The sequence below is a fragment of the Yinghuangia sp. YIM S09857 genome, from assembly GCF_051388915.1.
Taxonomy (GTDB): Bacteria; Actinomycetota; Actinomycetes; order Streptomycetales; family Streptomycetaceae; genus Yinghuangia.
In genome coordinates this window covers 49,415-89,958 of record NZ_JBPKBH010000029.1, presented here as the reverse complement: position 1 = coordinate 89,958, position 40,544 = coordinate 49,415, and the positions used below count along the sequence as shown (strand labels likewise).

The 40,544-nt window shown below is 70.9% G+C and carries 29 protein-coding genes, 1 tRNA gene and 1 pseudogene; 20 read left to right on the top strand and 11 right to left on the bottom strand.

The features are described from left to right. Nucleotides 1-170 precede the first annotated feature (170 nt). The 8 genes and pseudogenes from ACRX5S_RS38040 to ACRX5S_RS38005 all read left to right on the top strand — a co-directional run bounded on the left by ACRX5S_RS38040 (nt 171) and on the right by ACRX5S_RS38005 (nt 11,417). A complete protein-coding gene (locus ACRX5S_RS38040) occupies nt 171-659 on the top strand; it encodes a hypothetical protein (protein ID WP_436777834.1) in 489 nt (162 codons plus the stop codon). A gap of 402 nt (nt 660-1,061) precedes the next feature. After that, the gene (locus ACRX5S_RS38035; protein ID WP_436777833.1) at nt 1,062-2,000 is read left to right on the top strand and encodes a restriction endonuclease; all 939 of its coding nucleotides are present in this window, start codon (nt 1,062-1,064) and stop codon (nt 1,998-2,000) included. A 445-nt stretch (nt 2,001-2,445) separates the two neighbouring features. Beyond that, nucleotides 2,446-2,523, top strand: a pseudogene (locus ACRX5S_RS38030) (helix-turn-helix domain-containing protein); the annotation flags it as partial. Nucleotides 2,524-2,762: 239 nt separating this feature from the next. Then, complete coding sequence (locus ACRX5S_RS38025) at nt 2,763-3,734, top strand: hypothetical protein (RefSeq protein ID WP_436777832.1); 972 nt, start codon at nt 2,763-2,765, stop codon at nt 3,732-3,734. Nucleotides 3,735-4,080: 346 nt separating this feature from the next. Beyond that, nucleotides 4,081-5,391 carry a phosphatase PAP2 family protein gene (locus ACRX5S_RS38020; RefSeq protein WP_436777831.1) on the top strand — a complete coding sequence of 437 codons (1,311 nt, stop codon included), beginning with the start codon at nt 4,081-4,083 and terminating at the stop codon, nt 5,389-5,391. A gap of 289 nt (nt 5,392-5,680) precedes the next feature. Beyond that, the gene (locus ACRX5S_RS38015; protein WP_436777830.1) at nt 5,681-7,567 is read left to right on the top strand and encodes an RNA ligase family protein; all 1,887 of its coding nucleotides are present in this window, start codon (nt 5,681-5,683) and stop codon (nt 7,565-7,567) included. Next, a complete protein-coding gene (locus ACRX5S_RS38010; RefSeq protein ID WP_436777829.1) occupies nt 7,567-10,662 on the top strand; it encodes a poly(A) polymerase in 3,096 nt (1,031 codons plus the stop codon). The genes ACRX5S_RS38015 and ACRX5S_RS38010 overlap by 1 nt, the downstream gene beginning before the upstream one ends. A gap of 239 nt (nt 10,663-10,901) precedes the next feature. Then, nucleotides 10,902-11,417: a Rieske (2Fe-2S) protein gene (locus ACRX5S_RS38005; RefSeq protein WP_436777828.1), complete on the top strand. Its 516-nt coding sequence runs from the start codon at nt 10,902-10,904 to the stop codon at nt 11,415-11,417. A 98-nt stretch (nt 11,418-11,515) separates the two neighbouring features. Here the strand turns inward: ACRX5S_RS38005 and ACRX5S_RS38000 are convergent, their stop codons facing one another. Then, a complete protein-coding gene (locus ACRX5S_RS38000; RefSeq protein ID WP_436777827.1) occupies nt 11,516-12,100 on the bottom strand; it encodes a restriction endonuclease in 585 nt (194 codons plus the stop codon). Nucleotides 12,101-12,450: 350 nt separating this feature from the next. Between ACRX5S_RS38000 and ACRX5S_RS37995 the strand changes: the two genes are divergently transcribed. After that, a tRNA-Val gene (locus ACRX5S_RS37995) sits at nt 12,451-12,522 on the top strand. Between the two features lie 380 nt (nt 12,523-12,902). Beyond that, nucleotides 12,903-14,105: a cytochrome P450 gene (locus ACRX5S_RS37990; RefSeq protein WP_436777826.1), complete on the top strand. Its 1,203-nt coding sequence runs from the start codon at nt 12,903-12,905 to the stop codon at nt 14,103-14,105. A gap of 242 nt (nt 14,106-14,347) precedes the next feature. Here ACRX5S_RS37990 and ACRX5S_RS37985 read toward each other — a convergent pair whose 3' ends face one another. Continuing rightward, nucleotides 14,348-14,827, bottom strand: coding sequence for a VOC family protein (locus ACRX5S_RS37985; protein ID WP_436777825.1), 480 nt, complete (start codon nt 14,825-14,827; stop codon nt 14,348-14,350). 198 nt (nt 14,828-15,025) lie between these two features. Here ACRX5S_RS37985 and ACRX5S_RS37980 point away from each other — a divergent pair, with 198 nt between their 5' ends. Together ACRX5S_RS37980 and ACRX5S_RS37975 are read left to right on the top strand one after the other, a co-directional pair. After that, nucleotides 15,026-15,559 carry a DUF4383 domain-containing protein gene (locus tag ACRX5S_RS37980; protein WP_436777824.1) on the top strand — a complete coding sequence of 178 codons (534 nt, stop codon included), beginning with the start codon at nt 15,026-15,028 and terminating at the stop codon, nt 15,557-15,559. A gap of 152 nt (nt 15,560-15,711) precedes the next feature. Next, nucleotides 15,712-16,866 carry a CaiB/BaiF CoA transferase family protein gene (locus tag ACRX5S_RS37975; RefSeq protein WP_436777823.1) on the top strand — a complete coding sequence of 385 codons (1,155 nt, stop codon included), beginning with the start codon at nt 15,712-15,714 and terminating at the stop codon, nt 16,864-16,866. Between the two features lie 95 nt (nt 16,867-16,961). Here the strand turns inward: ACRX5S_RS37975 and ACRX5S_RS37970 are convergent, their stop codons facing one another. Next, nucleotides 16,962-18,473 carry an MFS transporter gene (locus ACRX5S_RS37970; RefSeq protein ID WP_436777822.1) on the bottom strand — a complete coding sequence of 504 codons (1,512 nt, stop codon included), beginning with the start codon at nt 18,471-18,473 and terminating at the stop codon, nt 16,962-16,964. A gap of 146 nt (nt 18,474-18,619) precedes the next feature. On the opposite strand from ACRX5S_RS37970, the gene ACRX5S_RS37965 reads away from it, so the two are divergent. Continuing rightward, nucleotides 18,620-19,363, top strand: coding sequence for a TetR/AcrR family transcriptional regulator (locus tag ACRX5S_RS37965; protein WP_436777821.1), 744 nt, complete (start codon nt 18,620-18,622; stop codon nt 19,361-19,363). 152 nt (nt 19,364-19,515) lie between these two features. Here the strand turns inward: ACRX5S_RS37965 and ACRX5S_RS37960 are convergent, their stop codons facing one another. Beyond that, nucleotides 19,516-20,748 (bottom strand): MFS transporter, encoded by a 1,233-nt coding sequence (locus ACRX5S_RS37960; RefSeq protein WP_436777820.1) that lies wholly within the window; start codon nt 20,746-20,748, stop codon nt 19,516-19,518. Nucleotides 20,749-21,908: 1,160 nt separating this feature from the next. On the opposite strand from ACRX5S_RS37960, the gene ACRX5S_RS37955 reads away from it, so the two are divergent. The 4 genes from ACRX5S_RS37955 to ACRX5S_RS37940 all read left to right on the top strand — a co-directional run bounded on the left by ACRX5S_RS37955 (nt 21,909) and on the right by ACRX5S_RS37940 (nt 27,012). Then, nucleotides 21,909-23,036, top strand: a complete 1,128-nt coding sequence (locus ACRX5S_RS37955) for a P1 family peptidase (RefSeq protein ID WP_436777819.1) — start codon at nt 21,909-21,911, stop codon at nt 23,034-23,036. Between the two features lie 265 nt (nt 23,037-23,301). Further along, entirely contained in the window at nt 23,302-24,369 is a 1,068-nt protein-coding gene (locus ACRX5S_RS37950) for an MHYT domain-containing protein (protein ID WP_436777818.1), read from the top strand. Nucleotides 24,370-24,650: 281 nt separating this feature from the next. Continuing rightward, nucleotides 24,651-26,018 carry an amidase gene (locus ACRX5S_RS37945; RefSeq protein ID WP_436777817.1) on the top strand — a complete coding sequence of 456 codons (1,368 nt, stop codon included), beginning with the start codon at nt 24,651-24,653 and terminating at the stop codon, nt 26,016-26,018. Nucleotides 26,019-26,217: 199 nt separating this feature from the next. Continuing rightward, nucleotides 26,218-27,012: an MHYT domain-containing protein gene (locus ACRX5S_RS37940; RefSeq protein WP_436777816.1), complete on the top strand. Its 795-nt coding sequence runs from the start codon at nt 26,218-26,220 to the stop codon at nt 27,010-27,012. Nucleotides 27,013-27,122: 110 nt separating this feature from the next. Here the strand turns inward: ACRX5S_RS37940 and ACRX5S_RS37935 are convergent, their stop codons facing one another. From ACRX5S_RS37935 to ACRX5S_RS37910, 6 genes are all read right to left on the bottom strand, one after another. Next, nucleotides 27,123-28,247, bottom strand: a complete 1,125-nt coding sequence (locus ACRX5S_RS37935; protein ID WP_436777815.1) for a nitronate monooxygenase — start codon at nt 28,245-28,247, stop codon at nt 27,123-27,125. A gap of 156 nt (nt 28,248-28,403) precedes the next feature. Then, nucleotides 28,404-29,567 carry a thiolase domain-containing protein gene (locus tag ACRX5S_RS37930; protein WP_436777814.1) on the bottom strand — a complete coding sequence of 388 codons (1,164 nt, stop codon included), beginning with the start codon at nt 29,565-29,567 and terminating at the stop codon, nt 28,404-28,406. Beyond that, a complete protein-coding gene (locus ACRX5S_RS37925; RefSeq protein WP_436777813.1) occupies nt 29,567-30,631 on the bottom strand; it encodes a thiolase domain-containing protein in 1,065 nt (354 codons plus the stop codon). Before ACRX5S_RS37925 ends, ACRX5S_RS37930 begins: the two co-directional genes overlap by 1 nt. A gap of 26 nt (nt 30,632-30,657) precedes the next feature. Continuing rightward, a complete protein-coding gene (locus tag ACRX5S_RS37920; RefSeq protein ID WP_436777812.1) occupies nt 30,658-31,641 on the bottom strand; it encodes a Zn-ribbon domain-containing OB-fold protein in 984 nt (327 codons plus the stop codon). Nucleotides 31,642-31,726: 85 nt separating this feature from the next. Next, nucleotides 31,727-33,346: an acyl-CoA synthetase gene (locus ACRX5S_RS37915; RefSeq protein ID WP_436777811.1), complete on the bottom strand. Its 1,620-nt coding sequence runs from the start codon at nt 33,344-33,346 to the stop codon at nt 31,727-31,729. A gap of 103 nt (nt 33,347-33,449) precedes the next feature. Next, complete coding sequence (locus ACRX5S_RS37910; protein ID WP_436777810.1) at nt 33,450-34,211, bottom strand: PIG-L deacetylase family protein; 762 nt, start codon at nt 34,209-34,211, stop codon at nt 33,450-33,452. 466 nt (nt 34,212-34,677) lie between these two features. Here ACRX5S_RS37910 and ACRX5S_RS37905 point away from each other — a divergent pair, with 466 nt between their 5' ends. Both ACRX5S_RS37905 and ACRX5S_RS37900 read left to right on the top strand, forming a co-directional pair. Further along, on the top strand, nt 34,678-37,644 hold the full coding sequence (locus ACRX5S_RS37905) for a PQQ-dependent sugar dehydrogenase (RefSeq protein ID WP_436777809.1): 2,967 nt from the start codon (nt 34,678-34,680) through the stop codon (nt 37,642-37,644). A 192-nt stretch (nt 37,645-37,836) separates the two neighbouring features. Further along, complete coding sequence (locus ACRX5S_RS37900) at nt 37,837-38,862, top strand: cupin (RefSeq protein WP_436777808.1); 1,026 nt, start codon at nt 37,837-37,839, stop codon at nt 38,860-38,862. Between the two features lie 323 nt (nt 38,863-39,185). Here the strand turns inward: ACRX5S_RS37900 and ACRX5S_RS37895 are convergent, their stop codons facing one another. Further along, nucleotides 39,186-39,671, bottom strand: a complete 486-nt coding sequence (locus tag ACRX5S_RS37895; protein ID WP_436777807.1) for a flavin reductase family protein — start codon at nt 39,669-39,671, stop codon at nt 39,186-39,188. A gap of 252 nt (nt 39,672-39,923) precedes the next feature. Between ACRX5S_RS37895 and ACRX5S_RS37890 the strand changes: the two genes are divergently transcribed. Next, nucleotides 39,924-40,505, top strand: a complete 582-nt coding sequence (locus ACRX5S_RS37890) for a TerD family protein (protein WP_436777806.1) — start codon at nt 39,924-39,926, stop codon at nt 40,503-40,505. Nucleotides 40,506-40,544: the final 39 nt, after the last annotated feature.

Sequence of the window (40,544 nt, the reverse complement as noted above, 5' to 3'; positions counted from 1 at the left end):
CCCCCCCCCCCCCCCCCCCCCCCCCCCCCCGCCGCCAGGACTCGGACGCCGGGCGTGCGGCGCAAGCGCCGGTCCCGGCGCCGGCCCTGGCGGCGGCGCAAGCATCACCCGCTCATCACTTTGCGATCAACGATGTTGACGATGCGTCAGCAGGCTTCCAGACTCGACATATGCCAACTGAGCAGACAGCGCACGGGATTCGTGTCGAGTTCAACGACTTCGTCCTGGACCCGCACGACCCGGACCACATGTTCCGTGCTCTCGACGTGAAGGCAGATCGTGTCACGTTCGAAGATGGCGAAGCGGTGTTCTGGCTTCGTGGCGTCGAGGACTGCCGGTTCCCGATCTCTGCAATCAGCGGGATCGCTCCGTTCCCCACGCCGGAGCTGCGCGCGCTGGCCCTTGAGGAGCTCCGCAAGATGCACCCGCGGGCGTACGACCGCTGGAGTGCCGAAGAGGAGGCGCGGCTGACCGAAGGGTTCAAATGCGGAGAGACGCAAGCGGAACTGGCACGCCAACACCAGCGACAGCCGGGGGCCATCCGGTCGCGGCTGATCAAACTGGGGCTCATTGACGAAGCAGCGAAGAGCCAGCCCATCCCCGAACAAGCACAGTCACCGGAAGCGAGTCCAACGGCACCCGAGCCCTACCGGTTCTGACCGAAGACCTTGGGGCTCTGCCCCAAACCCCGGCCCTCTCTCGGAGGGGCGGCAAGATCTCGAACGAGGGGTTCTCGGGTGGTTGGGTCCGGGGTGGTTCCCTCCTCGGTCGGTCACCGGAGGCGTACCCGGAACCCCGGAGGGGCGCAACGGCGAGCGCGAAGCGTCACGTTGTGACCGTTGCGCCCCTCCGGGAACCCGGGTCCGTGCAGGCATGCCCGACCGAGGAGGGAACCACCCCTCAGCCCCGATGTGACGTGCGTCAGCCCATGTCCACTCCATTTGACCTGCGGTTTTATCGCTACAGAGAAATCGGATGCCGAAATTCGTTATCCGATTTGGACATCAGTATGCGAGAGTGGGGCTCCCCGGCGTACGCCGGGCCGAACTCGGGAGGCCACCATGAGCGAGACCACATCTGCGCCCCAGGGCTGGACGCTCCAACCGGGCGACCGCATCGAACGCAAGGCCCTGCACCAGACCTACGGCGGGCGTACGCAGGGCGGCATCGGGCCGTCGGCGAAGACGCCGAACGTCATGGTGTTCACCGATCCGGTGGCCGGCGAAAAGCACGGCTACTACGACGACTGGATGCCTGACGGCCGCTTCCACTACAGCGGCGAGGGGCAGTACGGGGATCAGCGCATGCTTTCGGGCAACGCCTCGATCCTCAACCACGCCGCCGAGGGACGCGCGCTCCGGGTCTTCAAGGGCGCCCGCGGAACCGTCAAGTACGTCGGCGAATTCGTCGTGGACCCGGAAAACCCGTGGTACGAGGCGGACGCGCCCGAGACCAACGACGGCCCCTTGCGCAAGGTCATCGTGTTCCGGCTGCTGCCGAAGGACACGGCCCCGCAGCCGCCCACAACCCGCCTGGGCCGCCTCTTCGACGAGAGGCCCAACCAGGTCAGCGAACTCCCGCTTGAACGGAACGAGACGGAGAAGACGTTCGTGAACCCGAACGCGGAACCGTACGAGGCCGAGCGCAAGGAAGCCGCACTCGTACGCAGCTTTGCCGACCACCTCCACGCCAACGGCGCGGACACGTGTCGGCACCGCATCCTGCCGCCGGGCGAGACCCGCCCGTTGTTCACCGATGTCTCCTCAAAGCACCTCGGACTGCTGATCGAAGCCAAGGGCAGCGTCACCCGCGAGAACGTCCGCATGGCCATCGGCCAGCTCGCCGACTACGGTCGCTTCATCGAGCACACGACCAAGGCGATCCTGCTGCCGTCCAAGCCTCGGACCGACTTGCTCGACCTCGCACAGGCCGAGGGGTGCGCCGTGATCTGGCCCGAAGGGAACGGGTTCGCCAGCACCCACGACGGCATCGTCCCGTAAGCGCGGGAACCGGCCTGACATCACGGGTTGACACCAACAGGCCCGGATCGAGGTGGATCGGCCCGACCCTCAGCACCCTCGCTGCCGGCCGCCGAGGGCCGATCACCTCCCGGCCGGACGAACTCCTAAAGCGGGTGTCGCAGGTTCGAATCCTGCCTGGGGCACAGGACAGCATCAGCACCACCACAGCCCGCGACCCCTTCGGTCACGGGCTGTTCTGCGTCTCCAGACACAGCCGCCCTCTCGCCGCCGCTCCTCCCGACCGGATTACGCCGATCTCGCCGAGTCGTTCGGATGACGCGGGCAGCGATCCGGGCGGCCGTGCCGCTACCCCGGAGCGCCGAACTCCTCGTGCGCGAGAGCCCCGTGGGTGGAGCGACCGACGCGCAACCGATCCCCCAGAAGGGCCACAACGCCATCTCGCCGATGTTCCAGGTGACCCTTCGCCGCGTTGTGCGAGGTGCTCGACTGCCAACCGGGCGACCTGCTGCGCTGGGAGGCCGAGGACGACACCGGAGAATGAACGGGGCCGGCACGCCTCGTCGTCGATCCGCCTCGGCCTCGACCGACGCGGCCCCGGGGCGGCGCCGGCTCGGAAAAGCGGTTGGCCGGATGGGATTGGGTTGGCATGATCCGCGGGGCCTTTGACGGGGGGGCGCTGTGGATGTGTTCCTGTGCTCGGGGTGTGAGGTGGCCCTTACGGGTCCGGTGGCTCGGGTTGCGCTGCCTCCGCATGCGCATCAGCACTACTCCTGTGTGTTGATGCCGCGGCTTATGGAGCCCGGGACGTACGCCGTTGATCCTGAGCCCTTCGGCCCTCCGTGGCGGCACTGGGAGGAGGTCGGGGCGGAACAGGCGGCCGAACAAGGTGTGTTCGCGCCGGTGTACGCCCTGTCGTTCGGACCACGGGGTGCCGTCGTCCTGGCACCTGGAGACGTCCGCGGCACCAGGCTGATCCCCGAGCGCTGCGGCGGGTACTGCGTCGGCGTCGACGGCCGCGACGGTCCCAACCTGGCCTGCGGGGAGTGTGGGCAGGCGGTGGCGACCCTGATGGACGACCACGCGTCCTGGCTGGCGGTGTGGCTCGACCCCACGGCCGTATGCCGACGGTCCGACGCCGTCGCCGCGCCTGAGCCGGAGAGTTGGGACGCGCTGATCCGCGACCGCCCCGGAATACCCCCCGTCGAGCCCGACGGATACTGGAGCCCGGTGTGGTCCGCCGCGGTCGGCGCCGCCACGGCCCATCTGCTGGTGGCCTCGCACGGCATCCCGGTGGCGGTGCCCGACGGACTCGTCGCCCAGGCGTTCCGCCGACCGCTTCGGGCGCTGCTGCCGTCGGGTCCGCCGGGGCGCAGGTTGGCGGTCGCCGGGCCGGGGGTGCCCTTGCCGGGGGGCGCGGACATCCTCCTCGTCCCCTCCCATCCGCGGTCCGGTCAACTCTGGCAGCCGCCGGCGGGCTGGTCGGATGCCGACGCCGCCTTGGTGGCGTTGCCGTTCGATGTCTGGCTGCACATGGCTTTCCGTCTCGACCGGCCTCCGCTGCCGGCTGCGGGCAGGCTCTCGGACCGCGTGCTCATCGACGACTACACCCGGCACAAGCTCCCGGCTGTGCCGTTCGGCCTGGACGTTTCGATACTCCAGAGCACGCTCGCCCGTCTGCCCGAGGTGCGTTCCCCGTGGTTGCGGGCGGTTTACGGCCGCTTGTGGGAAAGTCGTTTTTCTGCTGAATTGTGAGTAGCGTCGGACGCACGTGCAGTAGGCACCTGGGGTGGGGATTCAGGGGTTTCCCCGATGACTTGGGCGGAGTGGGATGGGACGGTCTGGGGTGTTGCGCGGGCGGGGGCGGTCGTCCGGGGCGGTAGGCGCGGTGGAGAGGGTGCGGTCCGGGTGATTGCGGGTGGTGGGGGCTTGACTCCTATAACATGATCGGACTCAAGACGACCCCTGAGCGCCGACCTTCGCCGGGAGCTTGTGTTCCCGGCGCGGAGGTCGGCTCATTTTTGCTGGAATTTAGGAAACTCGGCCCGTTGCGTTGATAGTCAAAACAGTGTCGGCCTCACCGCGAACAGGCCGCAGACGTATGGCCGCCCTGCCCCGTGGGCCGCGCGGACCTCGGGGGGCGCTGTGGGCCGGAGTGGCCGTGGCGGCGCTCGGGTTTCTGATCGCGCTCGAAGTGGCCGCACGCCATTACGGGTCGCCGGGACCGATCACCACGCAGGCGCGGGAGATGGTCTTCGCCCCCAGTTCCGGGCCGTTGCTGTACGCCGGGCTCGCGCTCACGATGGTGGTGCTCACGTGGCGGCAGCGGTTCGTCGCGTTCGGTGCCGCGGTGGGCATCGACGTCGTTTTCTGGCTGGTGCGGTTGGCGGTCGGCGCCGAGATGAACTTCGGCAACGGCGCGCTGTGGGTGATCTGGGGATGCGCGCTCCTCGCGGTGACACGGCGCACCGGCCGCGAGCGGGTGCTGCTGCTCAAGGGCGCGGGGCTGGGGATGCTGCTGGTCGCCGGGCACGAGACCGGTGATACGTGGCTGCTCATCACGTCGATGACCCGGCCGGAGGTGCTTGACCAGTACGTGGTGACCGCCGACCACGCGCTGGGCGATCCGTCGTGGGTGGTCGGACGGCTCGTCGAGGCCACCGATCCGGTGAGTTCCGCCGTGCTCGGCGCCGTGTACGGGCAACTGCCGCTGGCGGCCGCGATCGTCGGGCTCTACCAGTTGCGGAACGTGGCCGTCGAACGCCGCTTCCCCAAGCACCACCTGGTACGCACGTTCCTCGTCATCGGCCTGATCGGTCCGGCGTTCTACATGATCTTCCCGGTGGTCGGCCCCATCTACGCCTTCGGTGCGGACGGCGGGCAATGGGCGTTCGGCAATATGTGGCCCGATTCGGCGCCGCTGTTCGGCTCGCCGCAGCCCATGGGCTTCGACGAGATCACGCCGCGGAACTGCATGCCCAGCCTGCACACGGCATGGGCCACATCGCTGTTCATCCATTCCCGCGACGGATCGCGGTTCATGCGATTCGCCGGGACGTTCTGGCTCATTGCCACGCTCACCGCCACGCTCGGATTCGGTTACCACTACGGCGTCGACCTGGTCGCGGGTGTCGTGTTCGCACTGACCGTGGAGACGGCCATGCGCGCGTTCGCCCGTGGTTGGGATCGCCGGGGAATTGTGCTGGTCGGGTACGGCACGGCGGTTTTCGCCGGGCTGTTGGTTTCCTACCGCTATCTGCCGGTGATGATGGCCGATTACCCCTGGGTGTTCGGACCGCTGCTGATTGCGGCGATGCTCTCGGTGATCCACCGCTTTGTGACGACGATGAAGGCATGGGACCTGAAGGCTGTTCCGGTGGAGGTACCGGGCCAGCGGCTTGCGGTTGCGTGAGGCCGCGGGTACGCGGCGGCGGCACACGACAAGCGCACGACGAACCGCATGGCCATGAGCAAGGCCACGAGCAACGCCATGCGTATGACGAAACGCGCGAGATCGAGTGCGGAACGCGTGAAGGTGCGACGCGTTCCGGGCGCGCCCCGCGCCGCCCCGTCCGATTTTCGTTGGATCGGACGGGGCGGGGGCTCCTACAGTGGCCGGGATGTGGCGCGGGCCCGCGAGGCGCGGCGCGCGGCCACAGGTCGTCGGGAGCGCGAGGAGCGCGGGAGCGGGAGCCGGGCAGATGCGGGTGCACTATCCACGCACGGCGCACCTGCCGTGGTCGCCCGGGGCGGCCGCGGACGATGTACGGAGCGGCGACGTCTCCGGGCTCGTCGGGCGCGAGGTCGTGGTCACGGAGAAGCTCGACGGCGAGAACACCACGCTCTACGCCGACGGCATGCACGCGCGTTCGCTGGACTCGGGGCACCACCCGTCGCGCGCGTGGATCAAGGGCCTGCACGGGCGCGTGGGTCCGGGGATTCCGGACGGCTGGCGGGTGTGCGGGGAGAACCTGTACGCGCGGCATTCCATCGCCTACGACGACCTCGAAAGCTGGTTCTACGGCTTCTCGGTCTGGGCCGGAGACGAATGCCTGGACTGGGACCGCACCGCACGCTTCCTCGCGCGCCTGGGCGTTCCGGCCCCGCCCGTGCTGTGGCGCGGCGTGTTCGACGAACGGGCCCTGCGCGCACTGCGGTTGGACCTGACGCGCCAGGAGGGGTACGTCGTCAGGACCGTCGAGGGCTTCCCCCGCGAGGAGTTCGGCGCCCGCGTCGCGAAGTGGGTGCGGCCGCGGCACGTGCAGACGGACACGCACTGGATGTACGCGGCCGTTGTCGAGAACGGCCTCGGTCCGGCCGCGGCGCTGTGGAACGTACGCTCGGGCGCCGCCGCGGACATCCCGGCGCTGCTCGCCGCGGTCGGCCTGCCGGCCGACACCCCCTATCCGGCGAAGTACGGTCCGCCGCCTGCCGATATCGAGGACGTCGTCGCGGACGCCGCGGCCCGGCTGGACGTCCTGGGGCGAACGGGCAACGCACGCCTGGCGGGTGTGCTCGCCGCGCTGCTCTACGACTCGCGGCGGGCCTGGCTGGCACCGCGCCTCGCGGAGGCGCTGGGCATGCCGCTGGCACGCCGGATCGCGGATCTGGTCGGGCTGCACACCGCGCCGCACCGGCCGTATCCCGACGACGAGCGCCGAACCGGCCTCGTACGCCTGGCGCAAGCCGCCGACCTCGGCATCCTGCACGCGGTGTCGCACGCCGTGCTCGCCGGACGCCGCGACCAGGACGCGGCCGACGCCCGCGAGCAGATCGAGTGGTCGGCGCTGCACGCCGAGGACGCGGGGTTGATGGGGCCGGCCCCGTTGGAGGGATTCCGGACCGGCTTGCGGTCCGCGTTGGGCAGCGGGTTGCCGGAGCACGCAGGGATTCGACCAACAGTCGCTGCCGCAGGGCCACTTGGCATGCCCGACCACGACGCGGCCGCCGACCGCTGTTGGGCGGAGGCGCGCGAGCTGTACGCGAAGGGCCGCATCAGCACCCCGGAGGAGGCCGTCGCCGCGACCTGGCGCTGGCGTACCGGCGAATTCCCGCGCCTGGTCCACATGGTCGGGCCGTCGGGCAGCGGCAAGAGCAGCTTCGCCGAGGCCCATGCGGCAGGACTCAGGGCCGCCGGGCAGGACGTCGCGCTGATCTCCCTCGACGACTTGCGCGAGTCCCGGGGCGCCCGCTCCGAACAGCGTGACAACAACGAGGTGTTGCGCATCGCCCTCGACCGCCTCGACCAGGCGCTCGCGAGCGGCGGCACGGCGGTGTGGGACGCCACCTCGCTCAACGCGCAACAGCGTTCCCTGGTCCACGCGGTCGCCAGGCGGCGGGACGCGCTGACCACGCACGCCGTGGTGCTGGTCGACGACGCCGAGTTGTTGCGGCGCAACGCGCGGCGGGAGCACCCCGTTCCGCACGCGGTACTGGACGGGCAGGTGCAGCGGTTCGTACCGCCGTATCCCGGGCAGGCGCACCGCACGTGGTACGTCGACGGGAACGGGTCCGTCGGCGACGTGCACGGCTCCGCCGCACCCGGACCCGCGGAAGGCCTGCTCGGCGGCGCGGCGGCGGAGGCGTGATGCGGACGAGCGAGCAGATCTACCACCAAGTGCGCTGGGACCAGCGGTTCGACCCGGCGCGTTTCGTGCTGGGTGTGAACCGGCGCGGTGCCCCGCCCAAGCGCATACCGCTTGCCGACTTCGTGCCGGGTGGTGAAATCCCCTGGCATCGCGTGTTGTTCATCGAGGCCGACGACGAAGTGGTATGGGACCGGGCCGCGGGTGTGGACCGGCTGGACGCTTCGGAGGCGGGACGCGTCCGCGAACGCCGCCTGCTGCGGGCGCCCTTCTTTGCGGCGTTGACACCGCACGTATGGGATCCGGCGATGGGGTGGGTGCCGGGGGGCGACGGCTCGTCGGGAGGCGTGGGTGCGTCGTCCGGGGCGGTCGGGTCAGGATCAACCGCGGTTGCTCCCAGCACACTTCGCGTTCTGACCTGGAACACGCTGTGGGACCGGTACGACAGCGACCGCATCTCCACCGCCCGGCGACGACCCCTGCTCATCGACGAGTTGGCGGCCGGCGGCGCTGACGTCATCGCGCTGCAAGAGGTCGAACCGGCGTTGTTGCACATGCTTGCCGACACGGACTGGGTCCGCGCGCACTACACGCTGCACCTCGACCCGGTCGAGGGCGACGAGGACGTGGAAGCCAGCGGCCTCTTGGTGCTGTCGAGGCTGCCCGTACGCGAATCCGCACAGCACATGCTCGGCCCGCACAAGGCCGTGGCGGCGGTGGTGGTCGAGACGCCGGCAGGACCGCTGGTCGTCGCCTCGACCCACCTCACGAGCGACCACAGCGAGAACGGCGCCGCGCGTCGCGACATCGAACTCACGCGCATCGCCGAGGGGTTCGCCGGTCTGGACGCCGACCTCCTGCTCGTCGGCGACTTCAACGACGGCGGTGACACCCCGGCCGCCGCACTCGGCATGCGCGACGCCTGGACGGACGCCAACGGACCGGACGACCGGACCGCCACGTTCGACCCGAAGACGAACCCGCTCGCGGCCGTGTCGTCGCTCAGCGGGCGGTCGTCCCGCCTCGACCGCGTCCTCACCCGGGTCGGGCGGGCGAGGACTACCGGCGCCGTGCTGCGCGGGAATCGTCCGGATCACGAAGGGCTCTACGTTTCGGACCATTTCGGGGTCGAAGTCGGTTTCGACTTCGGGGAACCAGGCGGCGCGGACGCTGCGGTGCTGGACGTGTCGCCCACGGCACGCACCGCCCTCGCATGGCTCCCGCCGGACGAACTGCGTCCGCAAATCCAGGAGATCCGCCGCGCGCACGATCCGCAGATCGACCGCTGGCCGCCGCACGTGAACGTGCTGTTCGGCTTCGTACCCGAGTCCGACTTCGGGCGGGCCGCCCCACTGCTGGCCGAAGCGGCGCGCGAGTGCGGGCCTTTCGGGGTACTGCTGGACGGCGTGCACACCTTCGGTCACCGCGACGACGCGACGGTGTGGCTGGATCCGGCCGCCGAGGACCCGGCATCGTGGGCCGCGCTGCGCGCCGCGCTCGAACGCCGGTTCCCGCGCTGCCGGGGACGTGCCGAGGGGTACACCCCGCACCTGACACTGGGGCGGGCAACCGACCCGCGGCGGGTGGCGGCCGAGTGTGCGGCACGGTTGGGCGGGGTGCGGGCCCGCGTCGGCGAACTCGTCCTGCTGTCGCGGCGGGGGGACGAACCGATGCGCGTGCGTGCGGTGTTGGTTTTGGGTAGCGGGGAACTACGGTGGCTTCCTGAGGAGTTCGATTCCGCCGTTGCGGTCTCGGACTTCCCGGACCACCGTCCGACCCCGCAACGCGACGCAGCCGCACGCGACGTCGCGCAACTCGTCGCGGCACGTCTCGCCGGGACCGCACCGGGGTCCGTGGTCCATATCGTCGGATCCCGCCGGATGGGCGGTCATCTCGGCGACGCGGACCTCGACCTCGTCGCCGCGATCCCGGGTGGACGCGTCGCCGCGCCGGACGGCCCGGCGGCAACGGCGGCGGCAGCAGCAGCGGCAGCGGCAGGTGTAGCGATAGCGGATGCCGAGGACGAGGCGGTGGCGCGCGTCCGCGAGCAAGCAGCCGCGCTCCCGGGGGTGTCACGAATTCGGCGGGTGACGGGGGCGCGCGTTCCCGGTTTGCGCTTCACGGTCGACGGAGCCGGCGGACTCGACGTCGACCTGGTGATCGTGCCGACCGGAGCCGTCCCGCCGTCCGAATCCCTGGTCAGGCGCTCGGAGTTGGGTGATCCGGCCGCGCTCGCGCTGAGCGCCGTGAGCGACGCGGACGCGGTCCTGACGGCGGTCGGCCGACACCGGGAGGCCTTCGTACGGCTGGTCCGACCGGTGAAGGCGTGGGCGAGAGCGCGCGGGCTGGACGCGGCACCCTTCGGAGGGTTGCCCGGCATCGCCTGGTCGGTTCTCGCGGCGCGCACCGTGTTGGACGCTGCGCGGGATGCACCTGCCGACGTGACGTCAGCCTCCGATGCGAGTGCCTTGTTGCGGCAGTTCTTCGCCTTGTGGGCGGCGTGGGACTGGCGGGATCCGATCGCCCTCAACTGGCCGCATCAGCAGCAGCCTTCGGCACCGTCGGTTCATCCACTGACACTTCTCACGCCCACCGACCCGGTACGCAACTGCGCCGAGCAAGTGACCGCCGCGGGGAGGGACTTGCTGTCGCAGGAGCTTTACCGGGCTTGGGAGTTGCTGGAATCGACGGACGGCGGCCTCCAGACAGGCACCGCGTGCCGCGAGTTGTTCGCCCCTCCCCCGCTGCACCGGCGCCACGCCTCCTGGGCGGTGGTGACCGTACGCCGCCCCGACCACGGAAACAAGGCGCACGAGTTCGACGCTCTGATGGGACGCGTACGAGGACGCATGCGCGCACTCCTCACCGCCCTCGCCGAGGCCGGTGCGACCGATGCGCAGGCGTGGCCGCGTCCGTTCGACATCGACGTCGAGACCGAGGCTGAGACCGGCCCCGTACAAGCCCGCTTCGCCATCGGACTCGGCGCCACACCTCCACCCGAGCACGACTTGGCGGCCGCCGCGAAGGCGTGGACGCGCGGGCTGCCCGGCGTGGAAGTGGCGTTCAGCGCCAACGGCGGCGTGCCGACGCTCCGCTGACCGGTTGGCCGGGCGGCCGGCTCGTGGCGGCAGGCCGCAGACCGCAATCCGACGGCTCCGCACAGCCGATAGCACAGCTAATAGCACCGGCTTCCGGCCGCCCACCCGCGAACTCCCAGCGGCCACGCCGGCAACTCACTCATCCAGCCGTCACCCGCGTTGAACCCCCCGGTCGTTCTCGTACGTGTGGAAGGCATGCGCTACCACCGGCTGGCGTGGTGCGCGCACCTACGAACCCCATGGGGGGAACTGTGGACGCACTGAACTCGGACGTCGCCCGGCGGAGGATCCTCGCGGTGTCGGCCGCGGCGGTCGGCGGCGCGGCGCTGGTCGCCTGCGGGAGCGACGACGACAAGAGCGACGCGACGGAGACCCCCGGCGGGTCCGGTGCCCAGGACACCGGCCAGACCGGCGGCGGCTCCCAGCCCTCCGGCTCCGGCGGGCAGAGCGCGACGGGCGGCGCGGGCGGCGCGGCGCTGGCCAAGACCTCGGAGATCCCGGTGGGCGGTGGCAAGATCTTCGACAAGGAGAAGGTCGTGGTCACGCAACCTACGGCCGGGACGTTCAAGGCGTTCAGCTCGGCCTGCACCCACCAGGGCTGCACGGTCGCGAACGTCTCCAACGGCACCATCAACTGCACCTGCCACGGCAGCAAGTTCTCGGCGACCGACGGCTCGGTGGAGTCCGGGCCCGCGACGAAGCCGCTCCCTGCGAAGCAGATCACCACGTCCGGGGACGAGATCACCCTTCAGTAGCAGGCGTCCGGCACGTATGCCGTTTGACGCCGCTACCCTGGTCCCGGACCCGGTCCGGCGGGAGGCTCCGCCCCGGGTCGACCGGCGCAGCAACCACCTCAGGCCCGCCTCGTGTTCGTCGCCGTCATCGCGATGATCGAACGCAGCGGCGTGCCGTTCATCCACAACGCCAGCAACTCCCGGTCCACCGGGGCGATGCGCTGCGAGTGGGCGAGATCGCGCGCGGGCGCGGTGAAGCGGCAACTCGCCACGAGAATGGCCACTTCGGCGTTGTGCACGGGCCGGGCCGTACCCACGAAACGCTGCATGTCCGGGCTGCCGACGCTGCGGTCGGGCGCATACCGCTTGCACTGGATGACCATGAACCGGCCGTCGGGGAGGCGGCCGGTCACATCCGCCCCGAGGTCCCCGGCGCCGCCGTTGACCTGCACCTGCCGACACCCGTCGCGCTCGCACAGGGCGGCGACGTGACGCTCGAAGGCCGGGCCGTCCATGGCGTCGACGACGGCCAGGGACCGGGTGATGCGGCGGCGCCGGGCGGCTTCGCCGCGAGAACCGAAGCCTTCCCGAAAGCCCTTGGCGAGCCAACGCGTACCGAGCACCACGACGACGAACGCGGCGCCGGCCACGATCCCGGCGAGCACCGTCCACGCGCGCAGGTAGCCCGCGATCGCTCCGGCCACGCAGAAGGCGATGGTGGCGTATGCGTAGAAGCGTGCCGCGGCACGACGTCCGCGCGTGGGCCGCGGCGTACGGTTCGACCCGCGGCGCTGCGCCGGTACGCGCGGCCTCCGCGCCGTACGGGAGGGCCTGTTGCCGCTTCCGCCCCTGCCGCGTGTCGGCCGCCGTGCCGTGCTCACTTGCCGCACCCCCGTGTTTGCCCCGTTCCGCGCTCCGGCCTCCGGCCGCGAAACCACCAGTCACCGGCCGGACCGCCGACGCTACCCCAGCACCCCGCGCGCGGGGAGGCACACACCGCGCGATACCTGGTTGCAAACCACAGCGGACTTCGTCGTATCCTTGATCCGGTTCGGGGCGATTAGCTCAGCGGGAGAGCACTTCGTTCACACCGAAGGGGTCACTGGTTCGATCCCAGTATCGCCCACTCGAACGATGGACGACCCGTGTCCGCAGAGAGCGCGGAGCGGGTCGTTCTCGTCCCTCTTATTGCGGCTTCGCCGCGGCGGGGGCTTCGCCACCCGCACCCCCGAGGACCTTTCCCGTCCCGGGGTGGCTCGCCTTCGGCATCGCGGGTGGGGTGGGCTCGCCTTCGGCATCGCGCTCGCCTGCGGCTTCGTTCTTGGGGGCTCGCCTTCGGCTTCGCGGGGGTACTGGCCTTGGGTGGTGGTCTCCTCGGTGATCGGCTCGATCCGACTTGATGCGGCGTTGCGACTGCGGCTCGGGCGCTCGCGTTCACCGTCCCTCGGTGCCCAACTACTTGCCGAAGTCTGGTATCCGTGCGCGATCCGTGCTTCCGTACGCCGCATGGACGCCACCGCAACCAGCAGCACGCGCCCCTCGCTCGACCTTTTGGACGGCGAGTTCTACGCGCGCGACCCGTACCCCGTCTTCGCGTGGTTCCGCGACCACGAGCCGGTCGCCTGGGACGCGGGCAACGAACTGTGGGGCATCTTCCGGTACGCGGACCTCAAGGACATCGAGGCCCGCAATGAGCACTTCATCAACTCGGACCGCAACAAGGGCGGTTACCGGCCCAACCTGCCCGCCGACTCGGCGATCATCGGGCTCGACAACCCGCTCCACAACCAGCGCCGCAAGCTGGTCAGCAAGTGGTTCACACCGCGCGGGGTGCGGGAGTGGGAGGCGCACGTACGCACTGTCTGCGTCGAACTCCTCGACGCGGCCATGGCGAAGGGCACCGTCGAGGTGGTGGCGGACCTCGCCTCCGTGCTGCCCGCCAAGATGATCGGTCGTCTGCTCGGCTTCCCCGAGGACCAGTGGCCGCTGCTGCGCGACTGGTCGGAGCGGACCATCGCACTCGGCGGCGGACCGCGCTACTTCACCGAGGACGGCAAGGCCGCCGCCGTGGAGTTCGCGACCGCGGGGCTCGCGCTCTACGAGGAGAAGAAGCGCTGCCCGGCCGACGACGTGATGACCACGTGGACGAAGGCGTCGGTGGACGGCGAGCCGGTGAGCGCGGCCGACGTGGTCAGCGACTGCCTGCTGCTGCTCGACGGTGGCGCGGAGACGACGCGTACGGTCATCGCCCGCACGTTCCTCAACCTGATCGAGCACGCCGACCAGTGGGACGCGCTCGACAACGGCGCCGATCTGGCGGTGGCCACCGAGGAGTTCATCCGCTACGTCACGCCCATCCACAACATGTGCCGGGTGGCCGTGGGCGACCAGCGGGTGGGTGACACGGTGATCCCGGACGGCAACCAGGTCGTACTGATGTACGGCTCGGCCAACCGCGACCCGCGCGTCTTCACCGATCCGGAGAAGTTCGACGTCACGCGCACGCCGAACGACCACATCACGTTCGGCTTCGGCACGCATTTCTGCCTGGGCGCCCCGCTGGCGCGGCTGGAGATCAAGATCTTCTTCGAGGAACTGCTGCGCCGCGTACGAGCGATCCGGCTCACCCCGGGCACCGAGGTCGTGGACATGCCGAACGCCTTCGTGCACGGGATCCGCGAGGCGTACATCGACCTGATTCCGCGCTGAGCGGCGGGTCCTGCGACTCCGGAACGGCGGCTCCCGACAGGGTGATCCGCGACGGCACCTGAAGCACGCCGCGGATCCCCGTCGGGTGGCCCCTGGAGGAGTCCCCTTACGGCCAGGATCACGAGCGCACATATCCTGGCCGTTATCCCAACGTGAACGAGCTGTTACGCAACGCGCACGGCTTCGGTCGGGGGTTGTGCGCACGCAGGACCGGACCCGTGCGCGGTCCGGTCCGATCGGCCTCAGCCCAGCTTCATGAGTTCCACGCGCGTGCCGTCCGGGTCGGCCAGGAAGACCAGTTCCGCGCTGCTCTCGTCCGTCTTCATGCTGGTGCGCGTCTCGGGCAGGACCCGTCCCCCGAACGCGACCAGCCGCTCGGCCGCCGCGTCGACGTCGTCGACGATGAAGCTCAGGTGCGTCAGCCCGAGCTGGTTGCGCTGGGCGGACGGCACGCCGGTGGTGCCCGGCGACGCGTAGTGCAGCAGTTCGACCATCAGCGTGCCCTTGGCGATCATCTGCGACTTCAGCCGCACGTCCCCCGGCACCTCCAGGGCCGCGGCGGCCTCGTTGCCGATCTCGTACGCGATGACCGGCGCGAAGCCCAGCCCCTCGCAGTAGAAGCGCAGCGCGCGGTCGAGATCCGAGACGCACAGGCCGATGTGCGAGACGGCGTACGCGTCGCCGTTCTCCGGTGCGGACGGCGTGGCGGTGGCATCGGACATGCGTACTCCCTGGGCAGGACGTTCAGGCTGACGATCCGTCAGCTATGCGCGCACGCTAACAACGGCTGCGCGAACCTTCGAGACCCACGCGCGGGGTTGGTGCTCACCGGGATTCGGGAGGACCATCGTATTAATCGGTTGATAACCCAACAAACCGGCCGCGTGTGGGAGCGGAGCCCGCGCGGGAGGGAGGCTGCGATGAAACTCCACGACGAAATGCCGGTGGACCACCGGCTCGCCCGGGTGTACCGGTTCGGCGCCGGCGCCGTGGGGTTGTTCCTGCTGGTCTTCGGCATCCTGGGACTGGTCGACAGCATCGATTTCTTCGGCGACACCGGCGAGAACGTCGCCGGGCTGTCCACGAACGGCGCGCTGAGTGTGCTCTCGGTCGTCATCGGCCTCGTGCTTCTCGCGGGCGCGTTCCGGGGCGGCAATTTCGCATCCACGCTGAACATCGTGCTGGGCATCGGGTTCCTGCTGAGCGGCTTCGTGAACCTCGCGCTGATCGGCAAGGACGCGAACGTCCTCGGGTTCGGCATGTCGAACGTGATCTTCAGCTTCGCGGTCGGCCTGGTCCTCATGACCTTCGGCATGTACGGCCGCGTCGGCAGCGCGCTCCCGCACGACAACCCCTACTGGCGGGCCCGCAACACGCACCAGGCCGCGCTGGAGGACGCCGCTCGGCGCGCGAAGGACCGGGGGTTGCCGGGCGGGCGTGCACCGGCGCACTGACGGCGGGCGGCTCGACCACGGCCCCACGGCCTCCTGACGACGGGCACGGCCCGCGGACGGCCCGCTGACGCCCGACCGTCCCCGCAGTGGAAGATGGCCTCCGACACCGCCCCGCGCCGACCGGCGCGACGGCGACCGTACGAGGAGGCCCCATGCCCCTGCCCCTGCCCCTGGCCGGGGTGACCGTCGTCGCCCTGGAGCAGGCGGTCGCGGCCCCGTTCGCCACCCGGCAGCTCGCCGACCTCGGCGCGCGCGTCATCAAGGTGGAGCGGCCGGGCGAGGGTGACTTCGCGCGGTCGTACGACAGCGTGGTGCTGGGCCAGTCGAGCCATTTCGTGTGGCTCAACCGGGGCAAGGAGTCGATCGCCCTCGACCTCAAGGACGAGCGGGAGGGCGGCGACCGGGCGGTTCTCGACCGGCTCCTCGAACGGGCCGACGTCTTCGTGCAGAACCTCGCGCCGGGCGCGGCGGAGCGGCTCGGCCTGGGCGCCGAGGCGTTGGCGGCGCGGCACGGGCGGTTGATCGTGTGCGGCATCTCCGGATACGGCACGAGCGGGCCGTACCGCGACAAGAAGGCGTACGACCTCCTCGTCCAGTGCGAGGCCGGGCTGCCCTCGATCACCGGCGGCCCGGACGATCCCGCCAAGGCCGGGATCGCGGTCGCGGACATCGCCGCCGGGATGTACGCGTTCACCGGCGTGCTGACGGCGCTCTACGAGCGCGAACGCACCGGGCGCGGCGGGCGGTTCGAGGTCTCGATGCTGGAGGCGCTCGGCGAGTGGATGGGCTTCCCGTACTACTGGTCGCAGTACGGGGGCGTTCCGCCGATGCGCAGCGGCGCCCGGCACGCGACGATCGCGCCGTACGGCCCGTTCACCGCGGGCGACGGCGGGAGCGTGTTCCTCGCCGTGCAGAACCAGCGCGAGTGGGGCGTGCTGTGCCGCGACGTGCTGGACCGCCCCGACCTGGAGAAGGACGAGCGGTACGCGACCAACCCCGACCGCCTGGCCCACCGGGCCGCGCTCGACGAGGAAATCACCGCAGCGTTCCGGCCACTGACGGCTGACCAGGTGATCGAACGGCTGGACGGCGCGGCCATCGCCAATGCGCTGCTGCGCGACATGGCGGAGTTCGCCGCGCACCCGCAGCTCGCCGCCCGCGACCGCTGGCGCGAAGTCGACTCCCCCGGCGGGCCGTTGCGCGCGTTGCTGCCACCGGTGACGGTGCCGGGGCGGGAGCCGGCGATGGGCGCGATCCCGGCGGTGGACGAGCACGGGGCGAGGATCCGGGCCGAGTTGGGGCTGTGAACGGCCGTGGGCCCCGCGCCGGTTGGCGCGGGGCCCGGGTTTCCTCACCTGCGGCTGTCGTAACGGACTGCTGCTCCGGGCCTCCCCATTGACGGTCAGTGGCCCGAACCGCCCTCCTCCCGTGCCTTCTTCGGCATCATGAAGGCCGCGCACCAGGTGATGGCCAGGACTCCGGCCATCACCAGGAGCGAGTTGGTGATGCCGTCCGTGAAGCCGTCCTGGACGCTCGCGGCCGCGCCGCCGTCGGCGTAGTGGAAGAAGAGCGTCCCGAACGCCGCGACGCCCACCGCACCGCCGAGTTGCTGCACCGCGTTGAGCACGCCGGACGCCGAACCGGTCTCCTCGAAGGACACCCCGGCGATCGCGATGTCGAAGAACGGCGCCATGATCAGGCCGAATCCGAGGCCGGTCAGGGCGAGCGCGGGGGTCAGGCCCCAGCCCGAGACGCCGGCGGGGTCGTGGTCGATCGTGTACCAGACGGCGAGCACGCCGAGGACCTGCACGACCAGTCCGGCGTGGATGACCCGGCGGCCGAACCTCGGGGCGAGCAGGCCGCCGGAGAGGCCCGCGCCGACGGTGCAGGCCAGCGACCACGGGATGAGCGCGACCGCGGTGTCCGACGCGCTCCAGCCGTGCCCGGCTTGCAGGTACACGGTCACGATCAGCATGAACGCCACCATGGTGCTGAAGAACAGCAGGCCGACGGCGAGCGCGCTGGTGAAGGCGCGGTTCCGGAACAGGCTGAGCTCGACGAGCGTGGAGGCACCGCCCGCACGGCGCCGCCGCTCGTGCCACACGAACAGCGCGAAGACCGGGAGTGCGGCGGCCATCGACACGAACGTCCAGGAGGGCCAACCGGATTCGCGACCCTGCACGAGCGGCAGGATGACCAGGACCATCGCCGCGCTGAGCAGCACCATGCCGGCCATGTCGAGAGTGACCGTGCGCCGCGCGTCGACGCGGTCCCGCGGCAGCAGGCGCAGCCCGGCCGCGAAGGCGGCGATGCCGATGGGGATGTTGACGAAGAAGATGGCCCGCCAGTCGGTGCCGAACAGGTCGGCGTCGACCAGGAATCCGCCGATGATCGGGCCCGCGACCGCGCCCAGGCCCATGACCGGGCCGAAGATGCCGAAGGCGGCGGCCAGTTCGCCGGGCGGGAACATGTCGCGCAGCAGCCCGAGGCCCTGCGGCACCATCATCGCCGCGGCGACGCCTTGCAGGGCGCGGTACGCGATCAGCGTCTCGGGTGAGGCCGCCAGTCCGCACAGCAGCGAGGTGGCGGCGAAGGCCGCGGTGCCGATCAGGAACATCCGGCGCCGCCCGAACATGTCGCCCAGGCGCGCGCCGGTGATGAGCAGCATCGCGAACGCCAGGGTGTACGCCGCGGACATCCACTGGAGCTGGCTGTAGCTTCCGCCGAGCGCGGATTCGATGCGCGGACCCGCGACGCTGGTGATGGTGCTGTCCAGCAGGTCCATCAGCTCGGCGCCGAGGATCACGAAGAGGGCCATCCAGCGCCACTTGTACGGGGTCCCGCGCGGTGGCCCCTCGCCGTCGGCGGCGTCGGGCACCCGCGGTGCGGCGGCGGTCACGTCGGTGGTGGTCACGGAATCCCCCTGGGGAAGCGGTTTCGAGAGCCGGCTCGAACGTCGTTCGCCTGACGAACACCGTTCGTTTCTTACGAACACTGTTATAGATACGAACACCGTTCGCGTCAAGTACAGTGTTCGTGTCCAAGTCCCGGAGGTGAGTGGTGCCCGACGTTCCCGAGGTCCCGACGCCCGCGTGGCGCACGGCCCGCAAACCCGCCCGCGCGCCGCGCAGGCCGCCGGTCACCGCGGAGGCGATCGTCGACGCGGCGCTCGACATCGTGGACACCGAGGGCCTCGAAGCGCTCTCCATGCGCGGGGTCGCGCAGCGCCTCGGCACCGGCGCCGCGACGCTCTACGCCCACGTGCAGAACAAGGAGGAACTCGTCGAACTGGTCCTGGACCGGGTGAACGGCGAAGTCCGCCTGCCGGAACCGGACCCCGACCGCTGGCGGGAGCAACTGCGGGAGTCCGCACGGCAGATCAGGGACGTGTACGCCGCACACAACGACCTCGCCAAGGCCGGCTTCGGCAAGGTCCCGACCCTGCCGAACAGCCTGACCGCCATCGAGGGCATGCTGACGCTGCTCAAGGCCGGGGACCTGCCCGACAAGGTCGCGTCATGGGCCGCGGACCTCCTCGCGCTCTACACCACCTCCGCGGCCTTCGAGCAGGGGCTGTTGCGCTTGGAGGAGAAGCGCAACCCCGGGGCCACGGCGGAGTACTTCCGGCAGCTCGGCGAGTTCTTCCACGCCCTTCCGCCGGAACGATTCCCCACCCTCACCGGCATGCTGGCGTCGATGGTCGAGGGCGACAACGACGAGCGCTTCGACTTCGGCGTGGACGTCATCACCCTCGGCCTGCGGGCGTACGCGGACCGTATGCGCGCCGAAGAGGGCACCGAGTAGGGCACCGAACCGAATAGGGCACCGAAAGGGACCGAAAGGGGCACCACCGCCGGGGAGTCCGCCGGGTCGCCGCCGAACGGTCCCGGCGGCGGCGCCACCTGACCGACCGTCAACCCTCTTCCGGGGGACGGCGGTCCGCTGTTCGCCGTCGGCTATCCGCGCGAACGCACCGGCGCGGGGGCACCCCCGGCGGCCACCGCCCCGGCGCGCTTCGGCTCCGCGCGTACCGGAGTCAGCGCGGCGGCGGCGAGGGGGATGGCCGCGCAGATGCCGTACGCCGCGGCGTACCCCGGCCCGCCGATCACCATCGCGAACACCGGGGGCCCGGCCGCGGCGGTCAGGTTCTGCGCGGTGTTCTGGATGCCGAGCGCGCGCCCCGCCCAGGCACTGCCGGCCAGTTCGGCGACGGACGTGAAGGCCACGCCGTTCCAGCACACCGTCGCCACCGAGGCGACCAGCAGGGCGGCGATCGCGGGCCAGGAACTCAGCCACGCGGCCAGCGCGAGTGCGGCGACCGCGGCGGCGTTCGCCAACGAGAGCCTGCGCATGGGTATCAGACGGGATCCCATGCGGTCCGACCACGCGCCGACCACGAGCCGCGAGACCGCGGCGACGGCCTGCACCGCGGCGAGCAGGCGCCCGGCCGAGGTCGCGGTCCAACCGTGGTCCTGGACGAGGTAGTCGGCGGAGTACGAGACCACCACGAACTGCGGTATGACCAGCAGCGCGCTCGCGGCGTGGATCCGGTAGAGCACGGGACTGCCGTACGGCGAACGGGACTTCCCGGCACCGTCGGGCGCGGCGGCACGTGGCGGGTCGACGACGAACAGCGCGATCGCGAGGCCGGCGAGGACGCAGAAGACGAGGGGGAACAGCAGGGCGGCGCGGAAGCCGTACGCGGTGCCGATCGGCGGCAGGACGAGCGCCGCGGCGACCATACCGAGGGGCTGCGCCATCTGCCGTACGCCCATGGCGACTCCGCGCTGCTCCGGGCCGAACCACCCGAGGACGACGCGTCCGCTCGCGGCGTTGACCGACGCGCTGGCCGCACCGGCCGCGGCGAGCCACGCGCCCATCCACACGACCCCGTCGCCCGCGACCGCCAACCCCATGGCCCCGCCGGCCAGCAGCAGCCCGGACGCCATCACGACCCGCTCCCCGAACCGGTCCGCAGCCGCGCCCCACAGCACCAGCGTGCACATCAGCCCGATGGTCGGACAGGTGACGAGAACCCCGGCGGCGGTCAGCGACAGTCCTTCCTCGGACCGCAACACGGGGACGAGGTAGGCGAGTCCGTAGAGAAACACACAGGACGCACACTGCGCGGTCATCCCGATGCCGAGCATCAGCCACCGCCGATTGGAACCCCCGCTTCCCGACGTCATAGCGCACCCCTCCCGGACCATTCCGACGGAACAGCATGCACACTACACGCGATCTCATGATTCGAGATATGAGTCTCAAATTGTGGATCAGCCATCCTGGCCGAACAGCCCGGAAGACACCTCGCCCACTGCCACCCGGGCCATCCCTACCCGCCACGTCGCATGCTCGAAATCGCCTGGCCATTGCGCGCGTCATCCCCGCGCGCAACGCGCCCTCCGCCTGCCCGGGGCACTCACACGCCGAGGGCGGGCCGAGCCGCGACGACGGGCGCGGCGGCGGGATCGAGGAGGCGGCAGACAAGGCCAGGACGGCGCGGCCACGAACCGGAACAGGCCGCATACCGGGAGACCGTACGAGCGGCACGGGGCTCGGGAGGCAGCGGGGCCGCAAGAGCCGACCTGTGCGCGGGCAGAGCCAAGGCGGCCACGGCAGGCAGGGCAGGCAGGGCAGGCAGGGCAGTCACGGCCACGAACCCAGGTGTGGGCCGAAACGCGGGACCGCAGGCCCGGCCCGCCCATCATCCGGACTGGGCGGCGACGAGGCATGAGCGGGGCCGAGCCGTGCGCGGGCCGACGCAAGGCACGTGGTCGCCGGGCGCATGGGGGGCAGGCCGGCCGGGACGGAGTGTGAGGTAGGGCGGGGCGGGAGGTAGGGCGGGCACGGAACTGGCGGGCACGGAACTGGCGAGCACGGAACTGGGCGGGCACGGAACTGGGCGGGGGCGCACCGGGCGGGCACGGAACTGGCGGGGGCGGAACTGGGCGGGGGCGGAACTGGGCGGGGGCGGAACTGGGTGGGGGCCGACTTGGCGAGGGCCGACTTGGCGAGGCGCGCCATCGGGACCACGGACCGCCCTCGGCCGGGCCGCTCCGGGTCCGCTGCCTCCGCGTAGGGGTGTCGCTTGCGTCGCCTTGTCCCCCGTGCGGGTTCGGTGTCGCTCGTGCCCTCGGGTGCCCGACGCCTTCTCATTCAGGTGGCGGTCCTGGCTTGCGGCGGCCGGGGTCATGGCCGTCGTGCTGTTGGCGTGGGGGTGCCTTGGGGTGTCCGCGAAGGTCTGTGGGGCGTTGGGTGGGGGGAGATTGGGCACGGATTGGGGGTTGGTCGGTGTGGGGCTGTCGGGAGGTCTTGTGAGAGCGCAACTTCGTGGCCGGGGGGTGGCATGAGCGAGCTTGGGGTGCCTTATGTTCCGGTGGCTGGGGCGCGTAATGCGCTCACCGATGTCGGTGGGCTGCGGGTGGGGCATGCGGCCTATACCGGCGAAGGTGCGCTGACCGGGGTCACCGTGGTGCTCGCCGAGCCCGGCGGGGCGGTTGCGGCGGTCGATGTGCGTGGCGGTGGTCCCGGGACACGCGAGACGGACGCTCTCGACCCGCGCAACCTCGTGCCGCGGGTGGAGGCGATCGCCCTCACCGGCGGTAGCGCGTACGGACTCGACGCCGCGTCCGGGGTCGTCGCGTGGCTGGAGGACCACCAAAGGGGCTTCCCCGTCGGAGACGCCCCACACGAGGTGGTGCCGGTGGTGCCCGCGGCCGCGCTGTTCGATCTCGGCCGCGGCGGGGACTTCCGGCGACGTCCGGACGCCGCACTCGGCCGACTGGCCGCCGGGCGCGCGGCGGACTCCCCCAACGGCGCCGCGGTGCCGACCGGTTGCGTGGGCGCCGGGACGGGGGCGGTGGTCGGCGGCCTCAAGGGGGGTGTGGGGACGGCGAGTTGCGTCCTGGAGGGCGGGGTGGTCGTCGGCGCGCTCGCGGTCGTGAACGCGGCGGGTTCGGCCGTCGACCCGGCCGGAGGCCTGCCGTACGGAGTGGGGCTGGGGCTGCCCGGCGAGTTCCCGCTGTCCGTGCCCGAGCACGCCGAACACGCCGCCGCACTCGCCCGGTTCGCCGTCGACGGCCCCGTCGAGCCGCCACCTCTGAACACGACCATCGCCGTGGTGGCGACCGATGCCGCACTCACCCGCGCACAGGCCCACAAGATGGCCGGTACCGCGCACGACGGGCTCGCCCGCGCGCTGCGTCCCGTGCACACGCTCTACGACGGCGACACGGTCTTCGCGATGGCCACCGGCGCGAAGCCGCTCCCGGCCGTGTCCGCCGACACCCCGTACGGCGTGGACGCCGAGACCGCCGCGCTGGCCGCCATCCAGGCCGCGGCGGCGGATGTCCTGACGCGTGCGGTGGTCGACGGACTCCTTGCGTCGGAATCCACGGAAACGGCCGCCGGAACGGTGCCGTCCTATCGCTCTCTGTATCCGAAGGCGACCGCCCGCCACCGTCCGCGCAACTGAATTCCCCGACCAGTGCCCACCATTCCGGAGGGAAGGGACGGAATATCTCCATTCCGGAATGCGCACCACCCGTACCAGCCTGTCAAGATCAACAAAATCGGCCGGTTACCGGGCAGTGCAAAGGCACTTGCCGAGCGCTTATCATCGGCCCGCAGCGATCGCATTTCCGGTTTCCGGCCGGGCGTCTCCGACGTCCGGTTCGTCGGCCCGTGATCTGCGTGCGCGGGGGACGTAGGCACGCCGATGATCAAGGAGGCTCGGTGAAATGGGGACGATCGACCATTTCTCCTCGGGACCCATCACGCCGGCCCTGGCATATCTCATGTCGTGCCTGGGCTCGGCCCTGGGTCTTCTGTGCACCTCCCGGGCCCGGGCGACGATCGGCTGGGCGCGCGGCCGGTGGCTGGTTCTCGCCGCACTGTCGATCGGCGGAACCGGAATCTGGGTCATGCATTTCATCGCGATGCTCGGATTCTCGGTCGACGGAACTCCCATTCGCTACGAGGTGCGTCGCACGATCATCAGTCTGATCGTCGCGGTCGTCGTCGTCGGCGTCGGGCTGACGATCGTCGGGTACGCGGGCAACCGCGTCGCGGCCCTGCTGCTCGGCGGCACGCTGACCGGTGGCGGCGTGGCGAGCATGCACTACCTGGGGATGTCCGCGATGTGGCTGCGCGGCTCCGTCGAGTACGACGCGCTGATCGTCGCACTGTCGGTGGGAATCGCGGTGGTCGCGGCGACCGCCGCATTGTGGATGGCATTCAACATCAGAGGCGCGGCGGCGACCGCGGGCGCGGCACTGATCATGGGTCTCGCGGTAAGCGGAATGCACTACACCGGAATGTCCTCGATGAGTGTGGACATGACCGCGGGGAGTTCCGCCGTGCACGGTGCCGAGCCGGTGCAGTTCCTGGCCCCGCTGATCACCGGAATCAGCCTCTTCACGTTTGTGACGCTCTTCATCGTGGCGCTCTCCCCCACCGAGGAGGAAATGCAGGAGGAGGCCGAACTCGGGGCCCGTCTGCACCGTCTGACCGAGGATCAGGTAATCCGCCGACGCACCACGATCAGGGGCTCCCGGCCGAGCCGCCACGCGGCCCGTCCGGCACCCGCACCGCCGGGGCCGGACGACACCGTCGACGATTCCGTTTGGGGCCGCCCTGGATTCACCGCGCCGAACGTACGGCGGCCGGACGGCAACGGAGGCGGAAACGGAATTCCGAATTCCAGCCCGCGCGGCGGCCGCCCGACGCCCCGCCGCTCCCGCGGCACCCGCCCGCCGGGCGAAGGCCCGGAGACCCACGAGGACTTCTTCCGCAACCCGCGCCGCTGAAGTACACGGCCCGGCCCGAGCACGCCCCCGACGGCAGCCCCCGTACGGCAAAAGCGGCGCCGCAAGCCGCCTCCTGACGATCCGTAACGCCCCGGACACGTCCGGGAGACTCACCCGCAACCCCCGCGTCGCAAGCTGTCTGCGGAACGGTCCGGGCGCGGCGGACGCCGCAACCCTCCTCGGACCGTCGCCGGACCGCGGGCCCGCCCCGGTCCGGGTCAGGAGCGGCCCGCCCGGTTCCGGCGCAGGCCCCGCAGCGGAGCCCACGGGGAGGCAGGCGCATGCCCGAACCGACGTCCGTCGTCGAGACCGTCCGTGCGCTGCGCGACGGGCGGGCCACATCCCTCGGACTCGTCGCGGCGGCGATCGAGCGTGCCGACCGGTTCGGCGAACGGCTCGGAACGTTCGCGCAACGGCGGGACGACGAAGCGCTGTCGGAGGCGGAGCGCGCCGACGCCGAGCGCGACGCCGGGAACCTCCGCGGTCCGCTGCACGGCGTCCCGGTGGGCGTGCGCGAACTCCTGGACGCCTCAACCGCCGTCGCCCGCCTCCGCGCCGCCGGGGCGATCGTGCTCGGCGCCACCGCCGCGACGGAGTTCACCGTCGGTCTGCCCGACCCCGGCCGCCCCGCCGCCGTGCCGCGCAATCCGTGGAACCCGGCCACCTGGGCGGGCGGCGGGAGTTCGGGCACCGCGAACGGTGTGGCCGCCGGGTTCTTCCCCGCCGGGGTCGGCGCGGACGGCGCGGCCGGCATCCGGATGCCCGCGGCGTTCTGCGGGGTGACCGGACTGCGCCCGACGTACGGGCGCGTGCCGAGTCCGGCGGGCCCGGGCGACGGGCGGCCGCTGGACCACATCGGCCCGGTGGCCCGCACCGCCGAGGACTGCGCCCTGCTTCTGGCGGTGATGGCCGGGTACGACGACGCCGACCACCACTGCGCGGACCGGGCCGTCCCCGACTACCCCGCGCTCCTCACCGGCGACCTCGACGGCGTGCGCATCGGCGTCGACCCGCTGCTGCGCGTCGGCCTCGACCTCGCGGACCCCGCGCTCGCGCTGCGGTTCGGCTCGGCCCTCGACGTGCTCGTCGCCGCCGGAGCGGTGATCGTGGACGTCGAACTCCCCTTCGTACACGAGCTCTACGCCGCCGACATGCTCACCCTCGCGGCCGAGGCGCTCGCCCACCACGCCGCCGAAGCCACCGCCCGTCGGGAGGAGTCGGGCCCGGTCGGGCGCACCGCGTTCGCGACCGGGGCGTTCTACACGGCGGCGGACTTCGTGCGCGCGCAAGCGGTGCGCCGCACCGGGCAGCGGGCGGTCAACTCCCTGCTCCAGCAGGTGGATCTGGTCGTGACACCGACCGCGACCGTCGGGGCGCCACGCGTGGACAGCCTCGACAGCCCGGGGTTCATGGCGGTGTTCCGGTCGGCGGTGCACACGCCGTACTGGAGTGCGGTCGGCAACCCGACGCTCTCGGTGCCGATCGGATTCGGGGACGTCGGGCTGCCGCTCGCGATGCAGATCTCCGGCCGGGCGTTCGACGAGGCGACGGTGCTGCGGGCGGGTGAGGCGTACCAGCGCAGGGCCGGCTGGCATCGCGAACTCCCTGAACTGCGCGGCAAGTTGGCGCGTAGCCCGGCCGTCGTCTGAGCGGTCCGGCACACCGTGCGCCGTTTGCGCGCCCGCGTGCGCTCTCGCCGGTCGGGGCGAACTATACGCCCGGCGGCGGACCATGCGGACGATTCCAGGCACTTTGCGGAAACACCGCATCACACGCGGTCACGCTGGTGGCCGAGAGGAGGTCCGCGGTCCCCGCGCAACGTGCGGGCACGCCGCGGCGCGAACCACCATGGAGCACTTCACGTACGGCCCGCTCACCCCCGGCCTCGCGTTCCTGATGTCCTGCACGGGCGCCTGCCTCGGCCTCCTGTGCAGCGCCCGGGCGCAGGCCACCGCGGGGGCGGTGCGTGCCCGCTGGCTCGCCCTGGCGGCCCTGTCGCTCGGCGGCACGGGCATATGGGTCATGCACTTCATCGCGATGCTCGGCTTCAGCATTCCGGGGCGCCAGGTCCGGTACGACATCCCGCTCACCCTCGCGAGCATGCTGCTGTCCGTCCTGGTGGTCGGCATCGGCCTGGCCCTCGCGATCGGGGGCGGCAGCCGCACGTCGACGCTGCTGGCGGGCGGGACGATCACCGGCACCGGCGTGGGCGGCATGCACTACCTGGGTATGGCGGCGATGAAGACCTCACAGCCGATCACGTACGAGCCGAGCATCGTGGCGCTGTCCCTGGTGGTCGCGATCATTGCGGCAACGGCCGCACTGTGGGCGGCACTTCACGTTCGCGGCCTGAAGGCGACGGTCGCGGCGGTGCCGGTGATGGGTCTGGCGGTGACCGGCATGCACTACATCGGCATGTACGCGATGCGGGTCGACACGACCGCGCCGGGCGCCCCGGTGGCGGACCACGTGCACGGCACCGAGCCGACGCAGTTCTTCGCCCCGATGATCACCGGCATCAGCCTCGTGACGCTGGTCATCCTGGTCATCGTGGCGGTCTGGCCGGACGTCGATCAGATGGCCGACGACCGGGACTTCGACCTCCGGGTGAGCCGTCTCACCGGATCGCAGCCCACCGGGTAGGCAGGCGGACGCGCGTGCGGCGGCCGTACGCCCCGCGGCCGCCGCATGTGCGAGGGTGTGCCCGCCGTCACCACCAGCCCGGCAGGCACACCCTCTTCCCGGTTCCCCGGTCAGTCGTCGGCGAGCAGCGCACCCAGGCGCTCGGTCGCCTCGACCCACTCCTGCACCATCGACAGGACGACCTCCTGGGTCGGCCGGACGCGGTCGATCGCGCCCACGATCTGGCCGACCGGCCAGCCGTTGAGCTCCTTGTTCTTGGTACGCGTGAAGCGCCTTGCGGCCTTGTTGTAGATCAGACCCTGCAACGGCATCGGCAGCGGGTCGGGGTTGTTCTCGTCCTCCCACGCCTCGGTCCACGCGGTGCGCAGCTGGCGGGCCGGCTTGCCGGTCATCGAGCGCGAACGCACCGTGTCGGCGGACGAGGCCTCCAGCAGGTTCTGCACCGAAGTCTCGTGCGTGTCGGCCTCGGTGACGGTCAGCCAGATGCTGCCGGTCCACACGCCCTGGGCGCCGAGCGCGAGCGCGGCGGCCATCTGGCGGCCGCCGCCGATGCCGCCGGCGGCGAGCACCGGGACGTCGGGGCCGACCACGTCGACGACCTGCGGGATGAGCACCATCGTGGAGATCTCGCCGCAGTGGCCGCCGGCCTCGGTGCCCTGCGCCACGACGACGTCGACGCCGGCCTCGACCTGCTTCTGCGCGTGGCGCGGGCTGCCGCACAGCGCACCGACCAGCACGCCCGCGTCGTGGCAGGCGTCGATGATGTCGGCGGGGGGCGGGCCCAGCGCGTTGACGAACATCTTGACGAGCGGGTGCTTGAGCGCGGTCTCGATCTGGGCGCGCGACTCCAGATCGACGTTCAGCCCGGCCGCCTTGGCCGCCTTGCCCTCCAACTCCGGGGGCAGCGGCGGGATGTCGTGGGCCGCGAGGAGTTCGTCGACGAACTTCCAGTGGGCTTCCGGGATCAGCTTCTCAAGGTTCTCCGGTACGGCCGCGTCGCCGCCGCCCTTGCCCAGGTACTTCATAGGGATGGCGAGGTCCACGCCGTACGGGCGCCCGTCGACGTGCTCGTCGATCCAGGCGAGCTCGATTTCGAGCTGGTCCGGGCTGAACGCGAGGGCGCCGAGGACACCGAAGCCGCCCGCGCGGCTGACCGCGGCGACGACGTCCCGGCAGTGGGAGAACGCGAAGATCGGGAACTCGATCCCGAGCTTTTCGCAGATCGGTGGCTTCATGCGAGGAGCGTAGACAGGATGCTTGACCAATACAAGGTCAGGCATCCTTACAGTTCGCCGCGTCGCGCCCCGGGCACACGAACGGGCGGACGGGCAGGCGGACAGACGGGCCGGACCGCATCCCACGCGCGGTCCGGCCCGTCTGCGCCGTGCGGATCAGCTCGACGGGAGCTCCGAGCCGACCGCCCACATCGCGAAGTACTGCGCGGCGGCACCGTACGCCTGCGCGATCGCCACACGCGCGCCGTCCACCTGGTGCTCGCCCGCGGCTCCGCGGACCTGGAGCGCCGCTTCGAGGAAGCGGAGCATGCCGGACGCGCCGATCGGGTTCGACGACAGCACGCCGCCCGACGGGTTGACCGGGAAGGAGCCGTCGAACGCGGTCTCACCGCGGTCGACCATCTTCCAGCCCTCGTTGACCGGCGCGATGTCGTGGCCCTCCAGCCACATCGGCTCGTACCACGAGAACGGCACGTACAGTTCGGCGACGTCGATGTCGTTGCGCGGGTCGGTGATCCCGGCCTGCTTGTAGACGTCCCACGCGCAGTCGATGCCCGCCTGCGGGCGGATCGGGTCGCGGCCGTTGAAGGACGACGGCTCGGAGCGCATCGAGGTGCCCAGCACCCACGCGGGCGCCCGGCCCTCGGCCGCGGCGGCGAGGCCCCCGGCCTTGTCGGTCAGCACGATCGCGCCGGCGCCGTCCGAGGACGGGCAGGACTCCAGGAAGTGCAGCGGGTCCCACATCATGGGCGACTCGCGGACCTTCTCGATGGAGATGTCCTTCAGGTGCAGGTGCGCGTACGGGTTGCGCAGCGCGTTCTGCCGGTCCTTGACCGCGACCTGCCACCCGATGTGCTCGGGCGCCCCGGACTTGCGGATGTACGCGCGGATCCACGGCGCGAACGCGCCGCCCGCGCCGATCGAACCGGACTTGCCGCCGCCGAGGCCGAACTGCGCGTTGCCCTCGGACTGCTTCTCCCACGCGACCGCGAGCACGCGCTTGTGCACGCGCGAACTCACCAGGTGCGAGGCCACGATGGCGGTCGAGCCGCCCACCGATCCGGCGGTGTGCACGCGGAACACCGGCTTCCCGGCCCCGCCGAGCGCGTCGGACAGGTACAACTCGGGCTTCATGACGCCCTCGAAGATGTCCGGCGCCTTGCCGATGACGACCGCGTCGATGTCCGACCACGTCATCTGGGCGTCGTCGAGGGCGCGTTGTGCGGCCTCGCGGACCAGCCCGGCGATCGACAGGTCGTCGCGGCGCTTCTTGTGCTTCGTCTGGCCGACGCCGACGACTGCGACAGGCTCATGCCCCATCAGTTGTCACCTTCCAGAATGCACACCAGGTTCTGCTGGAGCAGCGGACCCGAAGTGGCGTGGGCCAGCGTCCGGTTGCGGCCGTTGGAGATGATCTGCTCGGCTGCCTCGACGACGCGGACGAGGCCGGTCGACATCAGCGGGTTGCCGGTGAGCGCGCCGCCCGAAGGGTTGACGACGACGTCGCCGCCGAGTCCGAGGGCCTGCCGCAGCACGACCTCCTGCGAGGTGAACGGGGCCATCAGCTCCGCCACTTCGACACCCGCCACGCCGCCCGCGCGCTCCGCGGCCAGGCGCGTCGACGGCGAATCGGTCAGGTCGCGCAGCGCCGGGTTGTGCACCTCGCTGCGGTGGTCCAGGCCGGCGATCCAGGCCGGGCGCGCGACCAGTTGGCGGGCGCGCTTCGCGGTCGCCATCACCACGCACGACGCGCCGTCCGAGATCGGCGGCAGGTCGCTCTTGCGCAGCGGCGTGCGCAGGTACGGCTCGGCGAGCAGCTTGTCGACGTCCGTCTCCGCCGAACGCACCTGCTGCTTCGGGTTGTTCGCGGCGTCCCGGCGTGACCGCACGGCGATCTCGGCGAGTTCGCGCTCGGTGGTCTTGCCCGAGTCGATCAGTTGCCGGGCCTGGAGCGCGGCGAGCGACACCGGGTCGGGGCCGAGCGGAGCCAGGTAATAGGGGTCGAGTTCGAGCGGGTAGATCTCCGCCGGGTCGCCGGTCGACGACTTGCCGGAGCCGAGCGCCACGGCGATCTCGACGTCGCCGTGCTGCATGCGGACCCACGCCTCGTACATCGCCCAGGCGCCGTCCATCTCGACGTGCGACTCGTGGATCGGCGGCCAGGCGCCCATCGCGTCGAGGTTCGGCACGAACGAGAAGGTGCCGCCCGAGATGTAGTCGCACGAGCCCTGGCAGCTGAAGCCGACGTCCGAGCGCTTGAGCCCGACCTTGCCCAGGGCCTCGTCGACCACCGCGATGAGCATCTCCGTCTCGGTGACCTCGTTGCGGCGGACGGAGGGGAGGTACGCGGTCGAGACGACCGCGATGTCTGTGTCGTTACGCACGATGCCTGTCTCCTGAGTGGCCACGGTCAGAACACCCGGTTCAAGAACTGCTCGGCGGGCAGGTCGGGTTCGCCGGTCGGCAACCAGCCCTCGATGAAGCCGGCCACGGTTCCCCAGCCCTTGCTGGTGATCTCGGCGGCGTCGCGCTCGGCGTCCGGGAACCACTGCGCCTTGACGCGCATGCCGACCCGGATCTCGCCGACCGGGATGCCGATGATCTGCTGCTGCGCGATGACCATCTCGTCGCCGTCCAGGACCACCGAGGCGCGCGCGAACGGCTCGGTCTCCTTCTGGCCGGGGTATGGAGTCGGCGTGACGATGGTGTAGTTCGACACCGTCCCGGCGTCCGGCAGCGTCTCGTCGTGCTCGGGGCCGAGGAGCAGCGCGTCCACCGAGCAGTAACCACGGCCCAGGAAGACGCGGTTGCACTTGGGGCAGCGCTGGCCGGTGATGACGCCCGCGCGCATGCTGGCCGCGTACCGCTCCGCCGTCGGCGAGAGCACGTCGGTGTAGGTGATCGTGGAGAAGAAGTCCATCGTCTGGACGTCCTGCGCCTCGCCCGCGGCCGGACCCTCGGGGGTCTCGCCGGGGATGAACGCCACGATGTCGTCGATCCGGCCCACCGGTTCGTCGCGCCAGCGGGGCGCCACGCGCATGCCGGTCGACACCGCGTCCTCGCTGCCCGCGTCCAGCGCGTGCAGCAGGTTGGTGTCGGCGCCGTCGAGCTTGATCAGCGCGTACGCGAAGGGCCGGTCGAGCGGGTGGTGCTGCCCCGGCTCGGCGACCCAGGTCCAGGACACCACGGTCCCGGCCGGGCCGACCTCGACGTAGTCCGGCTCCAGTTGGTTGCCGGTCTCCGGGTCGTACTCCATCGGCGGCACGATGACCCGCTCGCCGCTGCGGATCCCGACGATGCGCTGCGCGGTCAGCTCCGAGAAGAACCGGCTGATCACCGGCCCGAGCGTGCGCTTGTACGGGAACTGGATGGTGCTGCTTGTCTGTGTCGACACGCGGTCGTCCTCTCGGCGCTGGGCTGATCGGCGATGCTGCTGGTCTTCGGGTCCGCCGGGCCACGGGAGCCCGGCGTTTCGGGGCTCAGGAAGCCTGCGCCGCGACGCGGGACGCCCAGGCGTAGTCGGCCTTGCCGACGTTGGTCCGGCCGATCTCCTCGGTCAGGACGACCGCCCGGGGGACTTTGTATCCGGCCAGCAACGAGCGGCAGTGCTCGGCCAGTTCGTCATAGGACGGGGTGGCGCCCGGGCGCGGCGCGACGACCCCGACCACCCGTGCGCCCCAGCGCTCGTCGGGCACGCCGACCACGATGCAGTCGAACACGTCCGGGTGCGCCTTCAACGCGGACTCGACCTCCTCCGGGTAGATCTTCTCGCCGCCGGAGTTGATGCAGACCGAGCCGCGGCCCAGCATGACGATCGCGCCGTCGGCCTCGATCATGCCGAAGTCGCCCGGCACGACGTACCGCACGCCGTCCACCACCGGGAAGGTCGCGGCGGTCTTGACCTCGTCCTTCCAGTAGCCGAGCGGGATGTGGCCGGAGCGGGCGATCTTGCCGACGACGCCGGAGCCGGGCTCGACCGGGCGCATGGACTCCAGGTCCAGCACGGTGACCTGAGGGCCCATCAGGAAGCGCGGGGCGTTGCCGGCCGCGTCGTCCTTGTCGACGGACTCCTTCTTGACGCCGCTGCCGCCGGCGCCGAGTTCGGAGCTGCCGTAGCTGTCGTTGATCATCAGGTGCGGTACGACCGCCTTCAGCTCGTCCTTGACCGCCTCGGAGAGCACCGCTCCGCCGGAGCCGACCACGTACAGCTTCGACAGGTCGAACTCCCCCGCCTTCGCCGCGTCCGCGAGGGGGCGGCCCATGGCGTCGCCGACGATCTGGATCGAGGAGACCTGCTCGCGCTCGGCGATGCCGAGGAGCTCGGCGGCGTCGTACTTGCGATCCGTGTAGAGCACGATGCGGTTGCCGGCCAGCAGGCCGCCGATGGCGAACCACTGCGCGGCGCCGTGCATGAGCGGGGCGGCGGGCATGAAGGTGAGGCGGAAGTCGCGCTCGGCGTTGCGGGTGATCTCCTCGGGGGCGGTGATGGGTGTCCCCGGCCAGCCGCCTCCGCCCATCGCGCCGAAGAAGATGTCCTCGTGGCGCCACATGGTGCCCTTGGGCATGCCGGTGGTGCCGCCGGTGTAGACGACGTACCGGTCGTCGGCGCTGCGCTCCCCGAAGCCGCGCTCCGGGGAGGCGGCGGCCAGCGCGGCCTCGTAGTCGACCGCGCCGGGGACGTCCTCGGTGCCGCCCTGGTCGTCGGCGATCGACACGAAGGTCTTCAGCGCCGGGAAGTCCCCGGCCACCGCGGCGATGCGGTCCGCGTACCCGCACTCGTACACCATCGCCACCAGGTCCGCGTCGCCCAGCAGGTAGCGGAGCTCGGCCTCGACGTAGCGGTAGTTGATGTTGACCGGGACGGCCCGGATCTTCCACGCGGCGAGCAGCGTCTCGACGAACTCGGCCCGGTTGAAGCTGTAGACGCCGATGTGGTCGCCCGGGCCCACCCCCGCCGCAGCGAGGTGGTGGGCAAGTCTGTTCGCCCGCTCGTCGAGTCGGCGGTACGTGCGTCGCTGATCGCCTGCGACAAGCACCTCGGTGTCGCCGCCCGCGTCCGCGAGCAGCTCCCAGAGGTCGGCGAGATTGAAGTCGGCCACGGCCGCACGATAGGTAAGGTTCCTTGACGACGTCAATGGTTATGGAAAACACGTAGTCGTGGCGTCCCCACCCGGTCGGGGCTGGTCGAAGGTCAGTCGAAGGTCAGTCGAACTTCAGCGGCACGACCTCGAAGGACGCGGCGTAGCGGGTGCCGAGGCGGGTGCCGGCGCCGCGGGCGAAGCCTTCGAGCCATTCGGACGCGTCGGCCATGTTCCCGGCCGAGCCGCCGAGGCCGGCGAGGTAGGCCGCGTGTGCCTCCAGCGAGGCCACACCGCGCTGGAAGGTGTCGGTGGTGTCGACGGCGTGCGCCGCGTCCGGGGAGCCGGCGGCCCAGATCTGCCGGACGCCGTTCCACGGCTCAAGCCCCTCGGCCTCGGCCAGCTCGCGGAAGATCCAGCGGTTGCCCGCGTCGCGGACGCCGTCCAGCACGGCCCGGCCGGTGGCGATGTGGTCGGCCTGGTTGGGCACCGTACCGCCGTACGTCTCCCGCCAGTTGCCGGTGATGACGATGTCCGGGCGGTGCCGGCGGACGACCCGGGCGACGTCGCGGCGCAGCGGCAGCCCGTACTCCAGCACGCCGTCCGGATAGCCGAGGAATTCCACCACGTCGACGCCGACGATTTGCGCGGACGCGATCTGCTCGGCCTCGCGCAGCGGCTTGGCCTTGTCGGGGTGCATGCCGTCGATACCGGCCTCGCCGCTGGTGACCATGACGTACACGACGGTCTTGCCCTGGTCGGTCCAGCGCGCGACGGCCGCGGCGGCGCCGTATTCCATGTCGTCCGGGTGCGCGACGATCGCCACCGCGGTCGACCAGTCCTCGACGAGCGGCGCAAAGGGCGGCGGGGGTGCGAAGTCGGTCATCGTGAACTCCTCGGCTGTGCGTGATCGGATGTGACCGGGTGTGCGCGGCCTGATCGGCCTGACGGGTCTGCTCGGTGTGAGCGGTGCCGACAGTGGGAAACGAAGCTCCGCGGGATGGTTTTCCCTACCGAGACTTTATGGGAGCCTCCGTTCGTGTGTCGGCGGTTTTGTCCACTCGGCGAGTTGCGGTTGTTCGGATACTTGGTCCGTTACGTCCCCCGGTGGCCACGACCGCGGCCCTCGGTGCGCGGTGCGTAACGGAAGACCGCATTCCTCCGGACACCAAAATGTGACGGGAAATTCCCGCACCACCGCTTTTCCGGCCGCGCGCGTCGCGTGTAATGTCTCCCGACCCACATCCCTGTCGTGCGCCCAACGCTGTCATTGCGCGGGTACGAGGAGTAGTCCCATTACCAACCACCGCCGCCCACGCGTGCGTAGATCAATACGCCACCTTCTCACCGCTTTGGCGATCGTCCTCGCCGTCACCGCGTCCGTACTCGGCTATTCGATGGCCCAGAGGAGCGAGGCCGCGCAAACACTGCCGGCCGGGTTCTCGATACGGGAAATGCCCTCGGGCCAGCAGTCGCTGCCGACGGATATCGCGTACACCCCGGACGGCGGATATATATCTGCCGCAAAGTCCGGACACCTCGCATATGTCGCCCCGACGGGTGAGGCCACCCCGCTCGGCGACCTCCCGGTGCGCGACGACCAGGACCTCGGGCTGACCGGCATAGCCGTGGACCCCGACTTCGCGAACACCGGCTTCCTGTATGTCGCCCGCACGACCGACACCGGCGTGATGCGGCTCGGCCGGTTCACCGTGCAGTTCTCGTCGGGTGCCGCGGCGCGGCCGGTCGGCCTCGGCACCGAGAAGGTGCTGCTGGAGACGCCAGCGCGCACCGCGGTGCACGGCATAAGCGGGGTCGAGGCGGCCCCCGACGGCACGCTGTGGGTCAGCATCGGCGACTCCGCCGACTTCATCCGCGTCGACCCGCTGGCGCTCGACGCGCAGAACCTGGACAGCCCGTACGGCAAGCTCCTGCACATCACCAAGGACGGCGCCGGCGTCGCCGCCAACCCGTACTACGCGGCCGCCACGCCGAACTCGTGGCGCAGCAAGGTCTACGCCAAGGGCTTCCGCAGCCCGTTCCGCTTCACCCTCGACCCGGTGACCGGCGCGCCGATCGTCGGCGACGTGGGCTGGAACTGGTGGGAAGAGATCAACATGGTCAAGGCCGGGGACAACCTCGGCTGGCCGTGCTGGGAGGGCAACGACACCACGGGCGGCTACCGCGACCTGCCCGGCTGCTTCGGGGTGACGGCGACGAAGCCGCTGCACGCGTACAGCCACAACTACAAGAACGCGAGCGTCACCGGCGGCATCGTCTACACCGGGACCTCGTACCCCGAGCAGTACCGCGGCTCGTACTTCTTCTCGGACTACGCGCTCCAGACCGTCAGCAACATGAAGCTGCGCGACGCGCAGGGCAAGCTGCTGCCGGCGCCGGTGCCGACCGTGTTCAGCCGCGAGACCACCCCGATGCAGGACGGCGGCGGCAACTGCATCGTGAAGTTCGCGGCCGCGCCCAACGGCGACATCGTGATGGTCGACATCTGCGCGAACGTCGTCAAGCGCCTGGTGTACGAGGGCGGCAACCGCGCGCCGGTCGCCAAGGCCACGACCACGGTGAACCCGGCCGAGTTGCGCGTGGAGTTCGACGCGTCCGCGTCCACCGACCTGGACGGCGACGTGCTCACGTACGCCTGGGACTTCGGCGACGGCGCGAAGGGTACCGGGGTCGCCCCGAGCCACACGTACGAGGAGGCCGGGGACTACACGGCGAAGCTGACCGTCACCGACCCGGGTGGCAAGGCCGGTACGTACAGCCTCAAGGTCGTCCCGGCGAACCACGCGCCCGTCATCGAGTGGGTCGAAGTCCCAGCTGACAACCACAAGTTCAAGGTGAACGAGCCGCTGGTCATCAAGGCCCGCGCCACCGACGCCGACGAACTCGGGCCCGACGGAACGCCGTCGGAGCTGTCGGTGCGCTGGGAATCGGTCATGTTCCACTGCTACGGGGGTGGTTGCCACTCGCACCCGAGCAAGGCGTACACCGGCCCCGAGTACAACGTGCCGTTCGAGGACCACGGCGACGACACGCACATGCAGATCACCGCGTTCGTGACGGACGCGAAGGGCGTCACGACGCAGCGCTCCTACAAGGCGTGGCCGAAGCTGATGAACCTCACCGTCCGGTCCACGACTCCGGCCGCGGTGACCATCAACTCGCGGGACACGCAGACCGTTCCGGTCACGGTCGGCTCGAAGCTGTCGCTGGTGGCGGCGGAGACCGCGATCGACGGCGTGGCGACGTTCAAGTCGTGGGGCGACGGCGGCGCGCGCGTGCACGACATGACGATGCCCGACCGCGACGTGGAGCTGACCGTCACGTACGAGACGCCGATCGACAAGCGCCTCGCGACGGACAGGCCGGCCGCCGCCAAGCTCGGCGCGCCGCTCGGCACCGAAACCGGCGACGGCGCGCTGCGCACCCGGGAGTTCCAGAACGGGCGCATGTACTGGACCCCGCGGTCCGGCGCGCACATCGTCGAAGGCGGCATCCTGACGAACTACCTGGCCAACGGCGGCCCGGCGTTCCTCGGCGCACCGACCACCGACGAACTCAGCACGCTGGACGGCGTCGGCCGCTACAACAACTTCGAGTACGGCGGCGCCATTTACTGGACGCCGCGGACCGGCGCCCACGCGGTGTACGGCGCCATCTACTCGAAGTGGCTGCTGCTCGGCCTGGAGCGCGGCCCGATGGGCTACCCGATGACCGGCGAACTGCCCACCCAGAAGGCCGGCGGTCGCTACAACGCCTTCCAGAACGGGTCCATCACGTGGTCCGGCTGGACCGGCGCGCAGGCCGTCTACGGCGGGATCATGGACAAGTACGCCCAACTCAACTGGGACCTGGGCGTCCTCGGCTTCCCGCGCACCGACGAACTGCCCACCGCCCGACCGGGCGGCCGCTTCAACGACTTCGAGGGCGGCACCATCGTCTGGTCGCCGTGGACCGGGGCCCAGTTGGTGATGGGCGCCATCCACACGAAGTGGGGCGAGTACGGCTGGGACAACGGCCGCCTCGGCTTCCCGACCACCAGCGAGACCCCCACCCCGAGGCTGTTCGGCCGCTTCAACGGCTTCCAGTACGGGATGGTCTACTGGTCGCCGAGCAGCGGGGCACACGCGATCTACGGCGCGATCCAGACGCGGTACGCGCAACTCGGGTGGGAGAACTCGTACCTCGGGTTCCCGACGAGCGAGGAGTTCGGCGTCCCGAACGGGCGGCGGCAGAACTTCCAGAAGGGCTACATGGTCTGGGACGCGCGGACCGGGAAGGTCGTGGACCGGAAGTACTGACGGCCGGAGGGACTTACGGCCGGGAGTACTGACGGCCGGGAGTACTGAGGCCGGGGATACTGACGGCCGGGAGTAGCGACAGTCGGGAGTAGCGACGGCCGTATGTGGTTGCGGCGAACCGCGAGCGGGCGGTACGGCGGGGCGTGATCCTCGTCGTACCCCCCGCTCGCGTCTGATGGCAGCATCGGGCGCATGACGTCGATCGATCTGACGAATGACACGCTGTTCGACCCCACGGTGCCCGCACCCCCGGTGGTCGACGTCGCGACCCACGGCTTCGAGGGGCGCCTGGACGCGCTGGCCGACGACTGGTCCGCGGATGCCCGCTACTGGGAGTACACCAAGGCCGCGAACCCGATCGGCGCCGGTTTCACCACCGAGGTCCCGGCCGCGGTCTTCCCGCCCGCGCTGCACGCCGACGGACCGACCCGGGCGATCCCCCTCGACCTGGCCGAGCCGCTGCGTGTCGAGGGCGGCCCGGCGACCAGCCCCGCGCTGCTCGCGAACTTCGTCCGAGTCAACCGCGGCGACCGGCTGGCGCTCACCGCCAACGCGACCTCGCAGCTCTACTACGTGATGTACGGGCGCGGCACGTCGGTGGTCGGCGGCCGCGTCGCCCGGTGGGAGAAGGGCGACTTCATCGTGCTGCCCGCGGTGGGCGAGGTCGTGCACCACGCCGACGCGGACACCGTCATGTACTGGGTGCACGACGAGCCGCTGCTGCGCTACCTCGGAGTGCGGCCCGACGGACCGAAGTTCCGTCCGACGAAGTTCTCGCGGGAGCGCGCGGTCGCCGAGTTGGACGCCATCGCCAACGCGCCGGGCGCCAACGCCAAGAACCGGGTGAGCGTCCTGCTCAACAACGCCGGGCAGGACCAGACGCTGACGGTGACCCATGTGCTGTGGGCGATGTTCGGGCTGCTGCCGGTCGGGCAGATCCAACGCCCGCACCGGCACCAGTCGGTGGCTCTGGACCTGATCCTGGACTGCCGGCCGGGCTGCTACTCGCTGCTCGGCGACCGACTGGACGCACGCGGCGAGATCGTCGACCCGGTGCGTGTGGACTGGGAGCCGGGCGGGGCGTTCGTGACGCCGCCGGGCAAGTGGCATGCGCACCACAACGAGTCGGGCGCCCCGGCGCACCTGATCCCGATCCAGGACGCGGGACTCCAGACGTACCTGCGCAGCCTGGACATCCGCTTCACGGACCGCAAGTAAGGGCTCAAGTAAGAGTCTGAGAAAGGTAGTTCTTCCGAGGAAGGAAGTTGGGCCGCGCGCCGCTCGGCGCGCGGCTGCCGTCGCGTGACAGTCGGCCGGTGTCGGACGCCGGAGGCACTGCAACGCCGCAGGCCCGCCGTGATCCCGGTACGAGGATCATGGCGGGCCTGCGGCGTACTCGGCGGATCGTGGAAACAGGGGTGTCCGCGTTCCGCCGTGGCCCCGCGTCCGGCCGTCCCCCGGCCGCGGGTGGATCTGGTGGCCCGAAGTGGGCCGTCCGGCAAGGCGGTTGCCGGGATGGCTCCCGAACGTCCGCCGGGGCGTCAGCCCGCGAGGGCCGCGTACGCCCCCTTGAAGAACAGCAACGGCGCGGCGTCACGCGGTACTTCGAGCGCGTTGACGCGGCCGATCACGATCTCGTGGTCGCCGCCGGGCAGGATGTGTTCGACGTCCGCCTCGACCCAGGCGATGCTTCCGGCGAGGCGCGGGGCGCCGTTCCCGGCCTTGTCCCACGCGACGTCCGCGAACTTGTCGCCGCCGCTGCGGCCCATCGCGCGGCAGACGTCCTGCTGGTCCTCGGCGAGCACGTTGACGACGAAGGATCCGGCCTCGCGGATGCGTGGCCAGGTGGTGGAGGTCAGCGCCGGCGCGAACGAGATGTACGCGGGCTCCAGCGACAGCGAGGTGAAGGACTGGCAGGCCATGCCCACCGGCGCCCCCTCGTGCACGGCCGTGATGACCGTGACGCCGGTCGCGAAGTGCCCCATGGCGTGGCGCATGCGCGCCGGGTCGATCGTGACGCTGGACATGGCGGCCCCAGAGCTGACGGAAGCAGAGCTTGTGGAAACGACTATGACTAATAGTCGTATAGCTTTTCGTTGCGTCTATGACACGCGATTTCTGACCCCCCGTCAAGAGGGCGTAGGCAAGGTCACGTGCGACACGCAGCCCGGGAACTTCCGGGACCCCTCCCCGCGTCCTGTGGATGTCGGTACCTTCGGTGCGGAAAACCGGACAATCGACCGGACCGTCACGATCCAGAACCTCGGAGGGATTCCCCCATGGCTGTGAGCCTCAGCAAGGGTGGCAACGTCTCGCTCACCAAGGAGGCCGCGGGCGGCACGCTGACCGCCGTCGTCGTAGGCCTGGGCTGGGACCTGCGCACGACCACCGGCGAGGACTTCGACCTCGACGCCAGCGCCATCGTCGTCAACACGTCGGGCCAGGTCGCGTCCGACCAGCACTTCGTGTTCTTCAACAACGCCTCGACCCCGGACGGCAGCGTCGTGCACACCGGCGACAACAAGACCGGCGAGGGCGAGGGCGACGACGAGCAGATCAAGGTCAACCTGGCCGCGCTGACCCCGGACATCGACAAGATCGTCTTCCCGGTGTCGGTGTACGACGCGGAGACCCGCCGCCAGTCGTTCGGGCAGGTCCGCAACGCCTTCATCCGCATCGTGAACGCCGCGGACAACACCGAGCTGGCCCGCTACGACCTCTCGGAGGACGCGTCCACCGAGACGGCGATGCTGTTCGGCGAGATCTACCGCAACGGCGAGGAGTGGAAGTTCCGCGCGCTGGGCCAGGGCTACGCCTCGGGCCTCGCGGGCATCGCGAAGGACTACGGCGTCAACGTCTGAGCACCTGTGGTGCTCGGAGGGCCCCGGCGGAAGCCGGGG

What these genes read in the sequence shown, in the direction of transcription:
- ACRX5S_RS38010 (WP_436777829.1), top strand. Translation starts at nt 7,567, where the DNA reads ATGCGGACGAGCGAGCAGATCTACCACCAAGTGCGCTGGGACCAGCGG.
- ACRX5S_RS37935 (WP_436777815.1), bottom strand. Translation starts at nt 28,247, where the DNA reads ATGAAGCCACCGATCTGCGAAAAGCTCGGGATCGAGTTCCCGATCTTC.
- ACRX5S_RS38020 (WP_436777831.1), top strand. Translation starts at nt 4,081, where the DNA reads ATGGCCGCCCTGCCCCGTGGGCCGCGCGGACCTCGGGGGGCGCTGTGG.
- ACRX5S_RS37940 (WP_436777816.1), top strand. Translation starts at nt 26,218, where the DNA reads ATGGAGCACTTCACGTACGGCCCGCTCACCCCCGGCCTCGCGTTCCTG.
- ACRX5S_RS37900 (WP_436777808.1), top strand. Translation starts at nt 37,837, where the DNA reads ATGACGTCGATCGATCTGACGAATGACACGCTGTTCGACCCCACGGTG.
- ACRX5S_RS38025 (WP_436777832.1), top strand. Translation starts at nt 2,763, where the DNA reads ATGCCGCGGCTTATGGAGCCCGGGACGTACGCCGTTGATCCTGAGCCC.
- ACRX5S_RS37980 (WP_436777824.1), top strand. Translation starts at nt 15,026, where the DNA reads ATGAAACTCCACGACGAAATGCCGGTGGACCACCGGCTCGCCCGGGTG.
- ACRX5S_RS37975 (WP_436777823.1), top strand. Translation starts at nt 15,712, where the DNA reads ATGCCCCTGCCCCTGCCCCTGGCCGGGGTGACCGTCGTCGCCCTGGAG.
- ACRX5S_RS37895 (WP_436777807.1), bottom strand. Translation starts at nt 39,671, where the DNA reads ATGTCCAGCGTCACGATCGACCCGGCGCGCATGCGCCACGCCATGGGG.
- ACRX5S_RS38035 (WP_436777833.1), top strand. Translation starts at nt 1,062, where the DNA reads ATGAGCGAGACCACATCTGCGCCCCAGGGCTGGACGCTCCAACCGGGC.
- ACRX5S_RS37930 (WP_436777814.1), bottom strand. Translation starts at nt 29,567, where the DNA reads ATGGGGCATGAGCCTGTCGCAGTCGTCGGCGTCGGCCAGACGAAGCAC.
- ACRX5S_RS37955 (WP_436777819.1), top strand. Translation starts at nt 21,909, where the DNA reads ATGAGCGAGCTTGGGGTGCCTTATGTTCCGGTGGCTGGGGCGCGTAAT.
- ACRX5S_RS38005 (WP_436777828.1), top strand. Translation starts at nt 10,902, where the DNA reads ATGGGGGGAACTGTGGACGCACTGAACTCGGACGTCGCCCGGCGGAGG.
- ACRX5S_RS37960 (WP_436777820.1), bottom strand. Translation starts at nt 20,748, where the DNA reads ATGACGTCGGGAAGCGGGGGTTCCAATCGGCGGTGGCTGATGCTCGGC.
- ACRX5S_RS37910 (WP_436777810.1), bottom strand. Translation starts at nt 34,211, where the DNA reads ATGACCGACTTCGCACCCCCGCCGCCCTTTGCGCCGCTCGTCGAGGAC.
- ACRX5S_RS37950 (WP_436777818.1), top strand. Translation starts at nt 23,302, where the DNA reads ATGGGGACGATCGACCATTTCTCCTCGGGACCCATCACGCCGGCCCTG.
- ACRX5S_RS37990 (WP_436777826.1), top strand. Translation starts at nt 12,903, where the DNA reads ATGGACGCCACCGCAACCAGCAGCACGCGCCCCTCGCTCGACCTTTTG.
- ACRX5S_RS38040 (WP_436777834.1), top strand. Translation starts at nt 171, where the DNA reads ATGCCAACTGAGCAGACAGCGCACGGGATTCGTGTCGAGTTCAACGAC.
- ACRX5S_RS37985 (WP_436777825.1), bottom strand. Translation starts at nt 14,827, where the DNA reads ATGTCCGATGCCACCGCCACGCCGTCCGCACCGGAGAACGGCGACGCG.
- ACRX5S_RS37945 (WP_436777817.1), top strand. Translation starts at nt 24,651, where the DNA reads ATGCCCGAACCGACGTCCGTCGTCGAGACCGTCCGTGCGCTGCGCGAC.
- ACRX5S_RS37890 (WP_436777806.1), top strand. Translation starts at nt 39,924, where the DNA reads ATGGCTGTGAGCCTCAGCAAGGGTGGCAACGTCTCGCTCACCAAGGAG.
- ACRX5S_RS38015 (WP_436777830.1), top strand. Translation starts at nt 5,681, where the DNA reads ATGCGGGTGCACTATCCACGCACGGCGCACCTGCCGTGGTCGCCCGGG.